The organism is Streptosporangium sp. H16 (assembly GCF_051918855.1).
Taxonomy (GTDB): domain Bacteria; phylum Actinomycetota; class Actinomycetes; order Streptosporangiales; family Streptosporangiaceae; genus Streptosporangium.
In genome coordinates this window covers 166,817-216,270 of record NZ_JBPXMD010000015.1, presented here as the reverse complement: position 1 = coordinate 216,270, position 49,454 = coordinate 166,817, and the positions used below count along the sequence as shown (strand labels likewise).

Below are 49,454 nucleotides of genomic sequence, written 5' to 3'. Positions count from 1 at the left end.
CGTACGGGTGAGTCGACCCGGAAACTGGCCCGGCACGTGGAGCGCGGCACGGGGCGGATCCTGTCGGCCACCGTCCGCGGTGAGGGGGGCGGTGGTTCGTGGCGTTCACCTGCGAGCTCGACCGCGCCGACCGCGCCCCGGCCCGGCCGGGCGCCGTCGTCGTCGGGGTGAATCTCGGGGTCAAGGACCTCGCGGTGTTGTCCACCGGCGAGGTCGTCGCCAATCCCAGGCATCACCGCTCGGCGCTCAAGCGGCTGCGCCGGTTGAACAAGCAGCTCGCCCGCCGCGTCGGCCCCCGCGCCCCGGACGGTAGCAGGCGCGAGCCTTCCTCCCGCTGGGCTAAGACCAAGGCCGCGCTGGGCACGGCACACGCCCGCGTGGCCAACCAGCGGCGCGACGGCATCCACCAGCTCACCACCCGCCTGGCGGCCACTTACGGCACCGTCGTGGTCGAAGACCTCAACGTGGCCGGGATGCTCCGTAACCGTCGCCTGGCCCGCGCCGTCTCCGATGTCGGCCTGGCCGAGGTGCGGCGGCAGCTGTCTTACAAAACCGGGTGGAGCGGCGGGCGGCTCGTGGTCGCCGACCGGTGGTATCCCTCCGGTAAGACCTGTTCGGGTTGCGGCGTGGTGAAAGCCAAGCTCGCCCTGTCCGAACGCACCTACGCCTGCGCCGAGTGCGGCCTTGCCCTGGGGCGGGATCTCAATGCCGCGCTGAATCTGGCCGCGCTCGCGGCCGACGTCGCCCAGAGTTGCGGGGAGACGCGAAACGCCCGTGGAGGAGCGGTAGGACCCGGCACCCGTGCCGGGCGCGCACCGGCGAAACGGGAACCCCGGAAACGGGGAACGCTCCGGCGCAAGCCGGAAGCTGCCTGAGAGCGCGCTCACCACAGCACACTCACAAGCAACGGTGTCATCCACGAGAGGTCATGGCCCGGCGGACCGGGTTGATCACTTGGCGGGGGTGGCAAGCCGCAGGGAACCTCAGTAGTAGAGGCTCATGAGCTCGGTGGCCCAAGCCGGCTGGACGACCGGATGGCGGGGAGCGAACTCGATCAGGTACGGCTTGATGTCCAGGACGGGTGTACCTGACAGCGCGTCCAGGTCGGCGATGTGCAGGTTCAGGCCGTCCACGGCGAGGAGCCGGCAGCGGGAGACGCCGAGACGGTTGGGCCGGTACGGTCCGCGGTGGGCGAAGATCCCCACCGGGGCCGCGTCCGGATTCCCCCGCGGGGGACGGGGATCGGTGCGCACCTCGGCCGGATCGATGCGATCGAAGAGAAAGACGACCTCCAGGTGGGAGAAGTCCTCCAGGCCCTGCACCGCCGAGGTGGTGAAGGACTCGCCGTCCAGCCGGATCACGGCTCGAACGTCGTGCCAGTCGTCTTCGACCATCTCGCCGCGCCCGCCCACCACCTGGCCGACGGGTCGCACGGTCACGGTGTCCGTTGTCATGGTGGTCTCCACCTTCTAGTGGCGGCCGAGGGTGCCGCGGCGTTTGGCGAGGTGTTCGAGTCGATTGAACAGCACCACCCCGGCGGTGGTGAGGAGCAACGGCTGGACCAGCAGCCATCCCAGGCCCCAGCCGGTCGGCAGGGCGGCCAGGGAGTGGCCGCCGAGCAGGATGTCGCGCATGGCCTCGATGCCGGGCGCGACGGGAACCAGCAGCCGGCTGAGGGCGGCGATCGGATCGGGCATGGCGGCCAGGGGGACCAGGGTGCCGCCGGCGATGGCGTAGACGGCCACCGACAGCTGGGTGATGATCTCGATGCGTTTGAACACCAGGGTCAGCCCGCACAGGATCAGAGCCAGCCCGCAGGTGCCCAGCGCGATGGCGGCCAGCGGCACGATCACCTGCGCGTCGAGGGGCAGCCGCCCGCCCTGGAGGGTGATGGCGACGGCGCCGGTGGCCAGGACGGCCAGCGCGGCGGGCAGGGCCGAGATCACGGCGGCCACCTGGCGGCCGAGGATGCTCGCGGCCGAGGGCAGCGGGGTCAGGTAGGTCTGTTCCAGCACCCCGGACTGGATGTCGCCCAGGTAGCTCCAGAACACCCGGTTGACCTGCTCGTGGATGAAGGTCAGCGCCACCATGCCGAGCAGCATCGGCAGCAGCAGGTCGGGGAGCAGCTGCCCGCGTCCCATGAACAGCACGATGAGCAGGTAGAACAGCGGAAACGTGACCATTTCCAGGATGCCTTCACGCCAGCCGACGGCCAGGTTGAGCAGGCCCTTGCCGACTTCGGCGGCGAATCCGCGAGCGAAGCTCATGAGGACTCCCGCAGGGTTCGGCGGTGGTTGCGGACGAACAGCAGGCCGCTGACCGCGACCAGGGCGAAAGTGTGCAGGAGCAGCCAGGGCAGGGTGCCGCCGCTCCAGACCTCGGACAGGCTCCGGCCCCCGAACAGCGTCTGGGTGATCGCCTCGATGCCCAGCGTGGTGGGCAGGACCCTGGCGAGAACGGCCAGCCAGTCCGGATAGAAGACCAGCGGCAGGAACGAGCCGTTGAGCAGCAACACCAGTGAGGTGAACAGCGACTGCAGGGCGCCGATCATCGGGGAGACCAGGGCGAGGGCCGCCAGCAGGAAGGTGAAGGCCAGCACGTTCACCCCCAAAAGTACGGCGGGCAGGAGCGCCGCCCAGCGCGCCGGGATCGTGACCCCGGCCACCAGCATGGGGACGAGCGTGGCGACGGCGGCGACCGCCAGGCCGAACACTGAGGCGGTGACCAGCCGGCCGAGCATCGGCAGCCACGGTGGCGCCGTACTCATCTGGGCCTGAGCGAAGGTGCCGGCGCGTTTCTCCTCGATGAGGTCGGCCACCATCACCAGCGCGGCGTACTGCAGGAACCAGTAGCCGCCGATCGCGACGAGGGTCTGCGGCAGCAGATCCTGGCGCAGCTGCCCCTGGCCCAGCACGAACTGCAGGCCGAGGTACATCATGGTGCTGATCAGCAGCGTGATGACGTGGCCGATCGGGTGGGCCAGCTGCACGCGCAGCCCCTTGCCGATCTCGGCGCCCAGGACGTCAAGCATGGGACGGCTCGTTCACCAGGGCGAGGAACACGTCCTCCAGGTCGGGCTGGACCTGGGTCAGCGACTCCAGGACGGCCCCGTGCGCGCGCAGGCGTTCGACCACGTCGTACACCTCGCCGGGCTCGTTCACCCGCACGTTGATCGTGGTGACGCCCTCGCGGGTGACGGCGTCGAAGCCGGCCGGCGCGGTTCCTTCGACGCGGATCTCGTAGCGGTCGCGTTCGCGGAAGCCGGCCAGCAGCTCGTGCGTGGGCAGGTCGGCCACGAGCCGTCCCCGGCGTATGACGGCCACCCGGTCGCACAGCTCCTGGGCCACGTCCAGCTGGTGCGTGGTGATCAGAACGGTGGTGCCCAGTTCGCGGGCCAGCTCGGCGATCCATTCCTTGACGACGCGGGTGGCCTCGACGTCCAGGCCGAGCGTCGGCTCGTCCAGCAGCACGATCGGCGGGCCGGCGATCAGGGCGACGGCGATCGCGACCTTCTGCTGCATGCCGCGGGAGAAGCCGCCGACCTTGTCGCCGCGCCGTTCCCACAGCCCCAACCCGGTCAGCAGGTCCCTGGCACGGTCGGCGACCTGGGCCTTGCGTAGGCCTTTGAGCCGGCCGAAGTACATCAGGTTCTGCCAGGCCGACAGGCTCCAGTAGACGTTGCGCGAACCCTCCAGCACGGCTCCGAACTGCGCCATCGCGGCCGAACGCTGCCGGGTCACGTCGAAGCCGCCCAGCCGGACCCGGCCGGAGGTGGGGGTCAGCAATCCGGCGAGCATCTTGATGGTGGTGGTCTTGCCCGCGCCGTTGGGTCCCAGGAAGCCGAACACCGATCCGGCGGGAACGCGCAGCGACACCTCGTCGACGGCCCGCGCCTGGGCCGTGCCGTACACCTTGGTCAGCGCTTCGATATCGATCATGTCATCTCCTCGGTGGGGGAACCCCGGCCCCGGGTCGCGGGGCCGGGGCGGGCGGTCAGAGCTCGTCGAGGATCTCGATGTCCTCCGCCGTGACCTCGCGGGCCACCTCGAACGCCGCGACGGCCGCCGCGGTGCCGGGCGCCGCCTGGCGGGCCGCCCGCAGGCTGGCGGCGCTGTCCCAGCGCCAGACGCCGACCCACGTCTCGTCGTCGAGCCGGCCGAGGCGTGCCTCGGTGAGGCCGGGCTGGGCGGCCCTGATCGCGGTGACCAGGGCGGCGTGCCTGGCCCGGACCTGGTCGGTGTCGGCGGGATCGGCCTGGAAGCGCGTGACGCTGACGATCGACATGGCTAGACCTCTTCTCTAGAGTTGACTTCTAGTAACTGTATCTAGAGATAGACTCTAGCCATGAGTGATGTCAAACCGGCGAGCAAGCGGGCGCGGAGAGCGCAGGAGACGCGACAGCGCATCCTGGCGGCGGCACTGGAGTTGTTCGTGCGGGACGGATACGGCGCGACGAATCTTCAGGACGTCGCCGACCGGGCCGGGGTCGCGGTGCAGACGATCTACTTCGTCTTCGGCAACAAACGCGCCCTGCTGAAGGAGCTGGTCGACGTCACAATCGCGGGCGACGAGGAGCCCGTGGCCACGATGGACCGGCGGTGGTACACCGACGCGCTGGCCGCGGACACCGCCCACGACATGGTCCGCGCCTACGTCGCCGGCACGACCTCCATCCTGGAACGAGCCGCGCCCATCGGCAAAGTCCTGGAAGGAGCGGTCGCGAGCGACCCCGAGGTCGCCGCCCTGTGGCCGCACGAGGTCGATCCGCGCTACGTCGTCCATCGAGAGGCCGCCGAAGCACTGGTCGCCAAACCGGGCGCACGGGAACGACTGCCGGCGGAGGAAGCGGCCGATCTGCTGTTCGGCCTGCTCAGCCCCGAGCTGTACCTGCTGTTCACCCGCGAGCGGGGCTGGTCACGTGAGCGCTGGGAGCAGTGGGCCGGCCAGACCCTTCGCGCCCAGCTTTGTTCGGGCTAGGTCTGCCGGCGGGCAGCGTCGGGTTGTGGAGCGGGAGCCACTGCGCGCCGTGCTCACGGAAGGCGCGCAGGCTCGTGGCGAGCGGCTCGGCCGCGACCGCGATGCGGTCGGCGGCCGAGGCGTCCGCGTGCGGGCGGTCCAGGACGATGGGGTGATCGCCGGTGGACTGCCCCCGCCACAGCGGTCACTTCTTGTCGTAGGTGAGGATGACCGTGCCGTTCTCGAGGGTGCGGGTGCCCGTGAGCTCGAAGTGGGTGGGGGAGAAGTCGGTGGTGAACAGGGGGATCCCGGCTCCGGCGACCACCGGGTAGAGCTTGATGACGAGCTTGTCGATCTCCGGGAGCAGGGTGCCCGCCAGCCGGGCGCCGCCCGTCAGGTAGACGTCCTTGCCGTCCTCTGCCTTCAGCCGGCGGATCCTGCCGACCACGTCGGTGGAGATGATCTCAACCGCGGGGTCCGGGGTCTCTTTCATGCTTTCCGAGACCACGTACTGGCGCAGGTGGGCGTACGGGCTGGTGACCCCGATCTCCAGGGCGGGCTCGTAGGTGACGCGCCCCTGCACTCCGGCGTCGAAGTTCCGGTTGGGGCCGTGCACGCCGAGCTGCTCGCGCAGGTGCGTCGGCAGGGTGTCGGGATAGTCCTCGACGATGAAGTCGATGACGTCCTGCGTCACCGGGAAGAAGTCGGCGCTCCCGTCGGGGGCGGCGATGCGGCCGTCGATGGTCATGCCGATGTAGTAAACGAGCTTTCGCATATCTGGTCCTGTTCGCGGTCTTTATTTGGTTTCAAGCGGGATGGCGTAAAGCGGCGGCGTCCTGGAGCCGGCCGCGCCGGGCTACCGGTTGCCGCCGGGCCTGGGCAGGGGCCTGGGCCGCGGCACCGAGCGCGGTTGGGGATTCGGCTGCCGGCGACCCGGCTTGGCCTGGGGGAAGGGGCGTGAGGCCGGGCCGGCGGTCCATGACGGAGCGGCGGCGGACGGCGCGGTGAAGCCGGTCAGGGCGTTGAGCTGAACTCGCATCTCTGCGTTCCTCCCAGTTGGTGCTTTCGGCGTAGTACTCTGCCTGTAGTGGTTGAACCGTAGTACTATGATTGAAGTGGTGTCAACATCGATTCCAGGAGAGATCGCAATGCGGCAGAACCCGGCACGACGGGCGGCACTCCTCGACGCGGCCATCGAGGTCCTGGCCCGCGAGGGCGCGCGCGGGCTGACCTTCCGCGCCGTCGACGTCGAGGCGCGGGTGCCCAACGGCACGGCTTCCAACTACTTCGACAACCGCGACGATCTGCTCACCCAGGTCGGCCACCGCTTCTACGAGCGGCTGGAGCCCGACCCGGGGGTGATGGCCGCCGTCCTGGAGGGTCCGCGTGACCGCGACCGGGTCACCGAGCTCATGCACGACCTGGTGGACCGCGTCAGCCACTTCCGCTCCGGATACCTGGCACTGCTGGAGCTACGACTGGAGGCCACCCGCCGCCCGGAACTGCGCCGCCTGCTCACCGAACGCATCCGTGCCGACGTCGAGGCCAACATCAGCCACCACACCCAGGCCGGCCTGCCCGGCGACGCGACCACCGTGGTCCTGCTCTACCTGGCGCTGAACTGGCTGATCCTGGAACGGCTCACGCTGCCCGACATCTTTCCCGAGGACCAGATCCACACCCTGGTCACCGACGTGGTCGAACGCATCCTGCCCGGCCCCCGACGCGCGACGGGGTCCCGGTAGCAATAACCAGAACACGAGGTTCCTTACCCTCCAGCACAGGAACCCGTGACAGGGCGTTCTGCTGGGAGTGCTAGGCTGCTGATCGTTGGCTGTTGGATTTCCGGATGAGAGGGAGGTGAGGTTTGATGACCGCGGTGAAGACCGCTGCCGTGTGCAGCGCCCGGACATTCCTCACGTCCCGGGCCCCGGTCTGACCCACTTCTTACCCTCGCCGTGAGCCGTCCGGCTTACGAGGCAGGGTAGTGTCTGCGTCTCGTCGGGGCCCCTTCCCCAAGGTGTCTCACGTTGCCAAATCTCTTCACGGATCCATTTGACGTCGGCCTGACCCGGTACGGATGGACGGAAACACTCGACAACGCCTTCGCCGAACACCGCGAGGCCGGCCTGGTACCGGCCCGGATCGCACGGGTGGATCGTGGCCTGTGTGACGCGGTCACCGAGTCCGGCCCGGTGCGGGCCGCCCTCACGGCGCTGTACTCTCCCGACCCGCTCCTGGCGCCCTGCACCGGCGACTGGGCCGCGCTGCGGCCGGGCGCCGAGCCGCACCTGGTGGCGCTGCTGCCGCGGCACAGCGCGATCGTGCGCTCGTCGGCGTCCAGGTCCTCCCACGGACAGGTGCTCGCCGCCAACGTCGACACGGTCGTCATCGCCCTGTCCCTGGCCACGCCCCTGGACGCGGCCAAACTGGAGCGGCTGCTCGCCCTGGCCTGGGAGAGCGGGGCACAGCCGGTGATCGTCTTGACCAAGGCGGACCTAGCCCACGATCCCGAGGCCGTCCACGCCGAGGCCGAAGCGCTGGCACCCGGCGTGGACATCCTGGTCACCAGCGTCGCCACCGGTCACAACATCGACGTGCTGCCCGCGATGATGCACGGCACCACCGTGCTGCTCGGCCCCTCGGGCGCGGGCAAGTCCACCCTCGGCAACACGCTGCTCGGCGAGGAACTGCTGGCCACCGGCACGGTACGCGAGCAGGACGGCAAGGGCCGCCACACCACCGTCCGCCGCGAGCTGGTTCCCCTGCCCGGCGGCGGGGTCCTCATCGATACGCCCGGCCTGCGCGGGATCAGTCTCCATGACGCCACCGACGGCCTGGAACAGGTCTTCGCCGAGATCGAAAGCCTCGCCCGGGACTGCCGCTTCGGCGACTGCTCCCACAACACCGAACCGGGTTGCGCGGTTCAGGCCGCCATCCGGGCGGGCGAGCTGACCGAGCGCCGTCTGGGCAGCTACCGCAAGCTACAACGCGAGAACGCGTGGGCGGCCTCGCGCACCGATGCCCGGCTACGCGGCGAACGTACCAACCGGCAGAAGGCCATCACCAGCCATCTGCGCGCCACCTACAAGTTCAGGGACCAGCAGTCATGACCGACCGCATCCCATCAACGCCGCAGACCCACCCGCCGGCCGAGTGCACTCCCGGGCCGGACCATTGCCCGCAAGCAACAGCCACCGCCGCGAGCGACGCCTTTCACGACACGATCACCGACTCCGTCGTGACACACGATCACCGACTCCGTCGTGACGGCGTTCTTCGCCCTGCACCACGGCCTGCCCCGCCAGGGTCCCGGCTCCGACGCGACCACCCGCCGCCTGCTCGCCCTGGCCGGACCGCTTCCGCCGCGTCCGCGTGTGCTGCACATCGGCTGCGGGCCGGGCCGCTCCAGCTTGGTGTCGGCCGAGGAGGCCGCCGCCGAGGTCACCGCGGTCGACCTGCACCAGCCCTACACGCCGCTGTCGGAACGAACCCACGCGGCTGACCCGACCGTGGCCGGGATGCGCGAAGCGGTCGCGGCCACGCTGCAAGAGATCACCATGCGCCACGAGCACGGCACTGACTACCAGTACACCGGCTACGTCCTGCGCCCCCAGGCAAGCAAAGAAACGGACGCGAACACTCCCATGACCACTTCCTGGACCACCCGCCCCGAGACCGCCGCCGACCTTACCCAGATCCGCGAGGTCAACCTCGCGGCCTTCCCCACCTCTCACGAGGCCGACCTGGTCGAGGCGCTGCGCGCCGATCCGCAGGCGTGGATCCCCGGCCTGTCCTGGGTCACCGAGGCGCCCGACGGCTCCATCGCAGGGTTCGCGCTGCTCACCCGCTGCCACGTCGACGGCTCTCCGGCCCTCACTCTGGGCCCGTGCGCCGTGCGGCCCGAGCACCAGCGGCGCGGCGCCGGTGCCGCCGCCGTCCACGCCGCCCTCGACGCCGCCCGTGAGCAAGGCGAGAACCTCGTGCTCGTGCTCGGCCACGCCGAGTACTACCCCCGCTTCGGCTTCGTCCCGGCCTCCAGCCACTTCATCCGGCCGCCCTTCGACGTCGAGGACAAGTACATGATGGCGCTCGTCTTCGACCCCTCCCGGCCTGTGCCAACCGGCACCATCCGCTACCCGGCGGCGTTCGGAGTCTGACCCAGGCCCTCCGGGACGAGACCACGGCCATCCAGAGGTTCGGCGCTCTCGGCAACTCCTGGCCTACAGCTGCTCTGTCCTTGTGACGCACCTACCCGGCTGGCCTCCGAGGCGGGCGGCCTGCCAACGATGGAAACCCGATCGCTGGCAGGCCGCCCGCCACTCGGCCTCGAGGGCGCGCACCGACCGCGAGCAGCGTGTTCTACTAACAGCGGTCGGCCGGTTCTGGGCGGAGGCGCTCGGCTGGAGTGTCTCCAGCGAGGAACCCGGCGTGACCAACGTCGAGCCTGAGGGCTTCGTCTATCCCGACCCCGTCGCCGTCTGCGTCGACGTCCTTTCCGTCCCGGAGGGCAACGAGTTCTGCGTCCTCACCCCGCGCTGACGCCGATCCTTGCCGACCCTCACCCTGGACACCGGCGACGGCCGGTGCGAGGAAGAGGAAGGAGAAGGGGCTTCCCCATCGCGGCAGGGACCACTCGCCGGAAAACCGTTTGAGCCTTCCGCCCGCGTTGCCGTAAGTTGCCTGCGACCGCGTCGCAGTGAGGACAGAGGAAAAACCGCGTGACCCCGCCTGCTCTTTAGACCTGACACCTTCTTTCGCTCACCTTCAAGCCGGCCCTTTTGCCGGCTCTACCGGGCTGCCCGTGCGCGCCCGGTCATACAGCGTTTGAGGCCGCGCGCAATCGGCCTCGTGTCAGGTCTAGAGAGATCATGTCTTCACAACCTCATATCGTGCTGCCCTGGGTCGTTCGCCGGACCAGGCTGCCTCTGCTGTCGTTGCGGTGCGTGGACTGCCGATCGGAGTCGGCCACCACCGGCGAGGGCAGGTTCCGCGTCAACGCCAACGGCAACCTGCTGGACGTGTGGCTGCTGGTCCGCTGCGTGTCCTGCGATCGGACGAGCAAGCTCACCGTGCACGAGCGAGCACCGGTCAGATCCTTCGATCCGGCCGAGCTCGACGGCTATCACGCCAACGATCCGGAGCTGGTGGCGTCCAGGCTGCTGGATCCGCTGCTCGCCCGGCGCAACCGCTTCACCCTGGACTGGAAGGGGGCCTGGCGGCTGGACACCCCGCCGGTATGGCTCGACGAGGCGTGGCCGGTCCAGATGGAGGTCGTCTTCGAGGATCCGGTCCCGGTGCGCCCGGACTGGCTCATCGCACGCGGGCTCGGCTTCAGCAGGAACGAGGTGCGGCGCCGGATCAAGTGCGACACTTCGTTGCGCCGTCCGACGAGCACCGGGTTCACCTTCACCGTGATGGCCGGGGACTAGCGGGGGCGCAGCCGCGGCGCGCGTTCCTCGAGCGTCCGTGCGCGACACGCCTCGTCCGGCGGCGGCTCCGGCGGCAGGGAGTCGCCCAGGGCGGCCACGGTGTGCGCGGAGCGGGCCGGCGTGGCCCGCTCCGCCGCGGCCTTCATCACCGGTTCCACGACGGCACCGCAGGCGGCCGCTCATGCACGTGATATCGGACCATGTATCACGTGCATGAGCGGTAGCCGATCATGGCGGAGCAGGCGATCCGGCCCCGAAGCCGGTGCGCGGCTGAGCGGAGCAAGGACGTCACGCGGTGCCCGCGAGGCGCGGTGGAAAGGGCACGATGTGTGGCGGGTCAGCCTTCCACGCCGGTCTCCTCGTGCGGGGTACCGACGGGTTTGGACTCCGGGGAGCCACGCTGGCGCAGATAGACCGAGAACACGACCATCGACAGGACGGCCAGGAACTCCGACTGCCAGTTCTGCAGGGTCCGGTTCCAGAAGTCGGCCGACAAGACGTACTCCCCCCAGCCGAGGGGGTCCTGCAGCTGAGCGAGCTGCCGGGCGTTGTAGGCGGCCGTGCCCGCCACCGACTGCGCCAGCCACGACAACACGAAGATCAACCCCATGAGCAGGCCGAGGGAGCGGCCATACAGGGCCTGGCGCAATCCGCCCGCCCCGGCCCAGGCCGGGCTGTCCGCGTCCGCGTGCCGGCCGGTCTTCTGCTCGGCGTCGCTTTCCTCTCCCTGCCTGCCCGGCTTCTTCGACTCGGGCGAGCCACGCTGCACCAGCCAGACCGTGGCCAGGATGAACAGCAGGAACTGCAAGTACTCCGACTGCCAGTTCTCCGCCAGGTCGACGGCGAAGTCGGAGGAGGTGACGTACGCCGGCCACGGCAGTGCCGTCCCGTCCTCGGCGAGCCGGTCGGCGTTGGCGGCGGCGTTACCGGCGAAGGACTGGCCGACCAGGGCCAGGCGACAGGCCTCGGCCCGCTGGGCCAAGGCCAAGGCCGCGCTGGGCACGGCACACGCGCGGGTGGCCAACCAGCGGCGCGACGGCATCCACCAGCTCACCACCCGTCTGGCGGCCACCTGGGGCACGGTCGTGGTCGAAGACCTCAACGTGGCCGGGATGGTCCGTAACCGTCGCCTGGCCCGCGCCATCGCCGATGTCGGCCTGGCCGAGGTGCGGCGGCAGCTGTCTTACAAAACCGGGTGGAGCGGCGGACGGCTCGTGGTCGCCGACCGGTGGTATCCCTCCAGTAAGACCTGTTCGGGTTGCGGCACGGTGAAAGCCAAGCTCGCCCTGTCCGAACGCACCTACGCCTGCGCCGAGTGCGGCCTTGCCCTGGGGCGGGATCTCAATGCCGCGCTGAATCTGGCCGCGCTCGCGGCCGACGTCGCCCAGAGTTGCGGGGAGACGCGAAACGCCCGTGGAGGAGCGGTAGGACCCGGCACCCGTGCCGGGCGCGCACCGGCGAAACGGGAACCCCGGAAACGGGGAACGCTCCGGCGCAAGCCGGAAGCTGCCTGAGAGCGCGCTCACCACAGCACACTCACAAGCAACGGAAAAGGGATACGTGCGCTGACTCGCGCCCCTCGTTCTGGTCCGTTGCCGAACCATCACCGGTCGCGCCGCCGAACGCGCCTGCAGCGCGGCGCAGGCCGCACGCGGTTACTCCTGCTGAGGTGGCTCGCCGATCGGCCTCAGGGGCGGATCGCGCCGCGGCCCGCGAACGCTTCCTGACGCCCCGTTCTCGCCACGTTCACCGCTGATGATCGAAGCAAGCCGGCGTTCTCCTCCCGAACGTCTCCCCAGATGTCCGAGCACATCGTGGTGTCAAGCGATGGCTGCCAGGCGGACCCGACGGCGGCCCCACGCCGCCAGGACCGGAGCCGGCCCGGCAGATGTCAAGTGTACTTGACATCGCTGCGGGTGCCTTCTATCGTGTCAAGTGTACTTGACTTCCAGTCTCAGGGAGGCAGCTCGTGCAAGCACACGACGAGACCGAGGCCTATCAGGAATCGATCAAGACAGCCGTTCGACTCGCGCTCTGGACACTCGCCTGGGTGGCGACCCTTGCCTTGGCCAGATTCGGTCCCGGCCTCTTGTGGGATTCGCAGCAACCGGTGGCGAACTGGGCCGCGGTTGCCGCCAATCTTGTCGTCGGCATCGGATGGATCGTCGCCTTCGCGCGCTTTCTCCGAGGACAAGATGAGTTGCAGCGGAAGATCGTTCAGGATGCGCTGGCGGTCACCCTCGGAGTGGGGTGGGTCGGCGGATTCGCCTACGTCGTCGCGGACGCCGCCGACCTCATCGCCTACGACGTCGATGTCGCACTCTTCCCCGTGCTCCTGGGAGTCGTCTACGTGATCACCTTCGTCGTCGGCAAGATCAGATATCGATGAAGAACCGCATCAAGGACCTCCGGAGCGAACGCGCCTGGACGCAGGCCGACCTGGCTCAGCGTGTCGGCGTGTCAAGACAGACGATCAACGCGATCGAAACAGATAAGTTCGACCCGAGCCTTCCGGTCGCCTTCCGTCTCGCCAAGCTGTTCAACCTGAAGATCGAAGAGCTCTTTCTCGACGATCAATGAAGAGCCTCAGGTGCAGCCGCTGCGCGAATCCCGGCGGCGTCGCAGTAGCCACCCAGCGGTGGTGGGCGGCGTCGTAGGACAAGTTCCGTTCTGCCGGACACGGCGGTCGACCCGACCTCCGCCAAGCCGTCGGCGAACCGGTCGCGCCCAGGAGAGCCTGGCCCTGGGCGCGACCGACCCTCGTCAGTCGACGTACCAGGCGCCGCACTTGCTCACACCGTCCATGCGGGCACAGGCGCGGGCCGCCCAGATGTGGTTGAGAACGGACTGCGTCCGCGATCCGCTGAACGGGCCGCACTGCTTCCAGCCCTGCGACTCGGCGTCGGCGTTGCTGACAGGCCCCTTGAAGTCGTTGAACGCGCGGAAGCTGCGGTCGACCCACACCTGGTCGCCCGACTTGCGTCCAGACTTGATCTCCGCTCGGCTGTAGAGGTCCAGCGCGCTCTCGTTCTGCAACTCGACCACCCGGCCGGCGTAGTTGAAGGACGCTCCGTATCCCACTCGCTGGAACACCCCGATGACGGCAGTGCCGTCACACTCGTCGGGCGTGGCCTGTGCCGGTGCCGATGCAAGCACAACGGTGGTCGCGCTGACCATGACCGTGACCAGCGACAGGACGACACCGCGCATCTTCATGTGCTTCATGACAGGTTCTCCCTTTGCGAGCTTCGCCGCCCCGAGCGGAGCATCAGCGTGTGTGGACGGGCAGGGTTCGACATCGCTCATCCAAGATCAGAGGTCGGGAGCTCGGCAATCTATAAGGTTCAAGGGAGCCGCAGCCGGTCATCACCAGGGCGTCCGGCGGCACCGGGCCGGCGCGGGCGCTTGGCGCTCCCGTCAACGTCACGAGCAACGCCGTGGTCCCCAGCGCAGTGACCCCCGCCCGCGATCCCCGCCACAGCAGGGATCAACGACCCAGGCAAACGGGAGAAATAGGTACAGAACAACTGAAACAACCATGTCTCACCAAGCTTGACAGGTTCCGCTTTGCCATTGGTTTCGGCCCATCATCGGCAGTGAAGACTGATCAGCCGTTAACGATGCAGTACCTGCCCCACTCTTTGGGTGATGGACCGGTTGCCTCGAAGCCCCAACCTCTATCGACTTTCCCGCCTTTAAGGAAACGTCAGGTGAAAAAAGGCCGAGGAAGGGAGGTGACCGGTGTGCTGGTCGTTGTGATCGATCCCGAGATGGTGGCTGCTCTGGTCACGTTCGTGGTCATGGGCGGGGAGGTGCTGCGGGAAGTCCGGCGGAGACGCGAGCGAAAAGCCGCTGCCGAACACGCCCAACAAGAAATGATCATGGAGGTCGTGCGTCTGGCCCGTGCCGGTGATGCGCGATCAGCGTGCTCGACCTGGCACCACCAGGACGGCATGACATCGGCGACCGCGGACACGCCCTCGTGAGCGCGCCGATACCGAAACCCGCCCGCCCATCCGCCAGACCCGTGGCGCTACAGGCGTGTCCGGTCGACGAAGGCCTGTCGGCGTTCTTCCTGCAACAGCGCCGGTCGCTGCGCCGCTATCTCCTCGCTCAGGGCTGCGCCGACAGCGACTGCGACGACATCGTCCAGGACGCCTTCCTGATCGTGCGCAGACGCTGGGCGACCATCTCCTACTACGACGACCCCAAGGCCTACCTGTACAAGGTGGCGATCCGGCTGTGGCACCGACATGCCGCCCGCAACCACCGAGGCGGGTACCGCGACGACCACGAGGACTACCTCGCGGCGCTGGCCGATCCCGTCGATGCCGTTGCCGGAGTGGAGTTGACCGGCATGCTGATCGACTGGTTTCGGCGGCTGCCCGATCGACAGCGCGACGTGGCCGGCTTACGCCTCATCGCCGATCTGTCGGAAGTGCAGGCCGCCGAGATCCTGGGCGTCAGCGTAGGCACCGTCAAGTCACAGCTCAACGCGGCCAGAAAGACGCTCAGGCGACTCAAAGACCGTGACGAGCACACCGGTTGCGACCAGCCGGAGTAGAGGGGAGATCTCCTATGAGCATTGACGAGCTGGTCCGGCACATGGCTACAGGTGGCACCGGCGAAGACGACCGCGACGACGAGGCGGCCCGGGTCCGGTTCACCGTCGCCGCTCGGCACGCCGACACCGATCCGGGAGCGGCGACGCGGATCGACCGGCTGGCCGAGACCGTCGACGCGGAGCTGTCCGCCTATGACCAGGGCTTGGCCGCGCTGGATCACGGGGACGCCGGAGCTGCCCAGACCTTCTTGCTGCGGGCGATCCCCACAGGTGCCGAGAACACCGCCGCCCTCGTGGCCCGCCTACTGGCCAGGCGGCTCGATGATTCCATCGAGCCGGATCTTCACCAGGCCGTGGCCGACCTCCGAGCCGAGCGCCTCATCGTCAACGCCGCCTACCGGCGGCAGGCCACCGCTGCCGCGCGGCTGTGGAACCGCTCGTCGCCGTCTCACGAGGCCACGGGCAACGCCGAAGCCGGCGTCGAGGACCTGGCCGAGGTGTTGCTGGCCGCGATGGAGGTCAAGGACCCTCATACTCTTCACCACAGTCAACGCATCGGTGAGGTTGCGGCACTGATCGGCCGGCAGGCCGGCCTGTCCGACGATCACCTGGCGGCCGCTCGCCTGGGCGGGCTCCTTCACGACATCGGCAAACTCGCCGTCCCCATCACCGTGCTGCGCAAGGCCGGGCCACTGACCGAACAGGAGTTTCAGCTTATCCAGGCACACGTCACCCACGGCGTGAGCATCGTCGGCCAGGTACCGCAGCTGCTGCGCGACGTCCGTGAGACAAGCGCGGCCAGGACTCTCCTCGGCCACGCCCTCGATGGGATCTTGTACCACCACGAGCGCTTCGACGGCCGCGGCTATCTCCACGGACTGGCGGGCCACGACATTCCCGAGATCGCCCGCCTCATCGCCGTGGCCGACGCCTTCGATGCGATGACGACCGCTCGCTGCTACCGCCCTGCGCTGCCCATCGAGAAGGTGGTGGCCGAGCTGAACCGCCATGCCGGCAAGATCTTCGACCCCGCCATGGTCGAGGCTTTCCTGGTCGTCCTGGACGAGAAGGGGGAGCAGATCAACCATCTCGTTCATCTGGATCGGGCTGATCCCGTCGAACACGGAGAGCAGGGGCCGAGCACGCCCGCCGACATCCTGCAGATCATCGAGCGCCGATGAGAGAACGCCCAACGCCTCATTCGCCACCATTTCGAGATGACGTCCCTGCCCGAGAACGAATCAGGGACGCCATCGAATGTTCCTCACTTCATGGCCATGCGATCGGGAAGCGGCACCGTTCGCGGACGGGCTGGGCACCGGTCGGTGATCGAGGAGCCCGGAGATCGAAGCGATCCGGGTTCGGTGGAGCCTCTGGTCTGCCCCGGGTCCTGTGGAGGCGCCGGTCCTGGCCCCACCGTTCTGGCGATCTTCGGGTTCCGGCCCGTGACCCGCCGCGGTGGGTCCGTGGTCACCGGTCCCTCTCCACCCACCTGGAGTGCTGTCTCCTCGCCCAGGCCGGTTCCACGTACCCGGTGCGCATCCCCCGCCGTGCTTGCGGATCCCGGTACGCCATCCGGATGTGCCCGAGCACCACGAGGGCGATGGCCAGGGCCGTCACGTCGTGCACGAAGATGACGCTCGTCCGGGAGATCACCGGCAGGAGTCCGCCGAACCACATCAGCAGGCCGGTGAACATCATGATCGGTACGGTTCCGGCCATCCACCCCGCGTAGATCTTCTGCCCGGCGTTGAACTTGCCGGCGGGCCGCCGGTCAGGCGAGGTCCAGCCCTTGCGGACCGCGTGCAGCCACTCCTTGTCGTACCGCGCCAGCCGGTTCAGCCTGTGAAGGTCGGCGCGGAACGCCGAGGAGGCGAGGCCGAGCAGGAACGGCGCCGGCAGCAGGATCCCCGACCACTCGTGGATGACGACCACCAGGTGGCGGCGGCCGACCAGCTGGGCCAGCGGCGAGAAGTACAGGCAGGCCGCCGCCCCCGCGCACAGCAGCATGAGCCCGGCCGTGGCACGGTGGACCAGTCGCTCGGCGCGGGTGAACCGCAGTATGCGCCCGGAGCGCTCAGGCGGAGCGGTCGGCTCCGTCGAGCCAACCGTCGACGTCATAGCCGTACTCCTCCCAGTAGCCAGGAATGACCTTGTCGGTCACGGAGATGCCGGAGAGCCATTTGGCTGATTTGTAGAAGTACATCGGCGCCGCGTACAGCCGGACGGGCCCGCCTTGAGGGTGCGAGAGCGGCTTGTCCTGCATCTTCAGGGCCACCAGCATGTCGGAACGGCGCGCCTGCGCGAGCGTGAGGCTTTCGCTGTACACGCCGTCGAAGCAGGTGAAGCGGACTGCCTTGGCCTCCGGTCGCACGCCGGCCGCGTCGAGGAGGTGCGAGAGCAGCACCCCTTCGAAGGGCGTGTTCGGGACCCGCCAGCCGTCGGTGCACTCCACGTCACCGACGACCCGGGTCTGCGGCAACGCGCGCAGGGCGTCCAATGTGTACGTCGCGGGGCGGTCGACGAGGCCGTCGATCGTCAGCCGGTAGTTCGTCCGGTCCTTTGTCGGTACCGAGCCCGCGACGCTGAAGTAGCGGAAGCCGCTCGGATTGGGCAGGAGCCCGGTCAGCCCGCTGGGGTCGTTCTGGGAGACGGCTCCCAGGGCCTTCTCCCAGCCGCCCTGCAGGTAGGGCGCGGCCACAAGGCCGGCGGCGCCGGCGGCGAGCATCGAGAACATCACCCGCCGCGCGATGGGAGGGCCGCTTTCTGCTTCGTCTCGTGAATCGGTCACCCCGCCATTCGAGCAGCCGCGACGGTGATGAGCCAACGGCGACGGGGAGCCGTAAGACTTCCGTCAGGCTTGCTCGGATGCCGGCGTTCTTGCGGGCGGGACGGTGTCAGCGGCCCGATCATCTCCCGTGGCGGGCCACCGCCGTGCGGCACGCCAGCCCTCCCCGCGCGTTACCGGTTTGACAGGTGACGGGCGGTGCTGCCAGCATCGTCACCAGCCGAACAGGTGACGCCAGTGGGCGTGCCCGCTCGGACGACCGATCACCCCAGGAAGGAAGAACACCATGGCTGCCAGCTACACCGCGGTCGTCACCGTGACGGGAGAGGGCCGCAACGGGGGCCGCGTCACGGCCGACGACGGCCTGCTCGACACCACCCTCGCCATCCCCAAGGAGCTGGGCGGGGCCGGGGGAGCCACCAACCCCGAGCAGCTGTTCGCCGCCGGCTGGGCCGCCTGCTTCCTCGGCGCGGTCAGGAGGGCGGCGGCCCAGCGCAAGGTGAGGCTGACCAGCACGAGCGTCACGGCCGAGGTGACCCTGAACCACAGCCAGGACGACGAGTTCGGCCTCGGCGCCGTCCTCACCCTCGAACTCGGCGGCGTGGACGCCAGGACCGCCGACGAGCTCGGCGCGGCCGCCCACCAGCTCTGTCCCTATTCCAAGGCCACCCGGGGCAACATCCCGGTCACCATCCGGGCGACCGCCGCCGCCTGACGTCCCGCCGCGTCGGCGGCGCCGGGCGCTCCGCAGCGAAGGAGTAGCGAAGGAGTACCGTGTCGCACATTCTGAATCTCGCAAGGGCCCTGTCGGTGGTCCTGCTCGCGTTGGCCGTCGCCATCGCCTGCTTCGCCCAGGTGTTCTGAACCCGGCGGCGCGAACGGGGAACGCGAGGGCCGCCGAGCCGGATCGGCCGCGGCCCTCGCGTCCCGCCTCACGGCGTTCGGCGTCCTTGGGGCCGCCCGCCGCGTCAGGCAGGCGCGATGAGTTCCGCGGCCCGCTCCGCGATGCCGTACACGGTCGCGTTGGTGTTCCCCGACACGATCGACGGCATCACCGACGCGTCGGCCACGCGCAGGCCCTCGATGCCGTGTACCCGCAGTTCCTCGTCCACCACCGCGCCCTCGTCCCGGCCGATCGCGCAGGTGCCGGCCGGGTGGAAGTACGAGGCCAGGCCCGCGCGCAGGTAGGCCCGCAGGGCCCTGGTGTCCCGCACGTCCGCGCCGGGCAGCACCTCGCCGCCGCGCCAGCCGTCCAGCGCCCGCGCCCGGCCGATCTCCCTGGCGGCCTCCAGGCCCGCGACCATCGTGGTCAGGTCGCGCGCGTCGGAGTAGTAGCGGGGGTCGATGACGGGCGGGGACGCGGGGGAGGCGGACGCCAGGCGTACGGTGCCGCGGCTGTGCGGGCGCATCAGGGACACGCGGATGGTGTAGCCCCGCTGCGGGCCGCCGAGCGCGGGGGAGTGGCTCGGGACGTCCACGAAGATGATCTGCAGGTCGGGACCGGTCCGCGCGTCCGGACCGCGCAACAGGCCGAGCGCCTCCCCGTGGTTGTTCCTGGGCGTGGGGATGGGGCGGGCGGGCGCGTACACCAGACCGGCCATGACGTGGTCCTGCAGGTTCGACCCGACCCCCGGCAGGTCGTGCACGACCTCGACGCCCGCCTCCCGAAGGTGCCGGTGCGGCCCGACGCCGGACAGCATCAGCAGGTGCGGTGTCCCGATGGCGCCGGCCGCGAGCACCACCTCCCTGGTGGCCCGTACGGTGACCTGCTCGCCGCCGACGGTGCAGACCACGCCCACGCACCGGCCGCGTCCGATCAGGACGCGGCGGACCGGGGCGTCCGTCATGACGCGCAGGCTGCCGCGCCCGGAGGCCGGAGCCAGGTACGCGTCGGCGGCGCTCTGCCGCCTGCCGTCGACGATGTTCAGATCCGGCCATCCGAAGCCCTCCTCCACGCCCGAGGAGATGTCGGCGGCCCTGCGGTGCCCGGCCTCCACGGCCGCCTCCACGCAGGCTTCGAGCACGGGGTTCGGCTCCGCGGCGGGGGCGACGGTCAGCGGGCCGCGCCGGCCTCGCCACCTGGTGCCGCGCCCCGGCGCCCGTTCGCTCCGCTTGAGGTAGGGGAGGAGGTCGTCGAAGCTCCATCCCTTCGCCGCCCAGGCGTCATAGCCGGAGCGGTGCCCTCGGGTGAAGACCATGGCGTTGATGGCCGACGAGCCCCCGAGCCCGCGGCCCCTGGCCAGCGGGATCGACGTCCCGGTCGACGCCTGGTCGGTGGTGCGCTCCCCCCAGTTGCGCGACGTCCCGAGCAGGCGCGGCCACGCGGGCGGGTCGGAGACGAACTCGGACGGGCCGGTGCCGCCCGCCTCCAGCAGCACCACGCGCGCGCCGGCGTCCTCGGACAGCCGGGCCGCCAGCACGCTGCCCGCGGTGCCCGCCCCCACGACTACGTAGTCGTACTCCACCACGCCCCCTGATTCGTCACCGGTTCAAATGGTGACGACCATTGCACGACTGGAAGTCACCTGTCAAACTGGTGATGTGAATCATGTCTTTCTGTGCGGCAACCCCGCGCTCGACTTCGCCTGCACGGTCCGCGCGCGCCGCACCGCGCACGTGGAGACGCTCGACGCTCCCGACCGGCTCGACGCCTGGTACGTGGAGTCCGGCGTCGTCGACGTCGTCTCCTCCTGCACGGAAGCGGATCTGGTCCGGGCGGTGGCGCTGCGGGAGGCCGTCTACGGGCTGGTCACCTCCCGGCTGGCCGGTGACGGATACGACGACCGGGCGCTCGCCCTGGTGAACGAGACGGCTCGCACGCCCCCGGCGACGCCCCAGCTCACGGCCGAGGGGCGGTGGGTCGAGGCGACCCCGGCGCAGGCGCTGTCCACCGTGGCCCGGCACGCCATCGAGCTGCTCAGCGGGCCGGAGATGCCACTGATGAAGGAGTGCGCCAACCCCGAGTGCACCAAGATTTTCATCGATCGGTCGCGCGGCGGGCGCCGGGAGTGGTGCGGCATGGAGTCCTGCGGCAACAAGATCAAGGCGGCGGCCTACCGGGCGCGCAAGAAGGAGGTGCGGGCGGCAGGCGCGCGCTGACCGCGACCGACCCCCTGGGTGGCGCTCCGCGACCGCCGCACCGGACGGCGGTTCGCCTCAGGTGATCGTGATGGCAGTCGGGGCGAGCGGGGCCAGCTGCCGGCTGAGCCTCAGGACGGCCTTGGCCGTTCGCGGGTCGGTGGCGGGGGCGAAGGGGCGGACGGGACGGGCCCTGGGCCCGATGACCAGGCCGGTCCGCCCGTCGAGCGAGGCGTCGGCCGCGGCGAGGATCGACGACCGTGCCGCCACCGCCGCGGAGCCGGACGTGGCGTATTCGAAGGTTCGCCGGAGCAGCGGCCAGAGCAGTCGCAGTCCCGGCGAGACGATTCTGGACGACAGCATGGTGCCGTTGGTCATGTCGGTGGCCGCCCCGCCCGGATCGGCCGCGAAGACCGAGACGCCCGTGCCTCGCAGCCGCTCCGCGAGATCCAGCGTGTAGGCGAGGTTGGCGAGCTTCGCCCGGCCGTACCAGTGGAAGCCGTAGTAGCCGCCCGGCGGCTCGACGGCGTCGAAGGAGCGTTTGGCGACCCGGATCGAACCTGAGGTGACGCTCACGATCCGGCCTGGTCCTGCGGCCTGGAGCGGTTCCAGCAGCAGTTCGGTCAGCAGGTACGGGGAAAGGTGGTTCACGGCGAACGACGCCTCGATCCCGTCCGCCGTCTGCTGCCGGTCCGCGAACATCGCCCCGACGTTGTTGACCAGGACGTTCAACGGTCCTTCCCCGGCGAGGCGGGTCGCGAGCGCTCGTACGGCATCGAGCGACGCGAGGTCCGCGGCGATGAACCTCGCCCCCGGGCCGGTCGTGACCGCGTCGATTCGTTCGACCGCGCGGGCGCCCCGCACGGCGTTGCGACCCACCACGGTCACCGCGTGACCGATCGCCGCCAGCCCCATCGCGGTCTCCAGGCCGATTCCCCCGGTCCCCGCCGTCACCACAGCCCGTTTGTCCATGTTCTCGCCCTTCGCCGGCCATCCATTAACGGATAGCTATCCGCTTTCTGGCTCGTACCGTAGCATAAACGGATGGGTATCCGATTAGAAGGGCGGAATGCGGCAGCGAACCTACGAGCCGGAAACATCAGACCGTCGTCAACGCGGAGGGCGCAGACCCTCGAGGAGAACGTCGAGGTAGAGCTCCGCGTGCCTGGCGTCGTCACCGGAGCGGACCGCGTGCTCGACGCCGCAGAGCAGGCGGCGGATGTCGTCCGCCTCGATGCCATGGCGAACGGCCCCCGCGAGGCGAGCGCGGTCGAGCAGTTCGGCGACGGCGCGGTCGAGCTCGGCCTTCATCGCCGAGGTCCGTGCGTCGGCGTCGCTGGCGGATCCGAGCACCGCCGCGAACCCGGCGTCGTCCAGCGCGCGTCCGAGAGCGAAGCGCAGGAGGCGGTGCAGGCCCGCGAGCGGATCCTCGTCGGCCGCCGCGGCCTGCGCCTCACGGACCAGCTGCTGAAAGCTCTCCGCCAGCAGTGCTTCCAGCAACGCGTGCCTGTTGGGGAAATGCCGGTACACGGTCCCGACGCCCACTCCCGCGAGCCGGGCGATGGTGTTCAGCATGAGCGAGTCGTCACCCGCGGCCAGCTGCTCCCTGGCGACCTGCAACACCCGTGCGCGGTTGCGCGCGGCGTCCGCGCGCAACGCCGTCCCCCGCTCGACATTGGGTGTCACGGGCCCAGCCTAGGCCAAACTCGCCGAGCGTCGCCCGGCCGGCCGCCGCGCCGCGGGTGCCGCGGGTGCCGCGGTTCCACAAGGCCGGGCCGGGTCACCGCGCCCGCCGGGAGCGGGCCGTGGTGTTGTGGCGGGCGAGGGCGCCGGCGAGGTCGCCGAGGTGCCGGGAGACCGGCCCCAGGGTGAGCAGGCCGCTGCCCGCCCCGGCCAGCTCCGCCGCGGCAGGGGTGAGCTCCTCGCGCGCGCGTTCCATCGTCTCCCGGTCGCCGACGGCGATCGCGGCCCGCGCGACGAGGCACCACAGGGCCTCGGACATCAGGTCGCGGGGCGGGTCGGGGACATCGCGCAGCGCCTCGGCGGCCTCGGCGGGACGGCCCCTGGACAGCAGCACCAGGGGACGGGCCCATGGCTCGTAGGGGCCCCAGTCGGTGATCTCGTCGGTGTGCTCGCCGGTGTTATCGTCGGTGGGGGCGGGCGACGCGTGCCGCAGGCGCAGGCACAGCAGCGCGAGCGGCAGCAGGCCGCCCTCCAGGCCGGGCATGCCGGCGCCGTCCAGTCGCGCGGCGGCGTCCCGGTAGGCCGCCTCGATCTCGGCCTCGGGTGCCCGCTCGGCTGCGGCGAGCCGCAGTGCCCGATACCACTGGGTGAACACGCCCACCAGCGGCCGCTCGTGGCGCTCGGCCAGCCGGTCCGCGGCGGCCGCGTGCCGGTCGGCCTCGGTGAAGTCGGCGAGCGCGCCACGGGCCTGGACGCGGATGAGATGCCCGAGGATCCGGAAGGCCACCAGGTCGTGCCGGGTGGACAGGGCGATCAGCTCGGCGCCGATCTCGTCCCTGCGCGGAGCCAGGCCCGCGCGGTGGAAGGTCTGCATGAACACGCCGTTGAGGGCGAACGCCAGCAGCGCGGGATCGTCCAGGCGGCGGGCGATCTCCTCGGCCTCGCGGGCGGCCTGGGGCCCGCGCGCCGAGCGGGTGCCGCGCGACTCCACGGCGATCGTGGCCAGCAGGCCGGCCCGCGCCGCCTCGTGCGCGCCGGGCGGGATGCCGGCCAGGGCGCGTTCGGCCGCCGCCACGACACGCGCCGCCTGTTCGGGGTCGTCAGAACGGGTCCAGATCGCCGGGACGTCGTAGGCGCCGATCACCCGGGCGGTCAGTTCCACGTCGTCCAGTTCCTCGGCGGCGGCGATGGCCGCCAGGCGGTGCCGGCGAGCCGCCTCCAGCCCGGCGCCTCCGGTCACCGCGAGGCTGCGCAGCAGGCCCACCGCCGACTCCAGCCGGGCCCGGGGACCGGAGGTCACGGTGCGGTCGTAGACGGCGGCGGTCTGCGCCCACACCCGGGCCGCCGCCCCGCCAGGGCCGGACGCGAGATCGAGGTGGCCGGCGTGGTGGAGAATGTCGGTCTCCAGGCGGCGCAGGGGCGGGCCCGGATCCACCCCCAGCTGCTGGACCAGCGTCGTTCGTGCCCGGCGCAGCACGGCGAGCGCGTCGCCCTGGCGGCCGGCGCGGTACAGCGCGAGCGCCAGCAGCCGCCAGGCGTCCTCGCGCCAGGGGTGCTCGGTCACGTGCGCGTCAAGGTCCGGCACCGCCTCGGCGGCCAGGCCGAGGGCCAGCCGGATCTCGGCCTGGCGCTCGACGGCCTGCAGCCGCACCTCGACCAGGCGGGCGCGTTCCGTGCGGGCCCAGGTCCGGTCGGCGAACTCGGCGTAGGCGGGCCCGCGCCACCACCCCAGCGCCTCGGCCAGCCGGGCGAGCCCGTCCTGGGGCGGCAGCGTCGCGGCGGCCGACACCGCGCGTTCGAAGCGCCAGGCGTCCACCGCGCCCGGCTCGGCGCGCAGCGCGTACCCCGGCCCCTCGGTGACCAGCAGCCGGGCCGGGGTCCGGGGCGGGCGCCCGGGTTCCAGCGCGCGGCGCAGTGCGGCCACGAAGGTGCGCACCGCGCCCACCGCGCCGGGCGGCGGATCGTCCCACAGGTCCTCGACCAGGCCGGTGATCGGGACGACGCGACGGCGGGCGATGATCAGCCGGGCCAGCACCTCGCGGTGCCGGGGCCCCTTGAGGGCGATCACGCCTGCGGTACCGTCCCAGGCCGTCACCGGCCCCAGCACCCCGAACGTGACCCGCACCCCTTGACCCGTCCCTTCCCGGGGCATCCCCCCTGGCCACGGTAGCGCGCTGACCGGATGCTCATTCACGCCCGGCAGGCTGAAGGCGTCCAACCACCTATGGAAAAGAGCGCGACCATGGCGCCTGTCATCACCGGATTCGACTACCGGCGCGTCCCCGTCGCCGACGGCGTGTCCCTGAACGCGGCCGTCGGGGGGACGGGCACTCCGATCGTGCTGCTGCACGGTTTCCCCCAGACCCACCTGATGTGGCGGCACGTCGCCGCCGACCTGGCGGCCGACCACACCGTGATCTGCCCCGACCTGCGCGGCTACGGAGCCAGCGACAAACCGGCCGAGACCGACGGCACCGCCTACGCCAAGCGGACCATGGCCGCCGACATCGTCGCCCTGGCCCGCGCGCTGGGGCATGAGCGCTTCGCGCTGGCCGGGCACGACCGGGGCGCCCTGGTCGCCATCCGCGCCGGTCTCGACCATCCCGGGACGATCACCCACCTGGCCGGCCTCGACGTGCTGCCCACGCTGGACATGTGGGAGGTGATGCACGGCACCACCGCCGCCGTCGGCTTCCACCTGTACCTGATGGCCCAGCCTCCGGGCCTGCCCGAACAGATGATCGCCGCCAGTTCCGACGCCTTCTTCGGGTATTTCCTGGACATCTGGGCCAAGGACCCGCGGGCGATCCCCGCCGACGTCCGCGCCGCCTACCTGGAGGCCTGCCGCGCGGCGGTGCCCTCGATCGTGGCCGACTACCGCGCCTCCGCCGGTGTCGACGTCGACCACGACCGGGCCGACCGGGACGCGGGCAACCGGCTGCGGATGCCGGTCACCGTGCTCCAGCAGGACTGGGGGGCTGCCCTCGGCTTCGACGCGGCGGCGCTGTGGAGCGCCTGGGCCTCCGACCTGCGGCACATCCCCGTCACCTTCGGCCACTTCATGGCGGAAGAGGCCCCCGCCGAGGTCGCCCAGGCCCTTCGGGACCTGCTCTCGCGCCGGACGACCGGCCCGCGCTGACCCCGCCGCCCGGCGTGACCCGCGCCCGGCGTGGCAGGGGCCGCCGGGATCGGCGTGGGCGGGGGCGCGAGGCGACCCGCGCCGGTCGCCTCACGCCGCCCGCCCCGCGAAGGCGGGTGTCCCTCAGGAGATCGGCACGCGGCCCTCCCGTCGCCTCCGCCGCGCCCGCGGCTTGACTCTCAGGTGACTTGAGGGTGCAGATTCGTCTCGTGAGTGACAGCGCGGAGTTCTACACGATCGGCCGGCTCGCTCGTCGTACCGGCCTGCCGGTGCACACGATCCGCTTCTGGTCCGACAGCGGCGTGGTGCCGCCCACCGGCCGTTCCGACGGCGGGTACCGCCTGTACGACGCGGCGGCCGTCGCCCGGTTCGACCTGGTCCGGACACTGCGCGAGCTCGGCATCGGCCTGGAGGACATCCGGGAGATCCTGGCTCGCCAGGTCACGGTGGCCGAGGTGGCACGAACACACGCCCGGGCGCTGGACGCGGAGATCCGGACCCTGAGACTTCGCCGCGCCGTGCTCCGCACGATCGCCAGGCGCGGCAGTACAACGGAGGAGACACTGATGACGCACAAACTCGCCCGGCTGTCCGCCACGGAGCGGCAGCGGGTCGTCGACGACTTCGTCGGCGACGTCTTCGCGGGAGTCGATCTCGGCAGGGACGACGAAACCGCGATCGTCGCCGGGTGGATGCGGGAGCTGCCCAAGGACCTGCCCGACGATCCGACGCCGGGTCAGGTCGACGCCTGGGTGGAGCTGGCCGAGCTCGTCGCCGATCAGGACTTCCGGCGGCGGCTGCGGCGGATCGTGCTCAGCGGCTCCTCGGACCCGCGGATCGACGCCGGGCTCGACCTGCGACGGCTGGTGCTGGAGAGGGCGGGCCGGGCGCTGTCCGACGGTGTCACGCCGGAGTCGGCCGAGGGCGGGCGCGTCCTGGGCCGCATCATCGGGCCCCGGCTGTCGCCCGCCGAGCGCGCCGAGCTGCGCGATCGGCTCAGGATGCTCGCCGACGCCCAGGTGGAGCGCTACTGGGAGCTGCTGGGCGTCCTCAACGGCCGAGAGCCGTCCCCCTCGGTCATCCCCGCCTTCGACTGGGTGATCACCGCCCTGGGCGCCCACCGCTGAACCCGCCACCGTCGATCCCGAAGGGGTGACCGGGGCGGGACGTCACAGCAGCAGGCGTACCGCGGCGAGCAGCGTGAGGCCCAGCGTGATCCGTTCGAAGAGCGTGCGGTCGATGCGGCCGATGACGGCGCGCCCGGTCGCGGCTCCGGCGAGGACCGCAGGGGCGCCCAGCGCGGCGAAGACGAGGGAGGTGGGGGTGATGAGGCCCAGCGCGACGCTGAACGGCACCTTGAAGGCGTTGATCGTCAGGAAGAACCAGGCGCTGGTGCCCAGGAAGCCCAGCATCGGCAGGCCCGCCGCCAGGAGGTAGACGGCCATGATGGGGCCGGCCGCGTTCGCCGTCATGGTGGCGAAGCCGGCGAAGACGCCCGCGAGGGCGGCCACCGGGCGGCGGTGGGCGAGCGAGTCCTCCGGCGCCCGGCGCCGGTTCCACAGGTGAACGGCGATGATCACCAGAAGGATCGCCCCGATGAGCCGTCTCATCTGCGCGTCGTCGACCCAGCGCACCACCACGGCCCCGGCGACCACGCCCAGGGCGACCCACGGGAACAGCCTGATCAGCCTCGGCCAGTCGGCGTGGCGCCGGTAGGAGGCCACGGCGACCAGGTCGCCGACGAGCAGGAGCGGCAGCAGCGTGCCGGTGGACTCCTTCGTCGGCAGCACGAGCGCGAACAGGGCGATCGCCACCGTTCCGGTACCGGAGACGCCGGTCTTGGAGAAGCCCACCAGGAACAGGGCGGCCAGCAGGATGACCCACTGGACGACGTCGAGGGAGGGCATCAGCCTCCCCGGAGGGAGGAAGCGGGAGAAAAGGTCACAGATGACCGTACATGATGCGTCAGCCAGCGAATCCCCTGGCCGGGGGCCCGAAGATTCCCGGCGGGCGCGCCGGCGGCTTCAGCGCGCCGGGGCAGGCGGTCTCATCGTCCCGGGGCCGGTGCCGAGGACCGCGCGGATCGCCCGCCGTCGCCCGCCACGGCCTCGCCCGGCGTCGAGGCGGCCGTGTGGCACGCGCCGCGGCCGTCGGCGCGCACGACGATCCGGCCCGCCTCGACGCGGACGGCGGCCTCGGTCGCGTCGCTGACGGCCAGGACACCGGCCGCCGCGGCCAGGGCGCCCGAGTCGTCGAACACCACCTGCAGGCGCGGCCACGCCGAGGGCGGGAACGCCTGGCGCAGGCAGCCGCAGAATTCGGTGACGGCCAGCCGTGCCAGCGGTGCCAGCTCGCCGGGGTCGCCGGTGACCAGGACGGCGGTGACCTCGGCACCCGCCGGTGCGGCCCGCACCGCCTCCTCGGCGGCCTCGAGCCGGTGCAGCCCGAGGATCGCCACCACGCCGTCGCCGTCGCCGCCGGTGAGCCGCGCGGGCTCGCCGCGTACCGCGTCCACCGCCGGTGGCGGGGACCACGCCTCGTCGGCGGGACGGGCCCGCGGGATCCACGGGGTGGACGGCCACCTGTCGTCGAGGTCGAGGCCGGCGAGCCGCTCGCAGGCGCCGACGATGGTGAAGGGATCGGTGAAGCCGGGGGCGGCGGCGGCCAGTTGGCTCGCGCCGTGCAGGGTCGTGAGCGTGGCCTCGGCCACGCGCATCAGGCGGCCGTCGGGGGTGGCGGGCGGGCGCAGGCGCTCCAGGGCGAGCCCGAGCAGGATCGCGTTCAGCTTCGTCAGCTGCGCGAACGGCCGCCGGGTCCGCTCGTCGGCGAGGATCTCGGGCATCAGGTCCACGCCGATCCTGGCCAGGCCGTGCCGCTCGTCGGTGGTCAGGGGGAGCCGGGCCAGCCAGGCGCGGGCGAGCGCGCCGAGCGCCTCGTGGGGGGTGAGGCTCGGCTCCGGGTTCGGCGGCTCGGGGGCACGCTCGGCGAGGTCGGCCAGGACCGTGAAGTACAGGGCCCGCTTGCCGGGGAAGTTGGAGTAGACCGCGCCGCGGGTGAGCTCGGCGCGCTCGGCGATGGCGTCGATCTTCGCGTCGCGGAAGCCGCGCTCGGCGAACTCCTCCGAGGCCGCGGCCAGCACCCTGGCGCGGTTGCGCTCCTGCAACTGCGTCCTGCTGAGCCGGCTCATCGTCCTCCTCGTCACCGCGTTGCCGTCGATTCCGATCCAAGATACCGTGACCACTCAGATGACAGGATCATCTGTTTACATCATCTGAAATTCGGGAGGACCCATGACCACTGCCGGCCAGGACGTGAGCGACATCCCCGAGGTTCCGGAGGTTCCCGAGATCCACCTCACCGACGCCGAGGTGCTGCGCGACCCCTTCGCCGCGTACGGGCGCGCCAGGGAGATCTCGCCGCTGGCGCGGCTGGTGGCCCCGGGCTTCGGCCCGATGCTGGCCCTCACCCGGCACGAGGACGTCAGGACGATGCTGAGCGATCCGCGCTTCGAGATCAACGCCGCCAGCTTCATGCGGCCCGACGTGCCCGAGGACTGCCTGCCCTACATGCGGACCATGAGCGAGATGGACGGGCCCGAGCACCTGCGGCTGCGCCGGCTGGTGTCGCCGGCGTTCAGCGCGCGCCGCGCCGCCGAGTTCCGGCCGCGGATCGAGCCCATCGTCGACGCCCTGCTCGACACCCTGCCCGGGCACGCCGAGCACGGCGTGGTGGACCTGCTCGGGCACTTCGCCCGGCCGCTGCCGATGGACGTCATCTGCGAGCTGGTCGGCATCCCCGGCGCCGACCGCCCGCGCTGGCGCGAGTACGGCGCCACCGTCGTGGGAGGTGGCGGCCAGAGGTTCGCCGAGGCCATCCCGGGCATCATGGAGGGCGCCAAGGCGGCGGTCGCGCGCCGGCGCGCCGAACCCGGCGACGACCTGCTGTCGGACCTCATCCGCGCCCAGGCCGACGACGGCGACCGGCTCAGCGACACCGAGCTGGTCACCATGGTCTGGCACCTGGTCATGGCGGGGCAGACGCCCACGAACCTCATCGCCAACGCCGTGGAGGTCCTGCTCACCCACCCCGGCCACCTCGCCGCGCTGCGCCAGGACGCCGGGCTCATGCCGCGCGCCGTCGAGGAGCTGACGCGCTGGTGCGGCCCGACGCTGCTGTCGATCCCCCGCTACGCGCGCGAGGACGTCGAGCTCCACGGCACGCTGGTGCGCAAGGGCGAGCCCGTCACCGCCGCGATCGCCGCCGCCAACCGCGACCCGCGCGCGTTCACCGACCCCGACCTGCTCGACCTGGGCCGGGCCACCGGCACGGCGGGACACCTCGGATTCGCCCACGGGCCGCATTTCTGCCTCGGGGCCTCGCTGGCCCGCGTGCAGACCGAGGTCGCGCTCACGGCGCTGCTGCGCCGTTTTCCCGGCCTGGCCCTCGCCCCGGAGAACGCGGGACGCGCGCCCGACCCGGGCACCTGGCGCCTGGCGTCGCTGCTGGTGACCCTCTGAACGCCCCGGCCCCACCCGCCCGCACGACCGTCGAGGAGACGTTTTCCCATGGCACGCACCGGTGAACGCGGCGACCTGCTGAGATGCACGTTCTGCGGGAAGAGCCAGAAGCAGGTCATACGGCTCATCGCGGGCCCCGGCGGCGTCTACATCTGTGACGAGTGCGTCGAGCTGTGCAACGAGCTCATCGAGGAGGAGTTCGGGGAAGCCCCCGGCTCTCCGGGAAGCGGGCTCGGGAAGCCGCCGAAGCCGCGGGAGATCCACGACTTCCTCGGGCAGTACGTCGTCGGGCAGGAGAGCGCCAAGAGATCCCTCGCGGTGGCGGTCTACAACCACTACAAGCGCGTGCGCGCGCAGGCGCGGCAGGCCGCGGGCGGGGAGCCGGTCGAGCTGGGCAAGTCCAACATCCTGCTGGTCGGCCCGACCGGATGCGGCAAGACCCACCTCGTCCAGACGCTCGCCCGGATGCTCGACGTCCCGTTCGCCATCGCCGACGCCACCGCCCTGACGGAGGCGGGCTACGTGGGCGAGGACGTCGAGAACATCCTGCTCAGGCTGATCCAGGCCGCCGACCACGACGTCAGGAGGGCCGAGACCGGCATCGTCTACATCGACGAGATCGACAAGATCGCCCGTAGGGGCGAGAACCCGTCGATCACCCGCGACGTCTCCGGCGAGGGCGTGCAGCAGGCCCTGCTGAAGATCCTGGAGGGCACGACCGCGAGCGTGCCGCCGCAGGGCGGCCGCAAGCACCCGCAGCAGGAGTTCATCCAGATCGACACCACCGACGTGCTGTTCATCGTCGGCGGCGCGTTCTCCGGCCTGGAGCAGATCATCGAGTCCAGGACCGGCCGCGGTGGCGCCGGATTCGGCGCCCCGATCCGGGCCGGGCGGGAGCGGGACGCCCTCGCCGAGGTCATGCCCGAGGACCTGCTGAGGTTCGGGCTGATCCCCGAGCTGGTCGGCCGGCTTCCGGTGGTGGCGACCTTCCAGCCGCTGGACCGTACGGCGCTGGTGCGGATCCTCACCGAACCGCGCGACGCCCTGATCAAGCAGTACCGCAGGCTGTTCGAGATGGACGGCGTCGAGCTGGAGTTCACCGAGGAGGCCGTCGGCGCGATCGCCGACCAGGCGCTGCTGCGGCGCACCGGCGCCCGCGCGAGCCGCGCGATCCTCGAGGAGATCCTGCTCAACGTGATGTACGAGGTACCGGGCCGCGAGGACGTGGCCCGCGTCGTGATCGACCGCGACACCGTGCTCGGCAACGTCAACCCGACGCTGGTGCCGCGCCGCCACCCCGATCGCGGACCCGAGCGCCGCGACAGGTCCGCCTGAGAGGCTTTCCGGCGGGCGTCTGTGATCACCGGCGGGCGTCCGCCAGGCGTGCCGCCCTGGCGTGCAGGTAGCGCTGCTGCGGGAGGCTGGTCGCGCGCCGGGCCGCCTCCCGGTAGCGGTCACGGGCCGCCACGTGATCACCCGCCATCTCCAGCAGGTGCGCGCGGACCGCGTGCAGCCGGTGGTCCTCGGCGATCCGCCCGTCGGCCGCGAGCGGATCGAGCAGGCCGAGCCCGGCGTGCGGGCCGCGGGCCATGGCCACCGCCACCGCGTGGTTCAGCGCCACCATCGGGTTGTCGGAGATGCGCATCAGCAGCTCGTACAACGCGGTGATCTGCGGCCAGTCGGTCGCCTCGGCGCTCGGCGCCTCGTCGTGGATCGCGGCGATCGCCGCCTGGAGCCGGTACGGGCCGGCCGTCCCCCGGGGGAGCACGCCGGTGATGAGCGCCACGCCCTCGGCGATGGCCTCCGCGTCCCACAGGCTCCGGTCCTGCTCGGCCATCGGGACCAGCGAGCCGTCCGGCCCGGTACGCGCCGGCCGGCGCGCGTCGGTGAGCACCATGAGCGCGAGCAGCCCCGTCACCTCGCCGTCGTCGGGCAGCAGCCGGTGGACCATCCGGGTCAGCCGGATCGCCTCCGCCGACAGCTCGACGCGCTGCAGGTTCGGCCCCGAGGTGCTGGCGTAGCCCTCGTTGAAGATCAGGTAGAGCACGTGCAGGACCACGCGGAGCCGTTCGGCGCGCTCCGGGCCCGAGGGGATGCCGAACGGGACGCCGCTGTCCTTGACGCTGCGCTTGGCCCGGGTGATGCGCCGGGTCATGGTCGCCTCCGGTACGAGGAACGCCCGGGCGATCTCCGCGGTGGTCAGGCCGCCGACCGCCCGCAGGGTGAGGGCGATCTGAGAGGCCGCCGACAGCGAGGGATGACAGCACATGAACAGCAGGATGAGCGTGTCGTCGGACTCCGAGGCGGGCCGGTCGGCGGCGGGCGCGAGCCACTGGCCGGGCAACGTCCACCGGGCGACGGTGTCCTCACGGCGCCGGCGCGCCTGCTCGGCGCGCAGCAGGTCGGTCAGCCTGCGCGAGGCGACCGTGATCAGCCAGCCCAGCGGGCTGTCGGGGACGCCGTCCTTCGGCCACTGCGTGGCGGCGGCGAGGAGCGCCTCCTGCGTCGCGTCGTCGGCGGCGTCGAAATGCCCGTAGCGCCGTACCACCGCGCCGAGGACCTGCGGCGCCAGGCGGCGCAGCAGGTCCTCGAACTCGGTGCCGGGCACGGAGACGATCAGATCGCCGGCTCGCCCTGGAACTCCTCGACCGGCCGTACGTCGGCGTAGGAGTTCGCGGCGATGTCCCCGGGGGCGGGGCACTCCCCGAGGCGGGCGGCGATCTCGGTCGCCCGGTCGAAGCTCTCGCACTCCACGATCCAGTAGCCGGCCAGGACCTCCTGGGTCTCGGCGTAGGGGCCGTCCGTCACGACCGGGACACCGTCCTTCGACCCCACCCTGCGGGTGTGGACCGGGGCGGCCAGCCCCCGCGTCTCGACGAACTCACCGGACTCCTCCAGATCCCTGGAGAACGCCTGCATGAACGCGTGCATCGGCGCGAAGTCCTCCGGGGACAGGGCCGGCCGGTCGCCGTCCTTGCCCGCCATGGCGTCGTAGTCCCGCTGCGAGCCGTACATCAAGATCATGTACTTCATGGTCTCTTCCTCTCCGCCGGCGCCGCCGTGGCGCCCGGCACCGGAGACGTCGGAGCCGCGGGCCCCCACCGGACATCCGCCCGCGACCGGATCGCGAAATCGACCGGATCGCCGCCGCCCGCTCGCGCCGGCTCCCCAGGCTATTCGACGCCTCCGCCGGCCGGCGGTCAGGTGACGGGAATCAGGTCCGGGCCCACGACGTGCCCCTGGTGAGGCTCGGGGTCGTTCTGGTCGTGCCGGAAATGCCCGGCGTACCAGACGACGACGTTGGTGGCGCTGACGCTCTCGCCGTTGACGAAGCGGTTCAGCATCGCCCGGTTGTCGGGGCCGGTGTTGCCGTCGTACAGCTCGGCCGGGTGGTGGCGCAGGAACCACAGGTCGGCGACGCCGTAGGGGTCGGTGGTGTTGTCGTGCTCGCCGGGGTGTATCCGCCACCCCCGGCCGCTGGTCTTGTCGGTGACCTGCCAGTACAGGGCGGGGTGGCGCCGCCTGCGGGCGACCTCCCGCACGATCGGCACCGCCTGGGGAACGGTCGAGCCGGTGTCGTCGAACTGCTCGATCACGTCGTTGGCCGACCCCTCCACGTCGAAGTCGAAGCGCCAGTAGACGTGGTGGCGGTGGCGCATGCAGGTGCGCGGGTTGCGCACCCCGGCGAACCCGAAGCGCGGCCTGATCGTGCCGTCGTCGGCCAGGCGCCACTCCGAGGCGTAGCGGTACCAGCCGGCCGCCAGCTCGCTGACGATCCGCAGCTCGCCGCCGTCGTGGTGGAAGGCCACGCCCTGGAAGTTGCCGGCGTCGTTGTCGGGCCGCTCCAGGATGGTCCGGGGCGGCTCGGCGCAGATCCGCCATCCCCAGCCCACCGGCTCGGTGCCGGTCGCCGAGAAACGGGTCTCCTCGTACTGCCAGTCGCGGTAGGTGACGCCGTCCTCCTCGTACTGGACGTTGAGGATCGGCACGTGCGCCTGGCGCAGCACGAGCCTGCCCCGGTGACGCACGTCCCGCAGCTCGACCCCCGAACCGTCGCCGGGGTTGATGGGCGTCGAGGCGCGCGGCCGCACCACGATCATGTTCCACAGCTCGGTGGTGCTGTCGACCACGCGCAGCCGCACCTGGTCGGGGCCGCCCCGGTCGCGCAGGCTCTCCACGGGGACGGGCAGGTGCGACTCGCAGTCGCCCGGGTGGTGCGTCGCGACGCCGACACCGGCGGGAGACCAGTCGACGACGCCGGCGGCGACGTCCACCGCGACGACGCGGTGCCGGGTGGCGCCCGAGGGGTCGTAGACGCCCAGGGTGGGGCGGCGGGTGGTGGTGCCGTCTGGGTTGTCCAGGTCGGCCAGCGGCGGCATCGGCTGGTAGACCAGCACGTCGTCCCCGGCGGGGAAGCGCGCGTCGGCGCGCAGGACCAACGCGGCGGCCCTCAGCTCCTCGTGGCGCGGGTTGGGCCGGTGGGCGCTGGGCAGCACCTGCGCCTCCTCGGGCCGGTCCAGGGTCCCGCGCAGCTCGACCCCCCGGTTGGAGACCGGGTCAAACACCCCCGCCCGGAACGGGGCGCCCGCGTCCGGTTCGTGGCCGAGCGCCACCGCGGGACCCACGATCAGCCGCCCGGCGTCGGCGCCTTCCAGGTGGGCGAGCACCTCGGGGTGGGCCGCGGCCACCTCCCGTACCCGCTCGGCCGCCAGCTCCGTCCGGCCGACTGCCTCGATGATCACTTGTACGGTCATGCCGGTCTCCCCGTCGCGACGTCCGATGGCCGTGCCGCCCCCGACATACGGCGCCTCCCTGTCATATCGCCCCGCTCCGGCGCTGGGAAGACCTTGGATCTTCGCGTACGGCTCCGGGGCTCATCATCTTCCAGCGCGTCCTGAGCCGCACCGGTCAGTAAGGCCGGGGTTGTCCGTAGGCCGCGTCCGACTCGGCGGCCTGCGGGGCGGCTCGCCTCGACTGAAGGGGTCCGGGGCCGGAACGGTGGATGGCGGCGCCGCCCGCCTCAGCCACGGTCGAGCCGGATGGCGATGTCGAGCACCTGCCGGTTGGCGGGGAAGAGGCCGTAGCTGTAGTTGACGGCACCTGTGAGCAGGTTGATGCCGTAGAACCCGTAGCGCCCGCCGACCTTCAGCGCGGCGAAGGCGCTGTTGGAGACGGTGACGCCGTTGCGCAGCGAGCTATGGACGTCGAAGCCCGCCGCGCCGGTCGCGGCCACGCGCAGGTTGCCGGTCGCCACCAGCGTGCCCGCGTTGGCGGGGGACTGCAGGCTCATCCGGTCGGACGTGGTGTCCACGTCGAAGAGCGTGGTGGCGGTGGCCGGGCTGAGGTCGTTGTTGGTGTATCCGGCGCCCGAGACGCCGGTCGCGACCGCTTCCGCGACGACCGGCGTGAAGGACGGGTCGCTCGGCGGACCGGCCGGCGGGTCGCTCGGCGGGCGGGTCTGCGCGCCGGTCAGCGGCCCGTCGGCCACGGTCTGCCCCGCGGCCGGCGCGCCCGCCGGGTCGTCGAGGTTGTGGCGCAGGTTCTGCCCGGTGTCGCTGATCACGCGCAGCCGGTCGGTGGCGGGGTTGAAGTCGACGCCGAAGTCGACGCCGCTCAGCGGCACGGTCAGCTGCGAGACCTTGACCGCCCTGGCCGGCCCGCTGAGCGTGTAGACGCCGCCCTGGTTCCCGACGCCGTACAGCTTGCCGTTGCGCACGCGGTGGTCGATGCCCACGAGCGCGGTGTCGCCGGCGAGCCCGCGGACCCTGCCGAGGTCGCGGGTGCGGCCGGGGGAGCGGATCTCGAAACCCACCAGGCGCTGGTCGCCGGTGAGCCCGATGACGTCGATGCCGGGCCTGCGCCCGGCCATCGCCGGCGCGCTGCCCGTCACGCCGCCCGCCACCGTGCCCAGCGCCACCACGGCGGCGATGAGTGTCCTTCGCATGTGCCTCTCCTTCTGCGGTCGGGTGCCACGGCACCCGCGTCTTCGGCGACAAGGCCGTTACGGATCGCAGAGACTTCATCACACCCGGCGACGGTGTGGCCTGCGAAAGGGCCGCGGGTCACCGGCGTGTCCGGGATCGGCGGGGGATCCGCCCCGCCCGCACCCGGACGGAGCCTGGCGAAACCAGCGAAACTTCGCTCCCGCGCTCCACCGGGTTCACCCGCGGCCCCGGCACGACGGGAACCGCGTCCCGCCGCGCTCGCCCGGGTCGGGCGGGGGATCCGGAGGCGGGGAAACACGCGCCTGGGGTTTCCGCGGCTGTCCTACACTTGCGCGAGCGGGTTCAGCGCGATGGAGGTGGCGTGCAGCCGGAGCAACGCGGGGTCACGGGCGTCTCCATTTCGGCCGTCCTCGAACGCATCACCTACGCCAACGAGGAGACCGGCTACACCATCGCCCGGGTGGCCACCGACCGCTCGGGCGCCGACCTGCTGACCGTGGTCGGGCCGCTGCTGGGCGCCCAGCCGGGTGAGTCGCTGCGGCTGACCGGGCGCTGGGCCTCCCACCCCAAGTACGGCAAGCAGTTCGAGGTGTGGTCCTACGCCACCGTGCTGCCCGCCACCATCCAGGGCATCCGGCGCTACCTGGGCTCCGGGCTGATCAAGGGCATCGGGCCGAAGATGGCCGAGCGGATCGTCGACCACTTCGGCGTCGACACCCTGGAGGTCATCGAGACCACCCCCGAGCGGCTGGTCGAGGTTCCCGGGCTCGGCCCCAAGCGGACCAAGATGATCGGCGTCGCCTGGGAGGAACAGAAGATCATCAAAGAGGTGATGATCTTCCTGCAGGGGGTCGGCGTGTCCACCTCGATCGCGGTCCGCATCTTCAAGCAGTACGGCGACAAGTCCATCACGGTCGTCAGGAGCGAGCCGTACCGGCTGGCCGACGACGTGTGGGGCATCGGTTTCAAGACCGCCGACACCATCGCCCAGGCCGTGGGCATCCCGCACGACAGCCCCGAGCGCGTCAAGGCGGGCCTGCGCTACACCCTGTCCCAGGCCGCCGACGACGGCCACTGCTACCTTCCGGCGCCCAACCTCATCGGCGACGCGGTGAAGATCCTGGAGGTTCCCGCCGAGCTGACCGCGCGGTGCCTGGAGGAGCTGGTCGCCGAGGAGGGCGTGGTCCGCGAGGACGTCCCGGTCGGCGACGGCAGCGTCCCGGCGGTCTACCTGGTGCCCTTCCACCGCGCCGAGCTGTCCCTGGCCGGCGCGCTGCGCTCCTTGCTGGCCTGCGAGCACGACCGGCTGGGCGCCTTCGCCTCCGTCGACTGGGACGCGGCGCTGAAATGGCTGCGCACCCGGACCGGCGCCGAGCTCGCCGAGGAGCAGGCCCACTCGGTACGGCTGGCGCTGACGGAGAAGGTCGCCGTGCTGACCGGCGGCCCCGGCTGCGGCAAGAGCTTCACCGTACGCTCCATCGTCACCCTGGCCCGCGCCAAGAAGGCCAAGGTGATCCTGGCCGCGCCCACCGGCAGGGCGGCCAAGCGCCTGGCGGAGCTGACCGGCCACGAGGCCACCACCGTGCACCGGCTGCTGCAGCTGCGTCCCGGCGGGGACGCCACCTTCGACCGCGACAACCCGCTGGACGCCGACCTGGTCGTGGTCGACGAGGCCTCGATGCTGGACCTGCTGCTGGCCAACAAGCTGGTCAAGGCCGTCGCCCCGGGCACGCACCTGCTCTTCGTGGGAGACGTCGACCAGCTGCCCTCGGTCGGCGCGGGCGAGGTGCTGCGCGACCTGCTGGCCGCCGAGGAGGAGATCCCCCGGGTGCGGCTGACCCATATCTTCCGCCAGGCCCAGGAGTCGGGGGTGGTCGTCAACGCCCACCGGGTCAACACCGGCCTGCCCCCGGCGCTGGAGGGCATGACCGACTTCTTCCTGTTCCCCTGCGAGGAGCCCGAGGAGATCGCGGCGCTGACCGTGGACGTGGTCGCCAACCGCATCCCGCGCAAGTTCGGCCTCAACCCGCGCCGCGACGTGCAGGTCCTGTCGCCGATGCACCGGGGCCCGGCCGGGGCCGGCAACCTCAACAACGCGCTGCAGGAGGCGCTGACCCCCTCCAGGGAGGGCATGCCCGAGCGCCGCTACGGCGGGCGGGTCTTCCGGGTCGGCGACAAGGTCACCCAGCTGCGCAACAACTACGAGAAGGGCGCGGCGGGGGTGTTCAACGGCACCGTGGGCATGGTGGTCGACATCAGGCCCGACGACCACAAGCTGACCGTGCTGACCGACGAGGACGAGAACGTCGAGTACGCCTTCGACGAGCTGGACGAGCTGGCTCACGCCTACGCGGTGTCGATCCACCGCTCCCAGGGCAGCGAGTACCCGGCGGTGGTCATCCCGCTGTCCACCAGCGCGTGGATGATGCTGCAGCGCAACCTGCTCTACACCGCGATCACCCGGGCCAAGAAGCTCGTCGTCATCGTCGGCTCGCGCCGCGCGCTGGCCCAGGCGGTGCGCACCCGGGGAGCCGGGCGCCGCCACACCAGCCTCACCCACCGCCTGCGCGGCCACTGAGGGCCCGTACGGACCGTGGTGCCGGGTCGGCCGGGCCGGCGTCCAGGCCGGTGAGGCCCAGCAGGCCGGCCAGGGCCTCGTGTCCGGCGCGGGTGACGTTCAGGGCACGCCCTGAGCCGATCCGGCCGACCCAGCCGCGCTCCAGCGCGGTTGCGCACAGTACGGCCCCGGCGGTGCCGGCCAGGTGGTGACGGCGTTCGGTCCAGTCCAGGCAGGGCCGGGCCAGCGGGCGCCGCCCGCCGCCGGGCAGCGGTGCCCCCAGCTCGACGGCGAACCACGACAGTCCCTCGTCGCTGAGCGCGAACCCTGCGTCCTGGCGCAGCAGGCCGCGGGTGGTGAGCGCGTCGGTGATCGCCACGCCGAGCCGCCCGGCCAGGTGGTCGTAGCAGGTCCTGGCCCCGGCCAGCGCGCGGGCCGCGCTCGCGGCCCGCAGCGTCGCGGGCCGGGCGGCGGCATCGAGGCCGGCGTGGGCGGCCAGGTCCTCGATGAGCTGGGCCACCCCCGGCCCGGCCAGGCGCACGTACCGGTGGCGTCCCTGGCGCTCCTCGGCCAGCAGGCCGCCGCCGACGAGCTGGGACAGGTGCTCGCTGGCGGTCGAGGCCGCGACCCCCGCGTGCCGGGCCAGCTCCCCGGCGCTCCAGGCCCGCCCGTCCAGCAGGGCCAGGCAGAACGTGGCGCGGGTGCCGTCGGCGAGCAGGGCGGCCAATGCCGCCAGCGGGATCGGAGCGGTCGACGTCATGGTCTCCATCCTCGGCCGGGGACGCTTCGGCGCCGGCCGAAGTGTTTCCCGCTACCGCCGGCCGTCGGCGCTCACTCCTGCTCCTGGGGGAGCTTGAAGAGCCGGTCGAGGGCGGTCACCCGCAGCAGGTGGCGCAGGTAGGGGGTGAGGGCGACGATCCGCATGGTGATGCCGTGCTCGCCGGCGGAGTTGTAGACGTTGATCAGGGCCGCCACCCCCGAGGAGTCGATGAACTCCAGGCCCGACAGGTCCAGGTCGAGGTTGCGCATCTCCCCGGGCAACAGCTCCTGTGCGAAGCCGAAGAGCTCGGGGGCCGTGTCGTAGTCGAGGTCACCGCTGAGGACGAGCAGGGTGGTGTCCGGAGCGGTGACGCGCACCTCGGTACGGAACGGGGTCTTGTCGAACATCAATCGTCAGATCTCCTGATCGGTGCCGGGGAGGGGTGCCGCCTCGATTCCCTGGACCAGCATGTGGCGGGCACGGGGGAAGTCTCGCAGCTCGTCGTGGAAAACGCGCAATCCCACCGTCAGGGCCTCGGCGGGGACGCCGCGTGCCGCGAGCACGGCGCCGGTCCAGCCGATGAAGCCGGTGAACAGCGGCGCGTCGTCGACGTACAGGGCCGCGGACAGGAAGTCGAGCAGGTGGCCCAGGTCGGCGGCGGTGGCGTCGAGCTGGTGGAGGTCGTAGGCCTCCATCGGCGGGTAGGCGCGGGCCAGGGTCTCCATCGCCCGGGTGAGCAGCTCGGCGCGCCGGCGCGTCAGGTGGGTGTACTCCTCGTCGGCGAGGTGGGCCGGCGCATCGGCCGGGCGGGGCGGGCCGGTCAGGTCGCCGCGCTCCAGCCGGTCGGCCGCGACGTCGGCGGTGGGCGCCCAGGCGTCGGCGCCCAGCAGGCGGGCGTAGCGGCCGTCGGCGCCGAAGCCGGCCCCACCGGCCATGACCGGCACGCCGACGGCCTGGCAGGCGGTGAGGGTGGCGTGCGCCCGGGGCAGGCGGGTGGCCAGCGCGCAGCCCAGCGCGACCGCGTCGGGCCCGGTCTGGTGCAGGTGGGTGATCAGGCGCGGGCCGGGCACGCTGGCGCCCAGGAAGTCGACCCGCCAGCCGCGCAGGCGCAGGACCTCGGCCAGCAGGCGGGTGGGCAGCGCGTGGTACTCGCCGTCGGCGCAGGCGACGGTGAGGCGCCCGCGGGTGGGCTCGGGCCGGACGCGGGCGGCGATCGCGGCGACGGCGCGCTCGCTGACGGCGGTGGCGCCGTGCTCGCGGGCGATGGACCACTCGTTGGCCGCCCACAGCTCGCCGACGCGCCGCTGGGAGGGGGCGATGAGCTCCAGCAGCAGCCGCTCGGCGTCCACGCCCTCCTCCAGCAGGCCGAGCACCAGGTCGATGGCGGCGAACTCGTCGGCCCGCCCGGTGTGCTCCAGGTATCGCTCGACGGCCTCGCGCAGGTCCGCGGCCGTGTCTCCAGCGCCTCCCGCGCCCGCCGTGCTCCCGGCGCTCCCGGCGCTCCCGGTACTCCCGGTGCTCCCGGCGCTCCCGGTGCTCAGCGAGGTGCTCAGCGTGCTCATCGGGCCGGCCTCGCCTGCACCGCCAGCAGTGCCCGGTCGTCCTGGACGTCGCCGCCCAGCCAGTCGGTGCTGAGCTGCTCCAGCCGCTCGACCAGGGCCGCGACCGGCATGCCCGCGCAGCCGGCCAGGGCGGCCTTCAGCCGCTGGGCGCCGTACATCTCCCTGCCGGTGGGGCCGCCGAAGGCCTCGGTGATGCCGTCGCTGTAGAGCAGGCACACCTCGCCGGGGGCCAGGTCGACGCCGACGGGGGCCAGGACGGTGTCGGCGAACGCGCCGAGCATGGAGCCGTGGGCCGTGCTCTCCTGCACGGTGCCGTCGAGGCGCAGGATCAGCGGCGCCGGGTGCCCGGCGACCGCCAGGTCCACGCGTACGTGCCCGTCCGGGGCGGCGCTGAGCGTGCCGAGCACCAGGGTGGCGTAGGAGTTGGGCGTGGGCGAGCCTCGCAGGGAGCGGTTGAGCAGGGCCACCAGCTGCTCGGGGCGCTCTTCCAGCAGCAGCAGCGTGCGCAGGCAGTGGCGGATGTGCCCGGTCAGTACGGCGGCGCGGGCGCCCTTGCCGCAGACGTCGCCCAGCACCACCAGCGGCTCGCCTGGCCTGCCGGTCTCGGGCAGGTAGACGTCGTAGAAGTCGCCGCCGATGAGCCCGGCCTGGCGGGCGGCGCGCAGCGATCCGGCCAGCTCCAGGCCGGCCAGGGCGGGCAGCGGCGGGGGCAGCAGGTCGTTGCTGAGGATCGCGTTGGTGGCGCTCTGCTCCTGGTAGAGGGCGGCGGCGGAGATCGCCGCCCCGGCCCGGGCGGCGAAGATCCGCACCAGGGTCTCGGCGTCCTCGTCGAAAGGCGGGCCGTCCTCGTGGCGGGCGAGCACGAGCGCCCCGGCGGGCACCCCGTTGCCGGGCAGCGGGGTGACGAGGAGGTGCCCGGCCGCCCCGAACCTGTCGGGCAGCAGCCAGCCGGGCACCTGGCCCGGATCCAGCCAGCGGCTGGGCACGGGCGGGAAACCCGCCAGCGCCTCGGCCAGGCCGGGCACCTGCGCGGTGTCGGCGACGGCGACGTTGCCCTCCTGCAGGGCGCGGTCGGTGCTGGTCAGGCGCAGCCAGCCGGCGTGGCGGCGCCCCGAGGGCGGCAGCACGACCATGGCGGCGTCGGCCAGGAAGGGAGTGGCCAGCTCGATCGCGGTACGGGCGCAGCGGCGCATGTTGAGCGAGGCCGACAGCCTGCGGCCCGCCTCGATGAGGAAGTCGGTGCGCCGGCGCTCGGCCAGCAGCGCGTCGGTCCTGGCGGACTCGGCGGTGACGTCACGCAGGTACCAGGCCCGGTGGGTGAGGCCGAAGACCTCGCGGCGCACCCGGATCCGGCGCTGCCCGTGATCGCTCTCGCGGCTCTCGCCCTCGGGGTGGTCGCCCTCGAACAGGGGCGCGGCCGGGCCCGAGCACAGGGGGCGGCCGGGGACGATCTCGGGTGCCATCTCGGCCGCGGCGGCGTTCAGCATCACCACGACGCCGTCGGTGCCGCACAGCACGACCCCCTCGCCGCCGGCCTCCACGATGGCGCGCAACAGCTCTTCGCCCGGTGCCCGCGGGACGTCGCGCTCATCACCCGCGTCGCGGTCGGTGTCGCTGTCAAGGCCGGTGTCCAGGCCGGCGGTGAGCGCGTGGCCGGGATCGCGCAGGGGGGGAGGTCTTGTCATCACCCATGACTTCCGTGTGGAGAGGGATCGATCAGATTATCTTCCGTCCGCCGTCAGGGCGGGCCGGGGGGATCCGGTACGCGACGCCAGGGGTCTTCGACTGTCCCATGCCCCTCGGGGGGCCGTTGATGCGGCCGGGGCGCGACGGCTTGCGGCCGGATGTCGCCCGCGCGGGCGCTCACCTCGCCGGGGCGGCCGTTTTACGTCCAGCCCCGTGACGTGGCCACTTTGCCTTTTCCTGACTCTTGGTTGGCATTTTTCTGACTTTACGAAGAGTCCGAAACGTTACCAAATCGGGCGCAACCATGTTCAGTCATCATGCATCTCCTATTAGTGTTTTAAGAGCAGTTTGCTGTAGTTGGGGAGAGAAATTGTGCTGATCGTGGAACGCCGACGCCTCAGGACGCCGCTGGCCGGTCTGGCCTTGGCGACCGCGGCGGTGCTGGTCACCGCCTGCTCCGGAGGGGCGGCCCCGGAGGCCTCCGCCGGTCCCGGCTCCGGATCGGGCGCCGTCGCCGCCACCGCTCCGGCCGCGACGGAGATAAAGATCAGCCCGGCCAAGGGCAGCAAAACCGTACGTCCGAACAAGAAGGTCGTCGTCGCGGCCTCCAACGGCGCGTTGGAGGAGGTCATCGTGGAAAGCGGCGGCCGGAAGCTGGAGGGCGACTTCGACGCCGAGCGCACGAAGTGGGTCTCCTCCACGCCCATGATGCCGGCCAGCGACTACACCGTGTCGGCCCGGGCGGTGGACGGCACGACCGCCGCCAGTTCCTTCAGGACGCTCAAGCCCGAGCACGAACTCGAGGTGGCGGACGTGACCCCGGCGATCAAGGGGGAAAAGGTCGGCGTGGGGGCGCCGATCATCGTCACCTTCAACCAGCAGATCGCCAACAAGGCCGGAGTGGAGAAGGCCCTGGAGGTCAAGGCACAAAAGCCGGTCCAGGGCGCGTGGCGGTGGATCAACGACACAACCGTGATCTACCGGACCGCCAAGTTCTGGCAGCCGCACCAGAAGGTGACTTTCACCGCCCGCCTCAAGGGCGTGCAGGGCGGCAAGGACATGTACGGCGTGAAGGACATGACCAAGGTCATCCAGATCGGCGCGGCCCAGATCTCCACGATCGACACCCGCAAGCACAAGATGATCGTCAAGCGGGACGGCAAGGTCGTGCAGACCATGCTGATCAGCGCGGGCAACGCCACCACCCGCGAGTACACCACCACCAGCGGCGTCCACCTGGCGATGGGCAAGGCCAACCCCGAGCGCATGATCTCCCCGGGCCGCAAGAAGGGCGACCCCGGCTACTACGACCTGATGATCAACCACGCGGTCCGTTTCTCCAACAGCGGCGAGTACGTGCACGCGCTGAACAACGTGTGGGCCCAGGGACGCCGGAACGTCAGCCACGGGTGCATCAACTCCCGCCCCGACCAGGCCCGGTGGTTCTACAACCAGGTCCAGCGCGGCGACGTGATCACCATCACGGGCACCGACCGCGAGATGGAGTGGAACAACGGCTGGGGCTTCTGGCAGATGTCGTTCAAGGAATGGCGCAAGGGCAGCGCCCTGGCCTGACCGCCCCGGCTCAGGAGCCCGCCCGCGGAGACTCGCGGGCGGGCTCCTGGCTTCGGGCCGGGCTCCTGGCTTCGGGCCGGGCTCCTGGCTTCGGGCCGGGTGACCCCGGGGTGTGATCTCGGGGTGGCGGTAAGGGTGGTGAAAAACGGGCCGCGTCCGGCCGGGCGGGCGCGGTAGCGTGTGCGGCGACCACGACGGCGGGCGCGATCGGCGCGGCCGATGAGGACTTTCTCGGGGGAGGACCGTGTGAGGCTCCAGACGCAGGTGCTCATCTTCGACGCCGACGACACGCTGTGGGAGAACAACGTGCTGTTCGAGCGGGTCGTCGAGGACTTTCTCGACTGGCTGGCGCATCCGACCCTGGAGCGGGCCCAGATCCGCGCCGTCCTCGACGACATCCAGGCGGCCAACGCCGTCACCCACGGCTACGGCAGCACGATGTTCCTGCGCAGTCTCGGCGAGTGCTTCGAGCGGCTGAGCGAGCGTCCCGCGACCGAGGCCGAGCGCCGCCGCATCGACGAGCTGGCCCTGGCCCTGGTCGAGCGCCGGGTGGAGCTGGTCGAGGGCGTCGCCGAGACGCTCACGGCCCTGGGCGAGCGCCACGAGCTGCTGCTGCTCACCAAGGGCGACCTGGACGAGCAGCGGCGCAAGCTGGAGGCCTCGCGGCTGGCCCACCACTTCCGTGACGTGCACATCGTGGCGGAGAAGGACGTCGGCACCTACCGGTGGCTGGCCCGCGAGCACGCGCTGGCGCCCGCGACGACCTGGATGATCGGCAACTCCCCGAAGTCGGACATCCTTCCGGCCCGGCAGGCGGGGATGAACGCCGTGTTCATCCCCAACGACCACACCTGGGCGCTGGAGCAGAGCGACCTCGACCCCGGTGACGAGCGGGTGCTGCGGTTGGGCAGGTTCCCCGAACTGCTGGACCACTTCTGAGGGATGACCCCAGGTCCCGTCGGCGGAGTCAGCGGAGTCGGCGGCGGCCACGCCGGGCCGGGTGAGGCGTTCGGGATCGACGACCCTGTCGTAGAGGGTCTCGTCGACGCCCGACCGCAGGGCGGCGTCCTTGAGGGTGAGGTCCTCGCGCAGCGCGCGGTGGGCGATGCGCGCGGCCTCGTCGTAGCCGATGGCCGGGCTGAGCGTGTCGCGCGACTGGTCGGCGATCCCGATGCCCGCCGTACCGGCGCCGAAGACGACGACCCTCTGGTCGCGCATGGGGGTGCCCGAGACGCGGGCGGCGCCCAGCATGGCCGCCAGCACGATCGCGCCGGTGCCCTGCATGTCGTCGTTGAAGGCGGGCAGGCGGCCGGTGGAAGGCATCCTGCCCGTGCCCGCTCGTAAGGTCGGACAGCTGATCCCGGTCGCAGACGTCGATCCTGTCGCCTCGCACGGCGCAACCACCGTGGTGTACGCCCGCGTCTCTTCGGCGCAGGCGTCTTCCTCGGCTTGCGCCCGCCTCCACCGGCCCCAGCTCGGCGGTCGCGGGCGGCTACGAGATCCAGATCGACGACACCTTACTGTCTCTTTTCAGACGAGGGTGAGCTGAGCCTGCCGGGGCAGGGCCAGCGGCAGGGGCTGCTCGGGCCGTGTCGGGCCCATCCCGTAGCGGGCGGCCAGCCGCGCCACCTGGCCGGTCAGGCCGCGCACGTAGCCGGGTTCGGCGTCGGCGCCCCTGCCGTACAGCTCGGCGTAGCGAGGCGCCAGCGCCGGATGGTGCTCACCCAGCCAGGCGAGATACCACTCACGGGCACCGGGGGGCAGGCGCAGCACGTGCGGCACGAGACTGACGGCCCCGGCGTCGGCGACGCGGCGCACGGTGGCCGCGAGCTGGTCGGGGGAGTCGGTCAGCAGCGGCAGGATCGGCGCCATCGCCACCCCGCACGCCACCCCCCGCTCGTTCAGCTCGGCCACCAGCTCCAGGCGTTTTTGCGCGCTGGGGGCGCCGGGCTCCACGCTGCGGCGGATCCGGTCGTCGACGAAGGCGATCGAGACCACCACTCCGGCCCCCGGGGTGGCGGCCAGCAGATCGGCGTCACGCAGGATCAACCGGCTCTTGGTGAACACGGTGAACGGCGCTCCGGCCTCGCGCAACGCGGTGACCAGGCCGGGCATCAGCCGGTAGACCTCTTCGGCGCCCTGGTAGCAGTCGCCCCCCACGCCGACGGTGACGTGCTCGCCGTCCCAGCGCGAGCCCAGCTCCGCGCGAAGTCTCCGCACGATGTTGGTGCGCACCACGATCCGGGAGTCGAAGTCGCCTTCGGCGTTCAGCCCCAGGTAGCGGTGTCCCCGGCGCACCGAGCAGTAACGGCAGGCCTGGGCACACCCCCGGTAGGGGCTGACCGCCCAGCCCTCGGGGGTGCGGTCCAGCGCGGTGCGCGCCTGCACCTCGTAGCAGGTCAGGGCCCCGTGGACCCTGGTCAGCGCGGAGCGCTCGATGCGCGGCCTGACGTCGGGCGGCGCGGCGAGCAGGGCGGGCGCGTCCCATGGCATGCGGCCCAGTGGAACACGCTTTCGACACCGCTCGCAAGCCGGGCAGGTCGTGGCGCCGGACGGTCTCGTTCCCGGGACCCGGCCATCACCGATCAATGGAAATGGTATGTTTATGCCGATTTTTGGGGGAGTGGGGGAATTATGGCGTGGTTGATCCTTGCCGGGGCGATCATCGCCGAGATCGTGGCGACCACCGCCCTCAAGCTGAGCGACGGGTTCGCCCACAAGGGCTGGTCGGTCCTCGTCGTCGCCGGCTACGCCGCCGCGTTCGTCCTGCTGGCCCAGGCGCTCAAACTGCAGATGGAGGTCGGCACCGCCTACGCGGTCTGGGCCGGAGTGGGCACCGCCGCCATCGCCGCCATCGGCGTGCTCTTCCTCGGTGAGACGATCAGCCTCGCCAAGATCGCGGGCGTCGTCTTGATCATCAGCGGTGTCGTGGTGCTCAACCTGGCCGGGAGCGCCCACTGAACCCCGCCCGAGCCCGCCGATAATGCCTCGCCCGCCGCGCGGCGGGCGGCCTAATCTGGCCCGGTGCTGAAGCCTTCCTACCCCATCCGGACCGACCGCCTGACCCTGCGTCCCTACACCCCGGCCGACCTCGACGGCCTGTACGCCATCCACCGCCTGCCCCAGGTCGCCCGCTACCTGTACTGGGAGCCACGCGACCGCGAGCAGACCCGCGAGGCACTGGAAAGAAAGATCGGCGAGACGGCGCTGCTGGAGGAGGGACAGTCCCTCACCCTGGCGGTGGAACTGGCCGCCACCGGCGAGCTGCTCGGTGACGTCCTCCTCATCTGGCACAGCCGCTCACAGCGCGCCGGCGAGATCGGCTACGTCTTCCACCCCGGCCACCACGGCAGGGGATACGCCACCGAGGCCGGCCGGGTCATGCTGGAACTCGGCTTCGACGGCCTGAGCCTGCACCGCATCGTCGGCCGCCTGGACGCCCGCAACGAGGCCTCGGCCCGTGTGCTGGAGAAACTCGGCATGCGCCGCGAGGCCCACTTCGTCGACAACGAGATCGTCAAGGGCGGGTGGACCAGCGAGCTCGTCTACGCCATCCTGCGACGCGAGTGGCACGCCCGGCACCGAACCACCCCCGTACCGGCTGGATGAGAAGGACCTCGCCCCGCCGGCGAACACGGCCGGGACCGCGTGACCCGGCGTCGCCCCGATGCCGAAGTTCCTCGAGCCGGAGGCGCGCTTCCCGCCGCGCGAGGACGCGCCGCGGGCCGCGGTGCCCGGCCGGCGGTCAGGGGCGGGTGGGCGCGGCGTCGTTCGCCGGGGAGGCCTTCAGGTCAGCCCTTCAGGTCAGCAGAGTGTGGGCCAGGCCGACGGCGGCGCCGGCGGCGATGTACCAGGCGTTGTTGAGCCTGGTCCTCCACAACAGCGCCAAAGTGGCCAGGGCGATCACGGCGGTGAGGGGGTCGACGATCGCGGTTCGGCCGAGCTGGAAGGAGACGCCGGCCATGAGGGCCAGGGCGGCGACGTTGAGGCCGTCGAGCAGGGCGGAGGTCCAGGCGCTGGAGCGGAGCCTGTCGGTGAGCTTGGTGAGCAGGCCGACGAAGACGAAGGACGGCAGGAAGATGGCGACGGTGGCCAGGAACGCTCCGACGGGGCCGGCGATGAGATAGCCGATGAAGGTGGCGGTGGTGAACACCGGGCCCGGGGTGACCTGGCCGATGGAGACGGCGTCGATGAGCTGCGGGCCGGTGATCCAGCCGAGCCGCTCGACGAAGTCGCCGCGCAGGAAGGCCAGCAGTACGTAGCCGCTGCCGTACAGCACCGATCCGATCTTCAGCATGGTGAGGAACAGCTGCGCCAGCTGGCCCCCGGTGGGATCGGGGAAGAGCGGCGAGCCCAGGCCGAGCAACGGCAGCGCGAGCATCCCGTGCGCGGCCTCCCGACGGCGGCGGAACGCGTGCGCCGCCGCCGCGAGCATCGCGCCGACGGCCATCACGAGCAGCTCGTTGATCCCGAGCAGGTAGGCGGCCAGGGCGGCGACGGCCAGCAGCGCGAACCACACGTTCTTGATCACCGTGCGCAGCAGGCCGAACAGGGCGTGGGCGATGATCGCGATCACCGCCGGGACGATGCCGTACAGGATGCCCTCGACGGCGGGTGTCGTCCCGTAGGTGACATAGGCCCAGGCCAGAGCGGTGACGATCAGCGCGGCCGGGAGGATGAAGCAGAGGCCGGCGGCGATCAGGCCGCGCCAGCGGGCGCGGTCGAAGCCCAGATGGATGGCCAGCTCGGTGGAGTTGGGGCCGGGGATGAGGTTGGTGGCGCCCATCAGGTCGACGAACCGCTCGTCGCTGACCCAGCCGCGGCGGCGTACCAGCTCATCACGCATCATCGCGGTGTGCGCGGCCGGGCCGCCGAAGGCGATGGTGCCGAGCTTGAGAAACAGCAGCGCCACCTCCCGAACCGTACGCCAGGACACCTTGCCGTCTTCGGGGCCGTCTTCGGGGCCGTCTTCGGGGCCGTCTTCGGGGCCGTCTTCGGGGCCGTCTTCGGGGCCGTCGGTGACCTGTTCATCTGCCACTGTCGCTCTTTCCCTTGGTCGCGCGGGTCGCCCGGCGCGAGGACCCGCATCAGGGCTCAGGCCGGATATGCCCGCCGAGCCTGATGCATCAAATCTGTTTGATGTATTATCACGACGTGGTGACTTCCGCTCAACCCGCCCCGGCCTTCGTACGGCTGGCCGGCCATCCGCTGC

51 protein-coding genes and 2 pseudogenes (1 of these 53 cut by a window edge) are annotated in these 49,454 nt (G+C 71.6%); 25 read left to right on the top strand and 28 right to left on the bottom strand.

Annotation, left to right across the window (positions count from 1 at the left end; translation table 11 throughout):
* Nucleotides 1-98: 98 nt before the first annotated feature.
* A complete protein-coding gene (locus tag ACTOQ2_RS25255) occupies nt 99-875 on the top strand; it encodes an RNA-guided endonuclease TnpB family protein (protein WP_440102722.1) in 777 nt (258 codons plus the stop codon).
* Between the two features lie 108 nt (nt 876-983).
* Here ACTOQ2_RS25255 and ACTOQ2_RS25250 read toward each other — a convergent pair whose 3' ends face one another.
* The 5 genes from ACTOQ2_RS25250 to ACTOQ2_RS25230 are packed head-to-tail and all read right to left on the bottom strand — an operon-like array spanning nt 984 to nt 4,284.
* Nucleotides 984-1,454 (bottom strand): SAM-dependent methyltransferase, encoded by a 471-nt coding sequence (locus ACTOQ2_RS25250; RefSeq protein ID WP_440102720.1) that lies wholly within the window; start codon nt 1,452-1,454, stop codon nt 984-986.
* 15 nt (nt 1,455-1,469) lie between these two features.
* Nucleotides 1,470-2,267: an ABC transporter permease gene (locus ACTOQ2_RS25245; protein WP_440102718.1), complete on the bottom strand. Its 798-nt coding sequence runs from the start codon at nt 2,265-2,267 to the stop codon at nt 1,470-1,472.
* Nucleotides 2,264-3,031, bottom strand: a complete 768-nt coding sequence (locus ACTOQ2_RS25240; protein WP_440102716.1) for an ABC transporter permease — start codon at nt 3,029-3,031, stop codon at nt 2,264-2,266. Before ACTOQ2_RS25240 ends, ACTOQ2_RS25245 begins: the two co-directional genes overlap by 4 nt.
* Nucleotides 3,024-3,938, bottom strand: coding sequence for an ABC transporter ATP-binding protein (locus tag ACTOQ2_RS25235; protein WP_440102714.1), 915 nt, complete (start codon nt 3,936-3,938; stop codon nt 3,024-3,026). The genes ACTOQ2_RS25240 and ACTOQ2_RS25235 overlap by 8 nt, the downstream gene beginning before the upstream one ends.
* A 55-nt stretch (nt 3,939-3,993) precedes the next feature.
* Nucleotides 3,994-4,284: an antibiotic biosynthesis monooxygenase gene (locus ACTOQ2_RS25230; protein ID WP_440102712.1), complete on the bottom strand. Its 291-nt coding sequence runs from the start codon at nt 4,282-4,284 to the stop codon at nt 3,994-3,996.
* Nucleotides 4,285-4,344: 60 nt separating this feature from the next.
* On the opposite strand from ACTOQ2_RS25230, the gene ACTOQ2_RS25225 reads away from it, so the two are divergent.
* Entirely contained in the window at nt 4,345-4,977 is a 633-nt protein-coding gene (locus tag ACTOQ2_RS25225) for a TetR/AcrR family transcriptional regulator (protein ID WP_440102710.1), read from the top strand.
* Between the two features lie 184 nt (nt 4,978-5,161).
* Here ACTOQ2_RS25225 and ACTOQ2_RS25220 read toward each other — a convergent pair whose 3' ends face one another.
* Entirely contained in the window at nt 5,162-5,731 is a 570-nt protein-coding gene (locus tag ACTOQ2_RS25220) for a dihydrofolate reductase family protein (protein ID WP_440102708.1), read from the bottom strand.
* Between the two features lie 373 nt (nt 5,732-6,104).
* Between ACTOQ2_RS25220 and ACTOQ2_RS25215 the strand changes: the two genes are divergently transcribed.
* The 5 genes and pseudogenes from ACTOQ2_RS25215 to ACTOQ2_RS25195 all read left to right on the top strand — a co-directional run bounded on the left by ACTOQ2_RS25215 (nt 6,105) and on the right by ACTOQ2_RS25195 (nt 10,388).
* The gene (locus tag ACTOQ2_RS25215; protein ID WP_440102706.1) at nt 6,105-6,701 is read left to right on the top strand and encodes a TetR/AcrR family transcriptional regulator; all 597 of its coding nucleotides are present in this window, start codon (nt 6,105-6,107) and stop codon (nt 6,699-6,701) included.
* A gap of 285 nt (nt 6,702-6,986) precedes the next feature.
* The gene (rsgA, locus tag ACTOQ2_RS25210) at nt 6,987-8,069 is read left to right on the top strand and encodes a ribosome small subunit-dependent GTPase A (RefSeq protein ID WP_440102704.1); all 1,083 of its coding nucleotides are present in this window, start codon (nt 6,987-6,989) and stop codon (nt 8,067-8,069) included.
* Between the two features lie 534 nt (nt 8,070-8,603).
* On the top strand, nt 8,604-9,116 hold the full coding sequence (locus ACTOQ2_RS25205) for a GNAT family N-acetyltransferase (RefSeq protein ID WP_440102730.1): 513 nt from the start codon (nt 8,604-8,606) through the stop codon (nt 9,114-9,116).
* A gap of 211 nt (nt 9,117-9,327) precedes the next feature.
* Nucleotides 9,328-9,465: pseudogene (locus tag ACTOQ2_RS25200) on the top strand (VOC family protein); the annotation flags it as partial.
* Between the two features lie 383 nt (nt 9,466-9,848).
* Nucleotides 9,849-10,388: a DUF1062 domain-containing protein gene (locus ACTOQ2_RS25195; protein WP_440102703.1), complete on the top strand. Its 540-nt coding sequence runs from the start codon at nt 9,849-9,851 to the stop codon at nt 10,386-10,388.
* Here ACTOQ2_RS25195 and ACTOQ2_RS25190 read toward each other — a convergent pair.
* Nucleotides 10,385-10,546, bottom strand: a complete 162-nt coding sequence (locus tag ACTOQ2_RS25190; RefSeq protein WP_440102701.1) for a hypothetical protein — start codon at nt 10,544-10,546, stop codon at nt 10,385-10,387. The genes ACTOQ2_RS25195 and ACTOQ2_RS25190 overlap by 4 nt on opposite strands.
* Before the next feature lie 179 nt (nt 10,547-10,725).
* Nucleotides 10,726-11,376: a DUF6766 family protein gene (locus ACTOQ2_RS25185; protein ID WP_440102699.1), complete on the bottom strand. Its 651-nt coding sequence runs from the start codon at nt 11,374-11,376 to the stop codon at nt 10,726-10,728.
* On the opposite strand from ACTOQ2_RS25185, the gene ACTOQ2_RS25180 reads away from it, so the two are divergent.
* The 3 genes from ACTOQ2_RS25180 (at nt 11,300) to ACTOQ2_RS25170 (ending at nt 12,968) form a co-directional block, all read left to right on the top strand.
* Entirely contained in the window at nt 11,300-11,902 is a 603-nt protein-coding gene (locus ACTOQ2_RS25180) for an RNA-guided endonuclease TnpB family protein (RefSeq protein ID WP_440102698.1), read from the top strand. The two genes, ACTOQ2_RS25185 and ACTOQ2_RS25180, sit on opposite strands and share 77 nt — an antisense overlap.
* A 455-nt stretch (nt 11,903-12,357) precedes the next feature.
* A complete protein-coding gene (locus ACTOQ2_RS25175) occupies nt 12,358-12,777 on the top strand; it encodes a hypothetical protein (RefSeq protein WP_440102696.1) in 420 nt (139 codons plus the stop codon).
* On the top strand, nt 12,774-12,968 hold the full coding sequence (locus ACTOQ2_RS25170; protein WP_440102694.1) for a helix-turn-helix transcriptional regulator: 195 nt from the start codon (nt 12,774-12,776) through the stop codon (nt 12,966-12,968). The genes ACTOQ2_RS25175 and ACTOQ2_RS25170 overlap by 4 nt, the downstream gene beginning before the upstream one ends.
* Nucleotides 12,969-13,151: 183 nt before the next feature.
* On the opposite strand, the gene ACTOQ2_RS25165 is transcribed toward ACTOQ2_RS25170, so the two are convergent.
* A complete protein-coding gene (locus ACTOQ2_RS25165; RefSeq protein WP_440102693.1) occupies nt 13,152-13,613 on the bottom strand; it encodes a hypothetical protein in 462 nt (153 codons plus the stop codon).
* Between the two features lie 509 nt (nt 13,614-14,122).
* On the opposite strand from ACTOQ2_RS25165, the gene ACTOQ2_RS25160 reads away from it, so the two are divergent.
* Genes ACTOQ2_RS25160 through ACTOQ2_RS25150 form a run of 3 tightly spaced genes read left to right on the top strand, consistent with a single transcriptional unit; the run spans nt 14,123 to nt 16,133 of the window.
* Nucleotides 14,123-14,374 carry a hypothetical protein gene (locus ACTOQ2_RS25160; protein ID WP_440102692.1) on the top strand — a complete coding sequence of 84 codons (252 nt, stop codon included), beginning with the start codon at nt 14,123-14,125 and terminating at the stop codon, nt 14,372-14,374.
* 41 nt (nt 14,375-14,415) lie between these two features.
* A complete protein-coding gene (locus tag ACTOQ2_RS25155; protein WP_440102690.1) occupies nt 14,416-14,952 on the top strand; it encodes an RNA polymerase sigma factor in 537 nt (178 codons plus the stop codon).
* A 14-nt stretch (nt 14,953-14,966) separates the two neighbouring features.
* Nucleotides 14,967-16,133 (top strand): HD-GYP domain-containing protein, encoded by a 1,167-nt coding sequence (locus tag ACTOQ2_RS25150; RefSeq protein WP_440102689.1) that lies wholly within the window; start codon nt 14,967-14,969, stop codon nt 16,131-16,133.
* 289 nt (nt 16,134-16,422) lie between these two features.
* Here the strand turns inward: ACTOQ2_RS25150 and ACTOQ2_RS25145 are convergent, their stop codons facing one another.
* Together ACTOQ2_RS25145 and ACTOQ2_RS25140 are read right to left on the bottom strand one after the other, a co-directional pair.
* Nucleotides 16,423-17,073: a cytochrome b/b6 domain-containing protein gene (locus tag ACTOQ2_RS25145; RefSeq protein WP_440102687.1), complete on the bottom strand. Its 651-nt coding sequence runs from the start codon at nt 17,071-17,073 to the stop codon at nt 16,423-16,425.
* Nucleotides 17,030-17,743: a molybdopterin-dependent oxidoreductase gene (locus ACTOQ2_RS25140; protein WP_440102686.1), complete on the bottom strand. Its 714-nt coding sequence runs from the start codon at nt 17,741-17,743 to the stop codon at nt 17,030-17,032. Before ACTOQ2_RS25140 ends, ACTOQ2_RS25145 begins: the two co-directional genes overlap by 44 nt.
* Before the next feature lie 283 nt (nt 17,744-18,026).
* Between ACTOQ2_RS25140 and ACTOQ2_RS25135 the strand changes: the two genes are divergently transcribed.
* Nucleotides 18,027-18,455: an organic hydroperoxide resistance protein gene (locus tag ACTOQ2_RS25135; protein ID WP_440102685.1), complete on the top strand. Its 429-nt coding sequence runs from the start codon at nt 18,027-18,029 to the stop codon at nt 18,453-18,455.
* Nucleotides 18,456-18,708: 253 nt separating this feature from the next.
* Here the strand turns inward: ACTOQ2_RS25135 and ACTOQ2_RS25130 are convergent, their stop codons facing one another.
* Nucleotides 18,709-20,205 (bottom strand): GMC family oxidoreductase, encoded by a 1,497-nt coding sequence (locus tag ACTOQ2_RS25130; RefSeq protein WP_440102683.1) that lies wholly within the window; start codon nt 20,203-20,205, stop codon nt 18,709-18,711.
* Between the two features lie 76 nt (nt 20,206-20,281).
* On the opposite strand from ACTOQ2_RS25130, the gene ACTOQ2_RS25125 reads away from it, so the two are divergent.
* Complete coding sequence (locus ACTOQ2_RS25125) at nt 20,282-20,839, top strand: CGNR zinc finger domain-containing protein (RefSeq protein ID WP_440102681.1); 558 nt, start codon at nt 20,282-20,284, stop codon at nt 20,837-20,839.
* A gap of 57 nt (nt 20,840-20,896) precedes the next feature.
* Here the strand turns inward: ACTOQ2_RS25125 and ACTOQ2_RS25120 are convergent, their stop codons facing one another.
* The 3 genes from ACTOQ2_RS25120 to ACTOQ2_RS25110 form a co-directional block, all read right to left on the bottom strand.
* Nucleotides 20,897-21,790: an SDR family NAD(P)-dependent oxidoreductase gene (locus tag ACTOQ2_RS25120; RefSeq protein ID WP_440102679.1), complete on the bottom strand. Its 894-nt coding sequence runs from the start codon at nt 21,788-21,790 to the stop codon at nt 20,897-20,899.
* Nucleotides 21,791-21,928: 138 nt separating this feature from the next.
* Nucleotides 21,929-22,504 (bottom strand): TetR/AcrR family transcriptional regulator, encoded by a 576-nt coding sequence (locus tag ACTOQ2_RS25115; RefSeq protein WP_440102678.1) that lies wholly within the window; start codon nt 22,502-22,504, stop codon nt 21,929-21,931.
* Between the two features lie 94 nt (nt 22,505-22,598).
* Entirely contained in the window at nt 22,599-24,626 is a 2,028-nt protein-coding gene (locus ACTOQ2_RS25110) for an AfsR/SARP family transcriptional regulator (RefSeq protein WP_440102676.1), read from the bottom strand.
* Nucleotides 24,627-24,743: 117 nt separating this feature from the next.
* Between ACTOQ2_RS25110 and ACTOQ2_RS25105 the strand changes: the two genes are divergently transcribed.
* Complete coding sequence (locus ACTOQ2_RS25105) at nt 24,744-25,640, top strand: alpha/beta fold hydrolase (RefSeq protein WP_440102674.1); 897 nt, start codon at nt 24,744-24,746, stop codon at nt 25,638-25,640.
* A 209-nt stretch (nt 25,641-25,849) separates the two neighbouring features.
* Nucleotides 25,850-26,767: a helix-turn-helix domain-containing protein gene (locus ACTOQ2_RS25100; protein ID WP_440102672.1), complete on the top strand. Its 918-nt coding sequence runs from the start codon at nt 25,850-25,852 to the stop codon at nt 26,765-26,767.
* 42 nt (nt 26,768-26,809) lie between these two features.
* Here the strand turns inward: ACTOQ2_RS25100 and ACTOQ2_RS25095 are convergent, their stop codons facing one another.
* Nucleotides 26,810-27,547 carry a sulfite exporter TauE/SafE family protein gene (locus ACTOQ2_RS25095; RefSeq protein ID WP_440066792.1) on the bottom strand — a complete coding sequence of 246 codons (738 nt, stop codon included), beginning with the start codon at nt 27,545-27,547 and terminating at the stop codon, nt 26,810-26,812.
* 140 nt (nt 27,548-27,687) lie between these two features.
* Nucleotides 27,688-28,827: a TetR/AcrR family transcriptional regulator gene (locus ACTOQ2_RS25090; RefSeq protein WP_440102670.1), complete on the bottom strand. Its 1,140-nt coding sequence runs from the start codon at nt 28,825-28,827 to the stop codon at nt 27,688-27,690.
* Nucleotides 28,828-28,930: 103 nt separating this feature from the next.
* Between ACTOQ2_RS25090 and ACTOQ2_RS25085 the strand changes: the two genes are divergently transcribed.
* Complete coding sequence (locus ACTOQ2_RS25085) at nt 28,931-30,157, top strand: cytochrome P450 family protein (RefSeq protein ID WP_440102669.1); 1,227 nt, start codon at nt 28,931-28,933, stop codon at nt 30,155-30,157.
* A gap of 48 nt (nt 30,158-30,205) precedes the next feature.
* Complete coding sequence (gene clpX, locus ACTOQ2_RS25080) at nt 30,206-31,492, top strand: ATP-dependent Clp protease ATP-binding subunit ClpX (protein WP_440102667.1); 1,287 nt, start codon at nt 30,206-30,208, stop codon at nt 31,490-31,492.
* 25 nt (nt 31,493-31,517) lie between these two features.
* Here the strand turns inward: clpX and ACTOQ2_RS25075 are convergent, their stop codons facing one another.
* The 4 genes from ACTOQ2_RS25075 to ACTOQ2_RS25060 form a co-directional block, all read right to left on the bottom strand.
* A complete protein-coding gene (locus tag ACTOQ2_RS25075; protein WP_440102665.1) occupies nt 31,518-32,765 on the bottom strand; it encodes an RNA polymerase sigma factor in 1,248 nt (415 codons plus the stop codon).
* Between the two features lie 8 nt (nt 32,766-32,773).
* The gene (locus ACTOQ2_RS25070) at nt 32,774-33,190 is read right to left on the bottom strand and encodes a YciI family protein (RefSeq protein WP_440066776.1); all 417 of its coding nucleotides are present in this window, start codon (nt 33,188-33,190) and stop codon (nt 32,774-32,776) included.
* 167 nt (nt 33,191-33,357) lie between these two features.
* Nucleotides 33,358-34,911, bottom strand: coding sequence for a hypothetical protein (locus tag ACTOQ2_RS25065; protein ID WP_440102663.1), 1,554 nt, complete (start codon nt 34,909-34,911; stop codon nt 33,358-33,360).
* Nucleotides 34,912-35,177: 266 nt separating this feature from the next.
* Nucleotides 35,178-36,101: a DUF4394 domain-containing protein gene (locus ACTOQ2_RS25060; protein ID WP_440102662.1), complete on the bottom strand. Its 924-nt coding sequence runs from the start codon at nt 36,099-36,101 to the stop codon at nt 35,178-35,180.
* Nucleotides 36,102-36,463: 362 nt separating this feature from the next.
* Here ACTOQ2_RS25060 and recD2 point away from each other — a divergent pair, with 362 nt between their 5' ends.
* Nucleotides 36,464-38,680: an SF1B family DNA helicase RecD2 gene (recD2, locus tag ACTOQ2_RS25055; protein WP_440102660.1), complete on the top strand. Its 2,217-nt coding sequence runs from the start codon at nt 36,464-36,466 to the stop codon at nt 38,678-38,680.
* Here recD2 and ACTOQ2_RS25050 read toward each other — a convergent pair.
* The 4 genes from ACTOQ2_RS25050 to ACTOQ2_RS25035 form a co-directional block, all read right to left on the bottom strand.
* Nucleotides 38,655-39,428, bottom strand: a complete 774-nt coding sequence (locus ACTOQ2_RS25050; RefSeq protein WP_440102659.1) for an ArsR/SmtB family transcription factor — start codon at nt 39,426-39,428, stop codon at nt 38,655-38,657. The two genes, recD2 and ACTOQ2_RS25050, sit on opposite strands and share 26 nt — an antisense overlap.
* Before the next feature lie 62 nt (nt 39,429-39,490).
* Nucleotides 39,491-39,826 (bottom strand): STAS domain-containing protein, encoded by a 336-nt coding sequence (locus ACTOQ2_RS25045; RefSeq protein ID WP_440102657.1) that lies wholly within the window; start codon nt 39,824-39,826, stop codon nt 39,491-39,493.
* Nucleotides 39,827-39,832: 6 nt separating this feature from the next.
* Complete coding sequence (locus ACTOQ2_RS25040; RefSeq protein ID WP_440102655.1) at nt 39,833-40,981, bottom strand: cobalamin B12-binding domain-containing protein; 1,149 nt, start codon at nt 40,979-40,981, stop codon at nt 39,833-39,835.
* A complete protein-coding gene (locus tag ACTOQ2_RS25035) occupies nt 40,978-42,666 on the bottom strand; it encodes a SpoIIE family protein phosphatase (protein ID WP_440102653.1) in 1,689 nt (562 codons plus the stop codon). Before ACTOQ2_RS25035 ends, ACTOQ2_RS25040 begins: the two co-directional genes overlap by 4 nt.
* 382 nt (nt 42,667-43,048) lie before the next feature.
* On the opposite strand from ACTOQ2_RS25035, the gene ACTOQ2_RS25030 reads away from it, so the two are divergent.
* Both ACTOQ2_RS25030 and ACTOQ2_RS25025 read left to right on the top strand, forming a co-directional pair.
* Nucleotides 43,049-44,242, top strand: coding sequence for an Ig-like domain-containing protein (locus tag ACTOQ2_RS25030; RefSeq protein WP_440102651.1), 1,194 nt, complete (start codon nt 43,049-43,051; stop codon nt 44,240-44,242).
* A 246-nt stretch (nt 44,243-44,488) separates the two neighbouring features.
* The gene (locus tag ACTOQ2_RS25025; RefSeq protein WP_440102650.1) at nt 44,489-45,181 is read left to right on the top strand and encodes an HAD family hydrolase; all 693 of its coding nucleotides are present in this window, start codon (nt 44,489-44,491) and stop codon (nt 45,179-45,181) included.
* Between the two features lie 69 nt (nt 45,182-45,250).
* Here the strand turns inward: ACTOQ2_RS25025 and ACTOQ2_RS25020 are convergent.
* Nucleotides 45,251-45,526 (bottom strand): annotated as a pseudogene (locus ACTOQ2_RS25020) (malic enzyme-like NAD(P)-binding protein); the annotation flags it as partial.
* Between the two features lie 246 nt (nt 45,527-45,772).
* Nucleotides 45,773-46,735 carry a radical SAM protein gene (locus ACTOQ2_RS25015; RefSeq protein WP_440102648.1) on the bottom strand — a complete coding sequence of 321 codons (963 nt, stop codon included), beginning with the start codon at nt 46,733-46,735 and terminating at the stop codon, nt 45,773-45,775.
* Between the two features lie 141 nt (nt 46,736-46,876).
* On the opposite strand from ACTOQ2_RS25015, the gene ACTOQ2_RS25010 reads away from it, so the two are divergent.
* Both ACTOQ2_RS25010 and ACTOQ2_RS25005 read left to right on the top strand, forming a co-directional pair.
* Nucleotides 46,877-47,203 carry a DMT family transporter gene (locus ACTOQ2_RS25010; protein WP_440102646.1) on the top strand — a complete coding sequence of 109 codons (327 nt, stop codon included), beginning with the start codon at nt 46,877-46,879 and terminating at the stop codon, nt 47,201-47,203.
* Nucleotides 47,204-47,266: 63 nt separating this feature from the next.
* A complete protein-coding gene (locus ACTOQ2_RS25005) occupies nt 47,267-47,851 on the top strand; it encodes a GNAT family N-acetyltransferase (protein ID WP_440102644.1) in 585 nt (194 codons plus the stop codon).
* A gap of 190 nt (nt 47,852-48,041) precedes the next feature.
* On the opposite strand, the gene chrA is transcribed toward ACTOQ2_RS25005, so the two are convergent.
* Nucleotides 48,042-49,280 (bottom strand): chromate efflux transporter, encoded by a 1,239-nt coding sequence (gene chrA / locus ACTOQ2_RS25000; protein WP_440102642.1) that lies wholly within the window; start codon nt 49,278-49,280, stop codon nt 48,042-48,044.
* 116 nt (nt 49,281-49,396) lie between these two features.
* On the opposite strand from chrA, the gene ACTOQ2_RS24995 reads away from it, so the two are divergent.
* A protein-coding gene (locus ACTOQ2_RS24995) for an arsenate reductase/protein-tyrosine-phosphatase family protein (protein WP_440102640.1) crosses the window boundary here: on the top strand, nt 49,397-49,454 show its beginning. It continues 713 nt past the right edge of the window; 58 of the gene's 771 nt are visible here — the first part of the coding sequence; its start codon is at nt 49,397-49,399; its stop codon lies beyond the right edge, outside the window.

Bases quoted from the DNA above. Each gene is read 5' to 3' on its own strand.
- ACTOQ2_RS25250 (WP_440102720.1), bottom strand. From the start codon at position 1,454: ATGACAACGGACACCGTGACCGTGCGACCCGTCGGCCAGGTGGTGGGC.
- ACTOQ2_RS25245 (WP_440102718.1), bottom strand. From the start codon at position 2,267: ATGAGCTTCGCTCGCGGATTCGCCGCCGAAGTCGGCAAGGGCCTGCTC.
- ACTOQ2_RS25240 (WP_440102716.1), bottom strand. From the start codon at position 3,031: ATGCTTGACGTCCTGGGCGCCGAGATCGGCAAGGGGCTGCGCGTGCAG.
- ACTOQ2_RS25235 (WP_440102714.1), bottom strand. From the start codon at position 3,938: ATGATCGATATCGAAGCGCTGACCAAGGTGTACGGCACGGCCCAGGCG.
- ACTOQ2_RS25230 (WP_440102712.1), bottom strand. From the start codon at position 4,284: ATGTCGATCGTCAGCGTCACGCGCTTCCAGGCCGATCCCGCCGACACC.
- ACTOQ2_RS25225 (WP_440102710.1), top strand. From the start codon at position 4,345: ATGAGTGATGTCAAACCGGCGAGCAAGCGGGCGCGGAGAGCGCAGGAG.
- ACTOQ2_RS25220 (WP_440102708.1), bottom strand. From the start codon at position 5,731: ATGCGAAAGCTCGTTTACTACATCGGCATGACCATCGACGGCCGCATC.
- ACTOQ2_RS25215 (WP_440102706.1), top strand. From the start codon at position 6,105: ATGCGGCAGAACCCGGCACGACGGGCGGCACTCCTCGACGCGGCCATC.
- ACTOQ2_RS25205 (WP_440102730.1), top strand. From the start codon at position 8,604: ATGACCACTTCCTGGACCACCCGCCCCGAGACCGCCGCCGACCTTACC.
- ACTOQ2_RS25170 (WP_440102694.1), top strand. From the start codon at position 12,774: ATGAAGAACCGCATCAAGGACCTCCGGAGCGAACGCGCCTGGACGCAG.
- ACTOQ2_RS25165 (WP_440102693.1), bottom strand. From the start codon at position 13,613: ATGAAGCACATGAAGATGCGCGGTGTCGTCCTGTCGCTGGTCACGGTC.
- ACTOQ2_RS25150 (WP_440102689.1), top strand. From the start codon at position 14,967: ATGAGCATTGACGAGCTGGTCCGGCACATGGCTACAGGTGGCACCGGC.
- ACTOQ2_RS25145 (WP_440102687.1), bottom strand. From the start codon at position 17,073: ATGACGTCGACGGTTGGCTCGACGGAGCCGACCGCTCCGCCTGAGCGC.
- ACTOQ2_RS25135 (WP_440102685.1), top strand. From the start codon at position 18,027: ATGGCTGCCAGCTACACCGCGGTCGTCACCGTGACGGGAGAGGGCCGC.
- ACTOQ2_RS25120 (WP_440102679.1), bottom strand. From the start codon at position 21,790: ATGGACAAACGGGCTGTGGTGACGGCGGGGACCGGGGGAATCGGCCTG.
- ACTOQ2_RS25105 (WP_440102674.1), top strand. From the start codon at position 24,744: ATGGCGCCTGTCATCACCGGATTCGACTACCGGCGCGTCCCCGTCGCC.
- ACTOQ2_RS25095 (WP_440066792.1), bottom strand. From the start codon at position 27,547: ATGCCCTCCCTCGACGTCGTCCAGTGGGTCATCCTGCTGGCCGCCCTG.
- ACTOQ2_RS25090 (WP_440102670.1), bottom strand. From the start codon at position 28,827: ATGAGCCGGCTCAGCAGGACGCAGTTGCAGGAGCGCAACCGCGCCAGG.
- ACTOQ2_RS25085 (WP_440102669.1), top strand. From the start codon at position 28,931: ATGACCACTGCCGGCCAGGACGTGAGCGACATCCCCGAGGTTCCGGAG.
- clpX (WP_440102667.1), top strand. From the start codon at position 30,206: ATGGCACGCACCGGTGAACGCGGCGACCTGCTGAGATGCACGTTCTGC.
- ACTOQ2_RS25070 (WP_440066776.1), bottom strand. From the start codon at position 33,190: ATGAAGTACATGATCTTGATGTACGGCTCGCAGCGGGACTACGACGCC.
- ACTOQ2_RS25065 (WP_440102663.1), bottom strand. From the start codon at position 34,911: ATGACCGTACAAGTGATCATCGAGGCAGTCGGCCGGACGGAGCTGGCG.
- ACTOQ2_RS25060 (WP_440102662.1), bottom strand. From the start codon at position 36,101: ATGCGAAGGACACTCATCGCCGCCGTGGTGGCGCTGGGCACGGTGGCG.
- ACTOQ2_RS25050 (WP_440102659.1), bottom strand. From the start codon at position 39,428: ATGGAGACCATGACGTCGACCGCTCCGATCCCGCTGGCGGCATTGGCC.
- ACTOQ2_RS25045 (WP_440102657.1), bottom strand. From the start codon at position 39,826: ATGTTCGACAAGACCCCGTTCCGTACCGAGGTGCGCGTCACCGCTCCG.
- ACTOQ2_RS25040 (WP_440102655.1), bottom strand. From the start codon at position 40,981: ATGAGCACGCTGAGCACCTCGCTGAGCACCGGGAGCGCCGGGAGCACC.
- ACTOQ2_RS25035 (WP_440102653.1), bottom strand. From the start codon at position 42,666: ATGACAAGACCTCCCCCCCTGCGCGATCCCGGCCACGCGCTCACCGCC.
- ACTOQ2_RS25015 (WP_440102648.1), bottom strand. From the start codon at position 46,735: ATGCCATGGGACGCGCCCGCCCTGCTCGCCGCGCCGCCCGACGTCAGG.
- ACTOQ2_RS25010 (WP_440102646.1), top strand. From the start codon at position 46,877: ATGGCGTGGTTGATCCTTGCCGGGGCGATCATCGCCGAGATCGTGGCG.